The sequence below is a fragment of the Rhizobium sp. NFACC06-2 genome, assembly GCF_900101425.1.
GTDB classification, from domain to species: Bacteria; Pseudomonadota; Alphaproteobacteria; order Rhizobiales; family Rhizobiaceae; genus Agrobacterium; species Agrobacterium leguminum.
The window spans coordinates 112,775-168,486 of the sequence record NZ_FMVA01000008.1; the positions used below are offsets into that span (position 1 = coordinate 112,775).

At 58.8% G+C, this 55,712-nt stretch carries 57 protein-coding genes and 1 tRNA gene (2 of these 58 running past the window's edge); 22 read left to right on the forward strand and 36 right to left on the reverse strand.

The features are described from left to right. The 11 genes from phnE (F3H58_RS15215) to phnG form a co-directional block, all read right to left on the reverse strand. Positions 1 to 496, reverse strand: the 5' end (the start) of a protein-coding gene (gene phnE / locus F3H58_RS15215) for a phosphonate ABC transporter, permease protein PhnE (RefSeq protein WP_149742765.1). It extends 854 nt beyond the left edge of the window; the window shows 496 of its 1,350 coding nt (coding positions 1-496); the start codon lies at positions 494 to 496; the stop codon falls past the left edge of the window. Further along, positions 496 to 1,482, reverse strand: coding sequence for a phosphonate ABC transporter, permease protein PhnE (gene phnE, locus F3H58_RS15220; protein ID WP_125145114.1), 987 nt, complete (start codon positions 1,480 to 1,482; stop codon positions 496 to 498). Before phnE (F3H58_RS15220) ends, phnE (F3H58_RS15215) begins: the two co-directional genes overlap by 1 nt. Positions 1,483 to 1,552: 70 nt before the next feature. Further along, positions 1,553 to 2,458, reverse strand: coding sequence for a phosphonate ABC transporter substrate-binding protein (gene phnD, locus F3H58_RS15225; protein WP_080852847.1), 906 nt, complete (start codon positions 2,456 to 2,458; stop codon positions 1,553 to 1,555). A gap of 85 nt (positions 2,459 to 2,543) precedes the next feature. Next, positions 2,544 to 3,404 carry a phosphonate ABC transporter ATP-binding protein gene (gene phnC, locus F3H58_RS15230; protein ID WP_003524414.1) on the reverse strand — a complete coding sequence of 287 codons (861 nt, stop codon included), beginning with the start codon at positions 3,402 to 3,404 and terminating at the stop codon, positions 2,544 to 2,546. Between the two features lie 234 nt (positions 3,405 to 3,638). Then, positions 3,639 to 4,256 (reverse strand): transferase hexapeptide repeat family protein, encoded by a 618-nt coding sequence (locus F3H58_RS15235; RefSeq protein ID WP_149742766.1) that lies wholly within the window; start codon positions 4,254 to 4,256, stop codon positions 3,639 to 3,641. Further along, positions 4,253 to 4,960, reverse strand: coding sequence for a phosphonate C-P lyase system protein PhnL (gene phnL / locus F3H58_RS15240; protein WP_149742767.1), 708 nt, complete (start codon positions 4,958 to 4,960; stop codon positions 4,253 to 4,255). Before phnL ends, F3H58_RS15235 begins: the two co-directional genes overlap by 4 nt. A 4-nt stretch (positions 4,961 to 4,964) precedes the next feature. Next, a complete protein-coding gene (gene phnK / locus F3H58_RS15245) occupies positions 4,965 to 5,741 on the reverse strand; it encodes a phosphonate C-P lyase system protein PhnK (protein WP_149742768.1) in 777 nt (258 codons plus the stop codon). Next, a complete protein-coding gene (locus F3H58_RS15250; protein ID WP_149742769.1) occupies positions 5,738 to 6,640 on the reverse strand; it encodes an alpha-D-ribose 1-methylphosphonate 5-phosphate C-P-lyase PhnJ in 903 nt (300 codons plus the stop codon). Before F3H58_RS15250 ends, phnK begins: the two co-directional genes overlap by 4 nt. Before the next feature lie 133 nt (positions 6,641 to 6,773). Continuing rightward, a complete protein-coding gene (locus tag F3H58_RS15255) occupies positions 6,774 to 7,883 on the reverse strand; it encodes a carbon-phosphorus lyase complex subunit (protein WP_149742770.1) in 1,110 nt (369 codons plus the stop codon). Between the two features lies 1 nt (position 7,884). After that, positions 7,885 to 8,493 carry a phosphonate C-P lyase system protein PhnH gene (phnH, locus tag F3H58_RS15260; protein ID WP_188128934.1) on the reverse strand — a complete coding sequence of 203 codons (609 nt, stop codon included), beginning with the start codon at positions 8,491 to 8,493 and terminating at the stop codon, positions 7,885 to 7,887. Then, positions 8,493 to 8,954 (reverse strand): phosphonate C-P lyase system protein PhnG, encoded by a 462-nt coding sequence (phnG, locus tag F3H58_RS15265; RefSeq protein ID WP_149742772.1) that lies wholly within the window; start codon positions 8,952 to 8,954, stop codon positions 8,493 to 8,495. Before phnG ends, phnH begins: the two co-directional genes overlap by 1 nt. An 82-nt stretch (positions 8,955 to 9,036) precedes the next feature. On the opposite strand from phnG, the gene phnF reads away from it, so the two are divergent. Next, positions 9,037 to 9,774 carry a phosphonate metabolism transcriptional regulator PhnF gene (phnF, locus tag F3H58_RS15270; RefSeq protein ID WP_078051423.1) on the forward strand — a complete coding sequence of 246 codons (738 nt, stop codon included), beginning with the start codon at positions 9,037 to 9,039 and terminating at the stop codon, positions 9,772 to 9,774. Between the two features lie 8 nt (positions 9,775 to 9,782). Here phnF and dapB read toward each other — a convergent pair whose 3' ends face one another. The 4 genes from dapB to mepA form a co-directional block, all read right to left on the reverse strand. Next, positions 9,783 to 10,610 carry a 4-hydroxy-tetrahydrodipicolinate reductase gene (gene dapB / locus F3H58_RS15275; RefSeq protein ID WP_149742873.1) on the reverse strand — a complete coding sequence of 276 codons (828 nt, stop codon included), beginning with the start codon at positions 10,608 to 10,610 and terminating at the stop codon, positions 9,783 to 9,785. A gap of 126 nt (positions 10,611 to 10,736) precedes the next feature. Beyond that, positions 10,737 to 11,759, reverse strand: a complete 1,023-nt coding sequence (locus tag F3H58_RS15280) for a glucokinase (RefSeq protein ID WP_149742773.1) — start codon at positions 11,757 to 11,759, stop codon at positions 10,737 to 10,739. 22 nt (positions 11,760 to 11,781) lie between these two features. Continuing rightward, on the reverse strand, positions 11,782 to 12,165 hold the full coding sequence (locus F3H58_RS15285) for a methylglyoxal synthase (RefSeq protein ID WP_003524431.1): 384 nt from the start codon (positions 12,163 to 12,165) through the stop codon (positions 11,782 to 11,784). Between the two features lie 100 nt (positions 12,166 to 12,265). Further along, the gene (mepA, locus tag F3H58_RS15290; protein ID WP_149742774.1) at positions 12,266 to 13,315 is read right to left on the reverse strand and encodes a penicillin-insensitive murein endopeptidase; all 1,050 of its coding nucleotides are present in this window, start codon (positions 13,313 to 13,315) and stop codon (positions 12,266 to 12,268) included. Between the two features lie 205 nt (positions 13,316 to 13,520). On the opposite strand from mepA, the gene F3H58_RS15295 reads away from it, so the two are divergent. From F3H58_RS15295 to F3H58_RS15325, 7 genes are all read left to right on the forward strand, one after another. After that, complete coding sequence (locus tag F3H58_RS15295; protein ID WP_149742775.1) at positions 13,521 to 15,365, forward strand: extracellular solute-binding protein; 1,845 nt, start codon at positions 13,521 to 13,523, stop codon at positions 15,363 to 15,365. Positions 15,366 to 15,505: 140 nt separating this feature from the next. Further along, positions 15,506 to 16,600 (forward strand): microcin C ABC transporter permease YejB, encoded by a 1,095-nt coding sequence (locus tag F3H58_RS15300; RefSeq protein ID WP_149742776.1) that lies wholly within the window; start codon positions 15,506 to 15,508, stop codon positions 16,598 to 16,600. Continuing rightward, positions 16,600 to 17,745: an ABC transporter permease gene (locus tag F3H58_RS15305; RefSeq protein WP_149742777.1), complete on the forward strand. Its 1,146-nt coding sequence runs from the start codon at positions 16,600 to 16,602 to the stop codon at positions 17,743 to 17,745. Before F3H58_RS15300 ends, F3H58_RS15305 begins: the two co-directional genes overlap by 1 nt. Before the next feature lie 5 nt (positions 17,746 to 17,750). Further along, the gene (locus F3H58_RS15310; protein ID WP_149742778.1) at positions 17,751 to 19,391 is read left to right on the forward strand and encodes an ABC transporter ATP-binding protein; all 1,641 of its coding nucleotides are present in this window, start codon (positions 17,751 to 17,753) and stop codon (positions 19,389 to 19,391) included. A gap of 101 nt (positions 19,392 to 19,492) precedes the next feature. After that, entirely contained in the window at positions 19,493 to 20,740 is a 1,248-nt protein-coding gene (locus tag F3H58_RS15315) for an NAD(P)/FAD-dependent oxidoreductase (RefSeq protein WP_149742779.1), read from the forward strand. A gap of 172 nt (positions 20,741 to 20,912) precedes the next feature. After that, positions 20,913 to 22,274 carry a glutamine synthetase family protein gene (locus tag F3H58_RS15320; protein ID WP_188128935.1) on the forward strand — a complete coding sequence of 454 codons (1,362 nt, stop codon included), beginning with the start codon at positions 20,913 to 20,915 and terminating at the stop codon, positions 22,272 to 22,274. A 1-nt stretch (position 22,275) separates the two neighbouring features. Next, positions 22,276 to 23,577 (forward strand): NAD(P)/FAD-dependent oxidoreductase, encoded by a 1,302-nt coding sequence (locus F3H58_RS15325; protein ID WP_188128936.1) that lies wholly within the window; start codon positions 22,276 to 22,278, stop codon positions 23,575 to 23,577. Here F3H58_RS15325 and F3H58_RS15330 read toward each other — a convergent pair. The 7 genes from F3H58_RS15330 to rirA all read right to left on the reverse strand — a co-directional run bounded on the left by F3H58_RS15330 (position 23,574) and on the right by rirA (position 29,848). Next, positions 23,574 to 24,062, reverse strand: coding sequence for a gluconokinase (locus F3H58_RS15330; RefSeq protein WP_162520591.1), 489 nt, complete (start codon positions 24,060 to 24,062; stop codon positions 23,574 to 23,576). The genes F3H58_RS15325 and F3H58_RS15330 overlap by 4 nt on opposite strands. Positions 24,063 to 24,172: 110 nt before the next feature. Next, positions 24,173 to 24,913 (reverse strand): ABC transporter permease, encoded by a 741-nt coding sequence (locus F3H58_RS15335; protein ID WP_149742781.1) that lies wholly within the window; start codon positions 24,911 to 24,913, stop codon positions 24,173 to 24,175. After that, a complete protein-coding gene (locus tag F3H58_RS15340) occupies positions 24,910 to 25,848 on the reverse strand; it encodes an ABC transporter ATP-binding protein (RefSeq protein WP_149742782.1) in 939 nt (312 codons plus the stop codon). The genes F3H58_RS15335 and F3H58_RS15340 overlap by 4 nt, the downstream gene beginning before the upstream one ends. Beyond that, a complete protein-coding gene (locus tag F3H58_RS15345) occupies positions 25,845 to 27,011 on the reverse strand; it encodes an ABC transporter permease (protein ID WP_188128937.1) in 1,167 nt (388 codons plus the stop codon). The genes F3H58_RS15340 and F3H58_RS15345 overlap by 4 nt, the downstream gene beginning before the upstream one ends. 96 nt (positions 27,012 to 27,107) lie before the next feature. After that, positions 27,108 to 28,019 carry a glycine betaine ABC transporter substrate-binding protein OsmF gene (osmF, locus tag F3H58_RS15350; RefSeq protein WP_149742783.1) on the reverse strand — a complete coding sequence of 304 codons (912 nt, stop codon included), beginning with the start codon at positions 28,017 to 28,019 and terminating at the stop codon, positions 27,108 to 27,110. A 141-nt stretch (positions 28,020 to 28,160) separates the two neighbouring features. Continuing rightward, entirely contained in the window at positions 28,161 to 29,207 is a 1,047-nt protein-coding gene (locus F3H58_RS15355) for an AbrB family transcriptional regulator (protein ID WP_149742784.1), read from the reverse strand. A gap of 170 nt (positions 29,208 to 29,377) precedes the next feature. Then, positions 29,378 to 29,848, reverse strand: a complete 471-nt coding sequence (gene rirA / locus F3H58_RS15360) for an iron-responsive transcriptional regulator RirA (RefSeq protein ID WP_059759126.1) — start codon at positions 29,846 to 29,848, stop codon at positions 29,378 to 29,380. A gap of 173 nt (positions 29,849 to 30,021) precedes the next feature. Here rirA and F3H58_RS15365 point away from each other — a divergent pair, with 173 nt between their 5' ends. After that, the gene (locus F3H58_RS15365) at positions 30,022 to 31,071 is read left to right on the forward strand and encodes a Fe(3+) ABC transporter substrate-binding protein (RefSeq protein WP_035264601.1); all 1,050 of its coding nucleotides are present in this window, start codon (positions 30,022 to 30,024) and stop codon (positions 31,069 to 31,071) included. 91 nt (positions 31,072 to 31,162) lie between these two features. Here F3H58_RS15365 and F3H58_RS15370 read toward each other — a convergent pair whose 3' ends face one another. Further along, positions 31,163 to 32,659 (reverse strand): CoA-acylating methylmalonate-semialdehyde dehydrogenase, encoded by a 1,497-nt coding sequence (locus tag F3H58_RS15370; RefSeq protein ID WP_149742785.1) that lies wholly within the window; start codon positions 32,657 to 32,659, stop codon positions 31,163 to 31,165. Between the two features lie 106 nt (positions 32,660 to 32,765). Here F3H58_RS15370 and F3H58_RS15375 point away from each other — a divergent pair, with 106 nt between their 5' ends. The 7 genes from F3H58_RS15375 (at position 32,766) to pncB (ending at position 39,634) form a co-directional block, all read left to right on the forward strand. Next, positions 32,766 to 33,647 carry a LysR family transcriptional regulator gene (locus F3H58_RS15375; RefSeq protein WP_080855785.1) on the forward strand — a complete coding sequence of 294 codons (882 nt, stop codon included), beginning with the start codon at positions 32,766 to 32,768 and terminating at the stop codon, positions 33,645 to 33,647. Positions 33,648 to 33,770: 123 nt separating this feature from the next. After that, a complete protein-coding gene (locus F3H58_RS15380) occupies positions 33,771 to 34,688 on the forward strand; it encodes a DMT family transporter (protein ID WP_149742876.1) in 918 nt (305 codons plus the stop codon). A gap of 291 nt (positions 34,689 to 34,979) precedes the next feature. Continuing rightward, positions 34,980 to 36,086: a DUF475 domain-containing protein gene (locus tag F3H58_RS15385; protein ID WP_149742786.1), complete on the forward strand. Its 1,107-nt coding sequence runs from the start codon at positions 34,980 to 34,982 to the stop codon at positions 36,084 to 36,086. Between the two features lie 363 nt (positions 36,087 to 36,449). Further along, positions 36,450 to 36,794, forward strand: a complete 345-nt coding sequence (locus F3H58_RS15390) for a MarR family winged helix-turn-helix transcriptional regulator (RefSeq protein ID WP_149742787.1) — start codon at positions 36,450 to 36,452, stop codon at positions 36,792 to 36,794. Positions 36,795 to 36,812: 18 nt separating this feature from the next. Then, entirely contained in the window at positions 36,813 to 37,664 is an 852-nt protein-coding gene (locus F3H58_RS15395; protein WP_149742788.1) for a C40 family peptidase, read from the forward strand. A 95-nt stretch (positions 37,665 to 37,759) separates the two neighbouring features. Further along, complete coding sequence (locus tag F3H58_RS15400; protein WP_078051538.1) at positions 37,760 to 38,119, forward strand: hypothetical protein; 360 nt, start codon at positions 37,760 to 37,762, stop codon at positions 38,117 to 38,119. 210 nt (positions 38,120 to 38,329) lie between these two features. Beyond that, the gene (gene pncB, locus F3H58_RS15405) at positions 38,330 to 39,634 is read left to right on the forward strand and encodes a nicotinate phosphoribosyltransferase (RefSeq protein ID WP_065654709.1); all 1,305 of its coding nucleotides are present in this window, start codon (positions 38,330 to 38,332) and stop codon (positions 39,632 to 39,634) included. Between the two features lie 113 nt (positions 39,635 to 39,747). On the opposite strand, the gene F3H58_RS15410 is transcribed toward pncB, so the two are convergent. Next, positions 39,748 to 41,142 carry a leucyl aminopeptidase family protein gene (locus F3H58_RS15410; protein ID WP_149742789.1) on the reverse strand — a complete coding sequence of 465 codons (1,395 nt, stop codon included), beginning with the start codon at positions 41,140 to 41,142 and terminating at the stop codon, positions 39,748 to 39,750. Positions 41,143 to 41,284: 142 nt separating this feature from the next. Between F3H58_RS15410 and F3H58_RS15415 the strand changes: the two genes are divergently transcribed. Further along, a complete protein-coding gene (locus F3H58_RS15415) occupies positions 41,285 to 42,109 on the forward strand; it encodes a tetratricopeptide repeat protein (RefSeq protein ID WP_035240392.1) in 825 nt (274 codons plus the stop codon). Between the two features lie 55 nt (positions 42,110 to 42,164). Here F3H58_RS15415 and F3H58_RS15420 read toward each other — a convergent pair whose 3' ends face one another. From F3H58_RS15420 to F3H58_RS15460, 9 genes are all read right to left on the reverse strand, one after another. Then, complete coding sequence (locus tag F3H58_RS15420; protein ID WP_149742790.1) at positions 42,165 to 43,151, reverse strand: type II secretion system F family protein; 987 nt, start codon at positions 43,149 to 43,151, stop codon at positions 42,165 to 42,167. A gap of 9 nt (positions 43,152 to 43,160) precedes the next feature. Next, the gene (locus F3H58_RS15425; protein WP_149742791.1) at positions 43,161 to 44,165 is read right to left on the reverse strand and encodes a type II secretion system F family protein; all 1,005 of its coding nucleotides are present in this window, start codon (positions 44,163 to 44,165) and stop codon (positions 43,161 to 43,163) included. A gap of 15 nt (positions 44,166 to 44,180) precedes the next feature. After that, positions 44,181 to 45,653 (reverse strand): TadA family conjugal transfer-associated ATPase, encoded by a 1,473-nt coding sequence (locus F3H58_RS15430; protein ID WP_149742792.1) that lies wholly within the window; start codon positions 45,651 to 45,653, stop codon positions 44,181 to 44,183. Between the two features lie 33 nt (positions 45,654 to 45,686). Beyond that, complete coding sequence (locus tag F3H58_RS15435; protein WP_149742793.1) at positions 45,687 to 46,970, reverse strand: CpaE/TadZ family protein; 1,284 nt, start codon at positions 46,968 to 46,970, stop codon at positions 45,687 to 45,689. 34 nt (positions 46,971 to 47,004) lie between these two features. Beyond that, positions 47,005 to 47,697 carry a CpaD family pilus assembly protein gene (locus F3H58_RS15440; protein ID WP_149742794.1) on the reverse strand — a complete coding sequence of 231 codons (693 nt, stop codon included), beginning with the start codon at positions 47,695 to 47,697 and terminating at the stop codon, positions 47,005 to 47,007. 56 nt (positions 47,698 to 47,753) lie between these two features. After that, entirely contained in the window at positions 47,754 to 49,337 is a 1,584-nt protein-coding gene (locus F3H58_RS15445) for a type II and III secretion system protein family protein (RefSeq protein ID WP_149742795.1), read from the reverse strand. Continuing rightward, a complete protein-coding gene (gene cpaB, locus F3H58_RS15450; protein ID WP_149742796.1) occupies positions 49,334 to 50,140 on the reverse strand; it encodes a Flp pilus assembly protein CpaB in 807 nt (268 codons plus the stop codon). The genes F3H58_RS15445 and cpaB overlap by 4 nt, the downstream gene beginning before the upstream one ends. A 126-nt stretch (positions 50,141 to 50,266) precedes the next feature. Continuing rightward, positions 50,267 to 50,779: an A24 family peptidase gene (locus F3H58_RS15455; protein ID WP_149742797.1), complete on the reverse strand. Its 513-nt coding sequence runs from the start codon at positions 50,777 to 50,779 to the stop codon at positions 50,267 to 50,269. 125 nt (positions 50,780 to 50,904) lie between these two features. Then, entirely contained in the window at positions 50,905 to 51,090 is a 186-nt protein-coding gene (locus tag F3H58_RS15460) for a Flp family type IVb pilin (RefSeq protein WP_125145139.1), read from the reverse strand. Positions 51,091 to 51,504: 414 nt separating this feature from the next. Between F3H58_RS15460 and F3H58_RS15470 the strand changes: the two genes are divergently transcribed. After that, positions 51,505 to 51,915 carry a pilus assembly protein N-terminal domain-containing protein gene (locus tag F3H58_RS15470; RefSeq protein WP_188128938.1) on the forward strand — a complete coding sequence of 137 codons (411 nt, stop codon included), beginning with the start codon at positions 51,505 to 51,507 and terminating at the stop codon, positions 51,913 to 51,915. Positions 51,916 to 52,101: 186 nt separating this feature from the next. Here the strand turns inward: F3H58_RS15470 and F3H58_RS15475 are convergent. Next, positions 52,102 to 52,188, reverse strand: a tRNA-Leu gene (locus F3H58_RS15475). A 119-nt stretch (positions 52,189 to 52,307) separates the two neighbouring features. After that, on the reverse strand, positions 52,308 to 52,613 hold the full coding sequence (locus F3H58_RS15480) for an Rdx family protein (protein WP_003524477.1): 306 nt from the start codon (positions 52,611 to 52,613) through the stop codon (positions 52,308 to 52,310). Positions 52,614 to 52,755: 142 nt separating this feature from the next. Between F3H58_RS15480 and F3H58_RS15485 the strand changes: the two genes are divergently transcribed. From F3H58_RS15485 to F3H58_RS15500, 4 genes are all read left to right on the forward strand, one after another. After that, entirely contained in the window at positions 52,756 to 53,205 is a 450-nt protein-coding gene (locus F3H58_RS15485; protein WP_149742798.1) for a DoxX family protein, read from the forward strand. A 138-nt stretch (positions 53,206 to 53,343) separates the two neighbouring features. Then, positions 53,344 to 54,069, forward strand: a complete 726-nt coding sequence (locus tag F3H58_RS15490; RefSeq protein ID WP_188128939.1) for a type 1 glutamine amidotransferase — start codon at positions 53,344 to 53,346, stop codon at positions 54,067 to 54,069. A 58-nt stretch (positions 54,070 to 54,127) separates the two neighbouring features. Then, positions 54,128 to 54,316 (forward strand): YegP family protein, encoded by a 189-nt coding sequence (locus F3H58_RS15495; RefSeq protein WP_059759498.1) that lies wholly within the window; start codon positions 54,128 to 54,130, stop codon positions 54,314 to 54,316. A gap of 178 nt (positions 54,317 to 54,494) precedes the next feature. Then, complete coding sequence (locus F3H58_RS15500; RefSeq protein ID WP_149742799.1) at positions 54,495 to 55,607, forward strand: glycoside hydrolase family 25 protein; 1,113 nt, start codon at positions 54,495 to 54,497, stop codon at positions 55,605 to 55,607. 12 nt (positions 55,608 to 55,619) lie between these two features. Here F3H58_RS15500 and F3H58_RS15505 read toward each other — a convergent pair whose 3' ends face one another. Then, a protein-coding gene (locus F3H58_RS15505; RefSeq protein WP_149742800.1) for a DMT family transporter crosses the window boundary here: on the reverse strand, positions 55,620 to 55,712 show its end. The gene runs 783 nt beyond the window's last position; the window shows 93 of its 876 coding nt (coding positions 784-876); its start codon lies off the right edge, out of view; the stop codon is at positions 55,620 to 55,622.

Below are 55,712 nucleotides of genomic sequence, written 5' to 3' on the forward strand. Positions count from 1 at the left end.
TGCCGTCCTGCTGGATTTCCTGCGGCACATCGTCGGATGCCCGGGCCTGTTCTCCGTTGATGATGACGGGATAATTCTTGCCGTCGACATAGACATCCACGCGGGTCGGGGTCACGTCGAGGCGGTTTTCCATGCCCGCATAAACGACGCTGTAGCCGCCACCCGACAGGGGCTGCAGCCAGTCGATCTTTGCATCGACCGGATATTGCCCGCGGCTGGACCATTGCGGCTCCACCTTGCCGTCTTCGAAACGCAGGCGCGGCTGGGCACGCCAGGAATACCAGTCCTGAATATAGCTCGAGGCACGATCCCACCGGCCCTGCATGAAGGCCGGGCCGACATTGAAGAAGAAAAAGCAGCCGATCAGATAGACGGTGACGGCGAGAAGGCCGACGAGCAGACCATATCGCTGCATGAAACCGCGATTGAACACGTGCGGATGCGCGGCCGTCAGCCTCTCGCGGTCGGCGGTGTTGAGAATGAAGCTGGACGACATCAGGCCGCTCCCCGTCCGAATTCGAAGGATTGATGGCCGATCAGCCTGCGGCGCAGCCAGCCGGAAAACTGGTCGACGGCGATGATGGTAATCAGCAGAAGGATGATGATGGCATAGGTCTTCGACGCATGATCGTTACCGATCGACAGGCGGAAGACCTCGCCGATACCGCCGCCGCCCACGGCACCGATGATGGTGGAGGCGCGCACGTTGATTTCGGCGCGCAGCAGCGCGTAAGAGACGAAATTGGGCAGAACCTGCGGCACGATGGCGAAGCGCACTCGTTCCAGCCAGTTGGCGCCAGCGGCGCGCAGGCCTTCATCCGGCTTCATGTCGGCATTTTCCACCACTTCGAAGAACAGCTTGCCCAAAGCACCGATCGTGTGGACAGAAATCGCGATGATCGCGGCGATAGGGCCGATGGATAGAATGGCGGTCAACAGCCCGGCGACGACGATTTCGGGAAAAGCGCGCAGCACTTCCATGACCCGGCGCACGACCCAGCGCACGATCCCGGCACCCACGAGATTGGTGGAGGCAAAAAAGCACAGCACGAAGGCAAAACTGGTGCCGATGATTGTCGAAACCAGCGCGATGTTGAGCGTGATGATCAGCTGATAGATGAAATGCGGGATGTAGAAGCTGTCAGTGATGTAAACACGATCCGCGACGTAATTATATTTCAGCGAACCGTCCGCATAGGGCGACGGCAGGTCGAACATCGCCCGGAAAATTTCAAGCGGGCTGTCCGGCACGAAGGTTTTCATGAAGTCGAAGAAATAGGGCAGGCGCTCGAAGAATTTACCAGAATTGGCCGCGTTGGCAAAATTCAGGGAAGCGGCGAGGATGACGAGGAAGATCACAAGCGAAATAACGGTATAGATCCGTCTTGTCGCAAGCTGCTGTTGATAATGACGCATCACCGTCTGGGACGATGCGCTCAATCCCTTGGGGGAGAGGGTGCCATGATGCAGTGTGGTCGCCATGCCGCTTTTCCTTTATTGGCAAAAGCGGCGGCGCCGCAAGGCACCGCCGCTTCCGGGTATGATCGCAGGATCAGCCGCCGATAACGGACTTACGTGCGTCGATGATCGTCTGGTAGAAGGACGGATCGACCTTGATGTAGGCGGTGTTCTTGCCCTGGGTGAAACCCTGGAAGCAGGCGAGGTCCTTCTTCGGCAGTTCCATGAAGAAGTCTTCGACCTTCTGCTTCATCGCGTCGCCGAGCTTGTTGGTGACCATCAGCGGGCCGTTCGGGATCAGCGGCGACTTCCAGACTTCGACGATATCGTCCATGTCGAGGTTGCCCTTCTTGACCATCTGGTAGAGGTTGCCGGCGGTGTAGCCTTCTTCCCACTTGCCGACGCCCGAACCGAAGGTGGTGCCGACGTCGAACTTCTTGTCGAGAACGGCGAGAACGAGGTTCTCATGGCCGCCGCCGAAGCCGGTTTCGGAGAAGTATTCCTTGACCGGAACACCGGTTTCCTTCGGGATAGCCACGTTCGGAACGAGGAAGCCGGAGGTGGAGTCAGGGTCGGCAAAACCGATCTTCTTACCCTTGGCATCCTTCAGCGTCTTGATACCGCTGTCCTTGCGGGCAACCATGATCGTGTAATAACCGGTCGAACCATCAGCACCGGCCGTTGTGAGGATCGGGTCGACGGCCTTCGGATCGGCAAGAGCGATCTTGGCGTAGGAGGACGCGCCCATGGAAGCGATGTCGATGGTGCCGCCGAGAAGGCCCTGGATGACGCCGTTATAGTCCGGCGACGGGAAAACCTGAACTTCGGCAACGCCGGTCGCGGCCTTGAGGCCATCGGCAACGCACTTGGTGTTGCGGATCTGGTCGGCTTCGTTTTCGGAGCCGTCGAGACCGATGCGCAGAACCTTGACGTCCTGAGCCATGGCGGAACCGGCCAGAACGCCAAGCGCGACTGCCGAAAGAAGGACTTTCTTCAACATGGACTTTCTCCTGTTTCCCGGCGAGCCGGAGTTTGTTGTGAAGTATCGGCCCTTGACGCGGGCGCAAACGATGCTGAGCGGTTCCTCAGAGCCCGGCGAGAGCGAGCGGTTCGGGGCCGGCAGATTGCTGCACCGGACGCGCGGGAAGCTGCGCGCCGGGAATATTGATGCTGGTCGAGGTCATGGTCTCGTCGATGCCCGAGCCTTGAGAATCGGTTCCGTAAATCTCCGTGACGGCCGCAGCCGTCAGCTCCGCCGGCGTTCCATCGAAGACGACGCGGCCCTGAGACATGCCGATGATGCGTTCGCAATAATTGCGTGCCGTATCCAGCGTATGCAGGTTGGTAATAACGGTAATGCCCTCGCGTTCATTGATGTCGCGCAGCGCGTCCATCACGATCTTGGCGTTCAGCGGGTCGAGGGAAGCGATAGGCTCGTCGGCCAGAACCATCTTCGGAGACTGCATCAGGGCGCGGGCGATGGCGACGCGCTGCTGCTGACCGCCGGAAAGCGTGCCGGCCGCCTGCATGGCCACATGTTCGATGCCAAGCCTTTCCAGGGCGGCGATGGCCATCAGGCGCTCGTCATTGGTGAAGATATTGAACAGGCTGAGCGCCGTCGAGCGATGATTGAGGCGGCCGAGCATGACATTGGTGAGCACATCGAGACGCGGCACCAGATTGAACTGCTGGAAAATCATGGCGCAGTCGCGCTGCCAGCTACGAAGCGCCGCGCCCTTCAGCGCCGAAACTTCCGTGTCGTTGAAATGGATGGAACCCGAGGACGGATCGACGAGGCGGTTGATCATGCGCAGCAGCGTCGATTTTCCCGCACCCGAGCGTCCGATCACGCCGACCATCTGGCCCTGCGGAATTTCGACATTCACGGAATCGACCGCAGTGTGGTTGCCGAAACGGCGCGTGACTTGCTTCAGGTGAAAGCTCATTTCCCCGTCCAATCTTCTTTTTGACGGGGTTCGGCGTAACAGCGGTGCGTGAAGTGTGGATGTCAGTTTGATGAATAAAATATTACAGATTTCAAGGATCTCGCGTCCGCCTGTTTGCCGACAAAGCTTTCGGGAGGAATCTTGGACCGTTCAAATCCGCGTGTCTTTTGTGATCGCATAAACAAAAATCCCGGGGGTGCCCCGGGATTTGCAGGTGTTCGGCAGAGGGAGATTTCATCCGCCATATTTCGCGACGAAATCCTCGGCGTCCAGATTACGGAAATCGTCGAGAGCGACGCGCAATGTCGCGTGGTCCCAGTCCCACCACTTCAGATTATCCATTTGCCGGCCCAGTTCCGCCGGGAAGCGCTCCCGGATCAGCCGGGCGGGCACGCCGCCGACGATGGTATAGGGCGCGACATCTTTTGAGACGACTGCACCCGCCCCGATCACCGCGCCATTTCCGACCGTGACGCCGGGCAGGATCGTCGCACCATGGCCGATCCACACATCATGGCCGATGATCACGCGCTTGGCGCGGCGCGCGGCGAAGAAGTCCGTCTCATCCTCCGCATCGTCCCAATAGCTGTGGGCACGATAGGTGAAGTGATGCAGCGTCGCCCGTTGCATCGGGTGATTGGTGGCGTTGATGCGGACGGAAGCGGCGATGTTGACGAATTTGCCGATGGTGGCGCACCAGATCGCACCATCCTGCATGACATAGGAGTAGTCGCCCATCTCGACTTCCTCGATGCGGCAGCGTTCCGAAATTTCGGTATAGCGGCCAATCGAGGAATTGCTGACACGGGCGGTCTCATGGATGACGGGTTCCAGGCCGACCTTGACGCTCATGCCGCTGCCTTTCTGGGAGAAAACTGTGAGACGTCCAGAATGCGGTCGGCGACGGCTTCCCGCACCTCCTCGTCATGGAAAATGCCGAGCAGTGCCGTGCCCTTCTGTTTTTTCTCGACGATCATATCGACGACGACACGCCGGTTAAGGGCGTCCAGCGAGGCTGTCGGCTCGTCCAGAAGCAGGATCGCATGGTCGGTGATGAAACCGCGCGCGATATTCACACGCTGCTGCTCGCCGCCCGAAAAGGTCGCCGGCGGAAGCGACCATAGTTCCCGTGGCAGGTTGAGTTTCGAAAGCAGCATGGCTGCATGTTCGCGGGCTTCATCGGCGGTAACCTTGCGCGCCAGAAGCGGTTCTGCGACGACATCTATGGCAGCGACACGCGGCACGGTGCGCAGGAACTGGCTGACATAACCGATGGTGCGGTGACGGATATCGAGGATCGTGCGCGGGGAGGCGTTGCCGATATCGACGACCTGGCCCTCATGACGGACGAGAATCTGCCCGCTGTCGATGGCATAGTTGCCATAGAGCATTTTCAGGATCGAGCTTTTGCCGATGCCGGACGGGCCGCCGAGCACGACACATTCGCCGCCGCAAACGGAGAAATTGACATCGCGCACAACGGGCAATTCGATACCGTCGCGAAGATGCATGGTGAAGCTTTTGAAGACTTCCGAAACGATAAGAGGCGTCGGCATGGCATCAAACCTGCAGAATAGAGGAAACAAGCAATTGCGTGTAGGGCTCGCGCGGGTCGTCCAGCACCCGGTCGGTCAGACCATGTTCGATGACATCGCCGCCCTTCATCACCATCATGCGATGGGAAAGCAGCCGCGCCACCGCCAGATCATGGGTGACGACGACGACGGCGAGACCGAGATCGTTGACCAGACCGCGTACCAGATCGAGCAGGCGCGCCTGCACGGAGACATCAAGGCCGCCGGTCGGTTCGTCCATGAAGACGAGGCGCGGCGAAGTGACGAGGTTGCGGGCAATCTGCAGACGCTGCCGCATGCCGCCGGAAAAGGCGCGCGGCTGGTCGTCGATGCGGTCGGTGCCGATTTCCACCCGTTCCAGCCATTCGCTGGCCGATTGCCTGATATTGCCGTAATGCCGGTTGCCGACGGCCATCAGCCGCTCGCCCACGTTGGCGCCTGCCGAAACCGCCATGCGCAGCCCGTCCGCCGGGTTCTGGTGCACGAAACCCCAGTCGGTCCGCATCAGGAAACGCCGTTCGGCCTCGCCCATATGGTAGAGGTCACGTACCGAACCGTCGCGCATGCGATATTCCACGCTGCCCGCCGTCGGCATCAGCCGGGTGGAAATGCAGTTGAGAAGCGTGGTCTTGCCGGAACCGGATTCGCCGACGATGGCAAGCACCTCGCCCGGATAAAGCTCGAAGGAGACATGGCGGCAGCCGGCGCGGTCATCGTAATATTTGGAAACGTCTCTAACTTTCAGAAGCGGTGCGTCGCTCATTCTGCGGCCTCCTTCACATCCGCCAGCAGGTGGCCCTTATGGCCATGGGCGCGGCGGTCCTCGCAATGGTCGGTATCGGAGCAGACGAACATCCGCCCGCCCTTATCATTAAGCACCACCTCGTCCAGATAGACATTCTCCGCACCGCACAGCGCGCAGGGCTTGTCGAAGCGCTGGATTTCGAAGGGATGGTCCTCGAAATCGAGGCTGACGACGTCGGTATAGGGTGGCACGGCATAGATGCGCTTTTCGCGTCCTGCGCCGAAGAGCTGCAGGGCGTCCGACATATTCATTTTCGGATTGTCGAATTTCGGCGTCGGCGAGGGGTCCATCACATAACGTCCGGCAACCTTCACCGGATAGGCATAGGTGGTGGAGATGCGGCCGTTGCGGGCGATATCCTCGTAAAGCTTTACGTGCATCAGGCCGTATTCCTCCAGCGCGTGCATGACACGCGTTTCGGTCTCGCGCGGCTCGAGGAAGCGCAAGGGCTCGGGAATGGGAACCTGATAGACGAGGACCTGACCCGAATGCAGTTCTTCTTCGGGAATGCGATGCCGCGTCTGGATGATGCTCGCATCCTTGGTGCGGGTGGTGACGGCAACATTCGCTACCTTCTGGAAAAAGGCGCGGATGGAAACCGCATTGGTCGTGTCGTCGGCGCCCTGATCGATAACCTTCAGCACATCGTCTGGGCCGAGAATGGAGGCGGTTACCTGCACACCGCCGGTGCCCCAGCCATAGGGCATGGGCATTTCGCGGGAAGCGAAGGGAACCTGATAACCGGGAATGGCGATGGCCTTCAGGATCGCCCGGCGGATCATTCGCTTGGTCTGTTCGTCCAGATAAGCGAAGTTGTAGGCAGCCAGCCCGTCGTCAAATGAAACTTCTTCAAGCATTGCGCGTTAGCCTTGTGAAAAAAGGAGTACAAGCTCATGGAGATTGGAATTCTTGCAGCCGTGTTCTTTGCTGTGTTTGCAGCATCGACCGTCTTTTGCGCTTACTGGTTTGGCGAGCAGCACAGCCGCTGAGCTATTCGGCCGCATCGCCCATCCACTCCGCGCCATTGGCGTTGATCGCCTCGAAATCGGCACGCATTTTCCTGACCAGACCGAGTTCGGCCTGAAAATCCACGTAATGCGGCAGTTTCAGATGTTCGACGAAACCTGTTGCCTGAACGTTGTCGGCGTGTGAAATGACGAATTCCTCGTCCTGCGCGGGGGCCACCACATCTTCGCCGAATTCGCCTGCCCGCAGCGCCCGGTCGACCAGCGACATGGCCATCGCCTTGCGCTCGCTCTGGCCGAACACCAGACCGTAGCCGCGTGTGAATTGCGGCGGCGCCTTGGCCGAACCCTTGAACTGGTTGACCATCTGGCATTCGGTGACCTGTATATCGCCAAGCGAGACGGCAAAGCCGAGTTCCGGCACCTCCAGTTCCACCTCCACCTCGCCGATGCGGATTTCACCGACGAAGGGATGGGTGCGGCCGTAACCGCGCTGCGTCGAATAAGCGAGTGCCAGAAGGAAACCCTCGTCACCGCGCGCCAGCGATTGCAGGCGCAGGTCACGCGGCATTGGAAACTCCATCGGCTCCCGCGTTAGGTCGCCGGCAATATGGTCAGCCGGCATATCGCCGTCGGTTTCGATTAGCCCTTCCTGCGCCAGAATGTCTGAAACGCGCATAACATGTTCCGGCTCGCCTTCGCGCTGGGTGGCTGTCTCAACGGCCTCATCCTCGAGAAGCGAAGGATCAAGCAGGCGATGGGTGTAATCGAAGGTCGGTCCGAGCAATTGTCCGCCCGGCAAATCCTTATAGGTCGCGGAAACGCGCCGCTGCACCGTCATGTCAGCGGTATCGACCGGAACCGAGTAACCGAAACGCGGCAGGGTCGTGCGATAGGCGCGCAGCAGGAATATGGCCTCAATCATGTCGCCGCGGGCCTGCTTGACGGCAAGGGCTGCAAGCGACTGGTCGTAAAGAGACGCTTCCGCCATCACCCGGTCGACGGCGAGTGAAAGCTGCGAAACGATCTGCGACACTGTCATCGCGGGCAGGTCGCGGTCTCCGCGCCGCCTGTCGGCCAGAAGCCGGTGGGCGTTGGCAATGGCGGTTTCCCCGCCTTTGACAGCAACATACATCTTATGCCTCCACGGGTTGAATGCGCGTCGTGCGCGGCAGGCAGACAAATCTGTCGGCGGATGTCAGGATGACGTCGACGCCGCGCGGGAAGATGGCGTTGTTCTCCGCCCACAGCCTCGGGAATATGTCCGGCAGGCCGGTGGGACTGATGATGTTGACGTGGCGGATACCGGGACCAGAGAGCAGCAATTCCCGTCCCCCATCCAGATCAGGCAGCTCGATGATGAGCGTGGTGGAGCGGTCGGGATATTCCTGACTTCCCTGGGCGAAGAGACCGAAGGAGGCTATGGCGCTGCCCGCTTCGATGACGGCGAAATGCGCCGCGCTTTTTTCATCCGTCGCAACCGCGCCGGTATGAAATCCGATCCAGCCGGGGACGGTTGTTTTCCGCAGGGCGCCGCTCAGCCAGACCGGCGTATCGTGATCGCAGAGCGCCAACAGGACCGCGCCGGTGGCGGGGGCGAGAGGCAATGGTGGGGCGACTGCGGTTTCGATTGTCTGCGGCGTGCCCGGCCGGGCCATGCCATCCATGAGTTTCTTGAAAATCCGTTGGGAATCGAAGACGGCGTCGGAAAAACCGCCCGTCAATGCTTCGGCCTTGACGCTCATCAATCTTCTCCTCGAACCATGGTGAAGAAATCGACCCGTGTTGCAGCGGTTTCTTTTTTTTTCCTGTCCTTCTCCTCGGCCAGTCGTTTCTCGACCGGTGAAAGAAGCTCGGTCTCGACAAAGCTGCGGGTCGGGCTTTCCTGCCAGAGCGCATCGAAAACGGCGGCGTACCAGGCCTTCTTGCGGCCGGTGCCGAGAACATGGGCGTGACCGACGGTGCCCGAGGCAAGCTTGACGGTTGCCCGGGTCACGGTCGTCTCGCCCAGATTGAAGGGCGCGCCGCCGCCGCCGATACGGCCCTTGACCATGACGAGACCGGTTTCCGGCCCGCGTACATTTTCCGTCCGGGGGCTCTCATCCTGCCGGTTCCAGACGGTTTCGAGTTCCTGCACGTTGGCGCGGGCAAGAAGCGCCGCCACCCGCTTTCTGTCTGCATGCAAGTCTGCAGTTTCGTGAATCATTGCTTGACCTCTAATGTCTATTGATATAGACAACTATACAATATAAGGTACATTTAACGGTCGTGAATGACAAGCGTGTGACATGGGCCCTTCGGCAGCGATGAAAAGAAAGAACGGCGTGGCGCTCTGGCGGCAGATCGCCGACAGGATCAGAGGCGAGATCGCGGCGGGCGATCACGATGAAACCGGCATGTTGCCGCCGGAAATGATGCTGGCCGAAAAATTCGGCGTCAACCGTCATACCGTCCGAAGCGCTATTGCGGCGCTGGCCAGTGAAGGCATTCTCGAGCCCATGCAGGGGCGCGGTACGATGATCGCCCGCAAGGAGCGCCTGAGTTTTCCGATTTCACGGCGCACGCGATTTACGGCGGGCATCGGCGATCAGGTCAAGGAAATGGAAGCGCTGCTTCTGTCCCACACGACCGAACCGGCCAATGCCGATCTGGCGGCGCGGCTGCAATTGCCGGCGGGTGCGCCGCTCATACGTCTCGAAACGCTGCGCAAGGCCGATAACCGCCCGGTTTCCCGTTCGACCACATGGTTCCCGGCCGATCGTTTCGCCGGAATAGGAGAGGCCTATCAGAAGAGCGGCTCGATTACGGCTGCCTTCAATATGCTGGGGGTGGCGGATTACGTGCGTATTTCAACCGTCATCTCCGCCAGCCATGCGGACACGCAGGATCTGGCCGATCTGGAACTGTCGCCGGGCGCAATCCTGCTCGTCACCCAGGCGCTGAATGCCGATATGGATGGCGTACCGGTGCAATACGCCATCAGCCGCTTCTCGGCCGATACGGTCGAATTCACGGTGGAGAATTAAGGCGAAGCTTACTCCGCCTGCGAAAGCCCCAGCACATCCAGCATCGAATAGAAGCCTGGCTTTTTGTCGAAGGCCCAGACGGCTGCAGCAATCGCGCCGCGTGCGAAAATGGAGCGGTCGCCGGCATAGTGCGAAAGCTCCACGCGCTCGCCCTCTCCGGCGAAGATCACCGAATGTTCGCCGATCACCGAGCCGCCACGCAGCGTGGCAAAACCGATGGTCCCGGCTTCACGCGCACCCGTATGCCCGTCGCGTACGCGCACCGAGGAGGCGGTGAGATCGACCTTGCGGCCCGCTGCCGCCGCCTCGCCGAGCAGAAGGGCGGTGCCCGAGGGCGCATCCACCTTGTGCTTGTGATGCATTTCAAGGATTTCGATATCCCAGTTCTGCGCATCCAGCGCCTGCGCTGCCTGCTGTGTGAGAACACTGAGCAGATTGACGCCGAGGCTCATATTGCCCGACTTGACGATGCGGGCATGGCGCGACGCCGCCTTGAATTTTTCCTCGTCTTCCGCCGAGCAGCCCGTGGTGCCGATGATATGCACGATACGGGCCTGTGCGGCGAGGCCGGCAAAGGTGACGCTGGTTGCCGGCGAAGTGAAATCGATCACCCCTTCCGCATGGAGAAATGCCTGCAGCGGATCGCTGGTGATCGCGACGCCGATCGGGCCGAGACCGGCGATCTCGCCCGCATCGCGGCCGACAAAGGCAGAGCCTTCGCGCGCCACGGCGGCGTGCAGCTGGACGCCGGGGGTCTGGTGAATGAGGCGGATCAGCGCCTGCCCCATGCGGCCCGCCGCGCCGACCACCACCAGTTTCATGCCGCTGCTGCCCATGCTGTCACTCACTTTTCATCTCGGGCGGATCGAGATCCGCCGGTATTTGTCGATTGATGTTTGCAGCAGCGACGTTAAAGACCGCCCGCCTGCTTCGCAAGCATCACGTAAGAACAGGCCGGGCGATCAAGCCCTCCAGCGTCGTCCGTCCAGTGACAGGCCGAAATCGGATGGCGTTCTCGAATAGGTGGCAAGCCCGGAAAGCGCCGCCTGCGGATGGGTGACGACGAAGGTGGGAATGGTCCGCATCAGCGCGCTGTGCGGCGCCTTGTCTTCGAAGGCGGCCCGGAATTCCGGGCTCTTCAGCGCCGGAATGATCTTCTGCGAAATGCCGCCGGCCAGATAGACACCGCCCTTGGCCATGAAGATCAGCGCGAGGTCACCGGCGACGCGGCCGAGATAGGTGCTGAAAAGGGACAGGGTCTCTTTCGCCTGCGGATTCTCGCCCGAAAGCCCTTGAGACGTAATGTCGGCCGGATCGGAAAAGACAGGCTCGATGCCATCTGCGGTGCAGACGGCCCGGTAAAGATTGACAAGCCCGCGCCCGCACAGGATTTGCTCACCGGCGACACGGCCCTCGATGGTTTCGATATGCGGGAAAACCGCATAGTCACGCGCGCTTCTCGGGCCGATATCGATATGCCCGCCTTCGCCGGGCACCGGAAACCACATATGGCGGGCATAGACCAGCCCGGCGACACCAAGCCCTGTGCCCGGTCCGAGCACGACGCGCGATGCCAGCACGTCTTTTTTGCCGGAGCCGATGGCGTCGCGGTTATCGTCGTCAAGCGCTGCAATCGCCAGAGCCTGCGCCTCGAAGTCGTTGATGACGATGACATCCTTCAGGCCAAGATTGGCCAGCATGTCCTTTGGCTTGACGACCCAATGGCAGTTGGTGAGCGGAATCTCGTCACCTTCGATCGGGCCGGCAATCGCCAGAATGGTCGAGACCGGCTGGAGCGAGGTCTTGTCCAGAACCGCCTGCTGGATGGCGTCGTCGATGGTCGGATATTCCGCCGTCTTCACGGTGGTGAGGTGCACCGGTTCGGCAAAGGAATCGATCAGAATGGAAAAGCGGGCATTGGTGCCGCCGATGTCGCCAAGAAGGATCGGAAAGGACAGATATTCGGTATCGGACGTCTTCGGCATTGCCTGTTCCATGTTGGGAGGTTCAGTTGGCGACGTGGAAGTCGATGAGATTTTCTGCGGTGGCGCGGTTGAGCGCCATGGGAATATCGTAAACCGTAGCAAGCCGCGTCAGCGCCTTCACATCCACATCATGCGGCATGGCCGTCAGCGGGTCTGTGAAGAAGATCAGCATGTCCACCTCGCCGGTGGCGATCATCGCGCCGATCTGCTGGTCGCCGCCGAGAGGACCGCTTTTGAGGCGAATGACTTCGAGACCCGGACAGGCTTCCTGCACGCGCCCGCCCGTCGTGCCGGTGGCGACGATCCTGAAACCGGCAAGCGCTTTCTGGTGATGACGGGCGAAATCCGCCATATCGTCCTTTTTCTCGTCATGAGCGATGAGCGCGATACAGCGTTGTCCTTCCATGGTCCCAGCCCGTTCCATCAAGAATTAAATCGATTTGAAGCCTTCTATAACAGCTTGCCGCCATTTGAAAAGGGAAGCTGTTGAATGCCTCATTTCTGTTTCAGTTCAATGTCGGGCGCTGGGTGGGAAGCGGAATATCCGAAGGCGGCTGCAGGGCGGGGGCTGCCTGAATGACCTGTTCCACGCTTTGCTGGCGTGTTGCCGGAGCAGGCGAATAGGCCTGGGCCGCAAGTCCCTCGGGATTGGCGGAAGGGGCGGCAGCCACGGCGGCGCAGGCCGAGGGCAGATCGGAAACCATGACCGGGCGCGGTTTCACCGGCTTGGCATTGGGGTCCTTTTTCGGCGGCGCCCATGGTTCCTTGCTGAACCACCAGGCAAGCGACTTGTCGCAGCCGTCGCCTTTGCCCACAGCCGCCTGTGGTTTGCAGTTGGGCGCGCCGGGCGGGCATTCGAGACGGATGTGGAAATGCTCGTCATGGCCGTAGATCGGCCTGATCTTGCCCATGAACGTGCGGTCGCCCGTCCATGTCTGGCAGAGTTTCTGCTTGATGGCCGGGTTGACGAAGACACGCTCCACCTGCGGGTAGCTCGCCGCCATCATCACCAGCCGGGCATTGAGCGGTGACCACTTGCGGTCATCGACCGTCAGGAACTTGCTCTTGTCCAGCATGGAGATGAAAGGCACGGTTTCGCGCTGTTCCGCGGTGAGCCGCGGGGTCGGCATCGGCCGCCACCATATGTCGACATCGAGGCCGATCTGGTGCGAAGCATGGCCGGTCAGCATCGGCCCGCCGCGCGGCTGGGAAATATCGCCCAGCAGCAGGCCCGGCCAGCCGATCTTCTGGGCATCCTGCGAAAATTGTTCGAGGAAGGAAATCATCTGCGGCTGGCCCCAGCGCCGGTTGCGGGAAAGGCGCATGGCCTGCCAGCCGGGACCGTCCGTCGGCATGGCGATGGCGCCGGACTGGCAGCCCTTGGCATAGGAGCCGATCGGCTGCGAGCCCGTGGCGGAAGGCAGCGCCATGTGGCCGAACACTTCTTTCGCGGGCCTGTCCTCGGCCGATGCGGTTTCCATCTGCAACTGCAGCGCGGAGACGACCGAAATCGCCAGCATGGCCGCCTTGAAAACTCTCGATGATCCCGCCGTCATATCGTCGTGCCCGTCCGATCAGATGATTCTCTTCCCCTTAAGATAAACTGGAACGGGATTTTGTTGAAACCATGTTTCGCCCCGCCTGTTGCAAAGTGGGAGGATAAGGACGCCGATAAAGAGCTTGTGAGCCAGCGCATCTGTTTTTTGCCAATCTTTGTTTTATGCTCTCTTCAACAAACGCGAAAACAGGGACATTCCCCCGATGATATTGGCACCACTGAAATCCCGTCTCCTCATTGCTCTTGCGGCATCCGCCCTGCTGATACCGGCGGCGGCCTCCGCACAATCGGCCGATGTATGGCGAAAGGGGATTTCGACGGTCGGGGAACTGAAACATCCCGATGGCTTCGATCATTTCGACTATGTGAACACCAAGGCGCCGAAAGGCGGCACGCTTCGCCTGTCGACGGCGGGCACCTTCGATACCCTCAATCCGCTGCTTGCCAAGGGGGAGGCGGCGACCGGCCTTTCGCTCGTTTTCGATACGTTGATGAAATCGACGGAAGAGGAACTGTCGGCCTCCTACGGTCTTCTGGCCGAGGGCGTGAGCTACCCGGACGATATTTCGAAAGCCACCTTCCGGCTGCGCGCCGAGGCCAAATGGGCCGATGGCAAGCCGGTGACGCCGGAGGATGTCGTCTTCAGCTTCGAAAAAGCCAAGGATCTGAGCCCGCAGCTGGCGACCTATTACACCCATGTCACCAAGGCGGAGGTGAGCGGCGAAAGGGACATCACCTTCACTTTCGATGAAAAGAACAATCGCGAATTGCCGCAGATCGTCGGGCAATTGCTGATCGTTCCCAAGCACTGGTGGGAAGCCGCCGGCCCGGATGGCAAGCCGCGCGACATATCGCGAGGCACGCTGGAGCCGGTGATGGGTTCCGGCCCCTACAAGATTGCCTCAGTCTCTCCCGGCTCGACAATCGCTTACGAACGCCGCGACGACTACTGGGGCAAGAACGTCAATGTGAATGTGGGGATGAACAATTTCAAAACCATCGCCTACACCTTCTTCGCCGATCAGGATGTCGAATTCCAGGCCTTCAAGTCCGGCACCGTCGATTTCCGCCAGGAAGCCTCCTCCAGCCGCTGGGTCACGGGTTATGATTTCCCGGCCGTCAAGGAAGGCCGCGTCAAGAAGGAAGAACTGCCGAATATCTATCGTTCCGTCGGCATCATGCAGGCCTTCGTGCCGAATATGCGCCGCGAAAAGTTCCAGAACCCGAACCTGCGCAAGGCACTCAATTACGCCTTCGATTTCGAGGAGCTGAACCGCACCTTGGCTTACGGCCAGTTCCAGCGCATCAACAGCTTCTTCATGGGCAGCGAGCTGGCCTCTTCCGGGCTGCCGACCGGTCGCGAGCTGGAAATCCTTCAGGAACTGAAGGATCAGGTTCCGCCGGAGGTTTTCACGACAGAATATCGCAACCCGGTCGCCGGTGATCCGGCCAAGCAGCGCGACAATCTGCGGGAAGCGGTCAAGCTGATGAAAGAGGCCGGTTACGAGCTGCGCGGCAACCGCATGGTCAACGCCAAAACCGGACAGCCGCTCGATATGGAGTTTCTGATCGATTCCGCCGGCATGGAAAGAACCATCCTTCCCTATGTGCAGAACCTGAAGAAGATCGGCATCAACGCGACGATTCGGACCGTTGACGCATCGCAATATACCAACCGCACCCGCAGCTTCGATTATGACGTGATCGTCAAGCTCTGGGCGACCTCGGCAAACCCCGGAAACGAACAGGCGGATTTCTGGGGCTCGGCCGCCGCTGACCGGCAGGGGTCCAACAATATTGCCGGCATCAAGAATCCAGCCGTCGATGCGTTGGTCAGGAAGGTCATATTTGCGCCCAACCGGGATGAACAGGTGGCCGCCGCACGCGCGCTCGACCGGGTACTTCTGGCAAACAGTTACGTCATCCCGCAATTCTACCGCGGTGAGATGTTCATCGCTTACTGGAACACGCTTATCCGTCCGGAAAACCTGCCCCAATATGGTGTCGGTTTTCCCGATGCATGGTGGTCCAGCCAAGCCGGAAACTGACGCCGGCCTTGCTTTCGTGGCGAAGGCTTGATTCACATAGGGCGAGACGAATCGCTTAAAGCGCAGGCAGGCGCTTTCAGGAAAGGACCGGGTTTGACAGAAACGAAAACCGCTGACGTATCGGCCGGGAGCAGAGGCTGATGGGCGCCTATATCCTCAGACGTCTGGCGCTGATGATCCCGACCATCATCGGCATTATGGGCATTTCGTTTCTCGTCATCCAGTTCGCGCCGGGCGGGCCGGTGGAACAGGTCGTCGCGCAATTGACCGGGCAGGGCGACAGCGCCTCCGACCGGCTATCGGGCGGCGGCGATCTCATGGGCCAGTCCGGCGGTTTCGATGATAGCGGTTCGAAATATCGCGGTGCGCAGGGTCTCGATCCGGAACTGATCGCCAAGCTCGAAAAACAGTTCGGCTTCGACAAGCCGCCGCTCACCCGTTTTCTCGAAATGATGTGGAATTACATCCGCTTCGATTTCGGTGACAGCTTCTTCCGCAATTCCTCGGTGATCGATCTCATCATCGACAAGCTGCCGGTCTCGGCCTCGCTCGGCTTCTGGATCCTGATCATTTCCTACATCATCTCCATTCCGCTCGGCATCAAGAAGGCCGTGTCCGACGGTTCGACCTTTGATGTCTGGACCTCGGGCATCATCATCATCGGTTATGCCGTGCCAAGCTTCCTGTTCGGTATCCTGCTCATCGTCCTCTTCGCCGGCGGATCCTTCTTCGACTGGTTTCCGCTCCGGGGGCTGGTGTCGGATAATTTCGACCAGCTGAACTGGTGGCAGAAGATCATCGACTATTTCTGGCATCTTACACTGCCGTTGATCGCGCTGTCGCTCTCTGCCTTCGCGACGACGACGCTTTTGACCAAAAACTCCTTCATCGACGAGATCAAGAAGCAATATGTCATCACCGCCCGAGCCAAGGGTCTTACGGAACGCAAGGTTCTCTACGGCCATGTCTTCCGCAACGCGATGCTGATCGTGATCGCCGGCTTTCCCGGCGCCTTCATCTCGGCCTTCTTCACCGGATCGCTGCTGATCGAGAATATCTTCTCGCTCGACGGTCTAGGTCGCCTCGGTTATCTCTCGGTCGTCAACCGTGACTACCCGATCGTGTTCGGCACGCTCTTCATCTTCTCACTGATGGGCCTCCTGGTCGGCCTCATTTCCGACCTGATCTATACATGGATCGATCCACGTATCGATTTCGAGCGGAGGGATGTGTGATGACACTTGCCCATACCGCCGAAACGGAAACGCTGGTAAAATCGAAGCGCCCGTGGTTTTCGCCGACCACCAAGCGCCGCTGGCAGAATTTCAAGGCAAACCGGCGCGGTTACTGGTCCTTCTGGCTGTTCCTGATCCTGTTTTTCCTGAGCCTGATTGCGGAATTCATCGCCAATGACAAACCCATTCTCGCTTCCTACAAGGGCGAGTTGCTGGTGCCGGTCATGGTGGATTATCCGGAGGAAAAATTCGGCGGGTTCCTTGCCCAGACCGATTACAAATCCTCCTTCATTCAGGATGAGATCAACGCCAATGGCTGGATGATCTGGCCGCCAATCCGCTATTCCTATCAGACGGTCAATTCCAATATTCCCCATTCGGCGCCCACTGCGCCCTTCTGGCTGATGGATAAAAAGGATCGCTGCTCGGCTTACCCGCAGGGCGATGCCGATCCCGGCTGCACGCTTGGCAATCTCAACTGGCTCGGAACCGACAATCAGGCCCGCGACGTCACGGCGCGGATGATCTACGGTTTCCGCATTTCCGTGCTGTTCGGCCTGACGCTGACCATCGCGTCGGCCCTTGTCGGCGTCACTGCCGGTGCTATCCAGGGTTATTTCGGCGGTTGGACTGACCTCTTGTTGCAGCGTTTCATCGAAATCTGGTCGTCCATGCCGGTGCTCTACATCCTGCTCATCATCGCGGCCATCCTGCCGCCGGGCTTCTTCGTGCTGCTCGGCATCATGCTGCTCTTTTCATGGGTCGGCTTCGTCGGCATCGTGCGCGCCGAATTCCTGCGGGCCAGAAACTTCGAATATGTCCGCGCCGCCCGTGCGCTTGGCGTCGGCAACTGGACAATCATGTTCCGCCACCTTCTGCCCAACGCCATGGTGGCGACGCTGACCTTCCTGCCCTTCATCTTATCCGGTTCGATCACGACGCTGACCTCGCTCGATTTCCTCGGCTTCGGCATGCCGCCCGGATCGCCGTCGCTGGGCGAGATGATCGCGCAGGGCAAGAACAATCTTCAGGCCCCCTGGCTTGGCCTCACTGCGTTTTTCACCATGTCCATCATGCTCTCACTGTTGATTTTCGTCGGTGAAGCGGTGCGCGACGCCTTCGATCCACGCAAGACGTTCCGGTGATCGCCATGACGGAAACAAAGACCCAACCGCTTCTCTCCGTCCGCGATCTCTCCGTCGCTTTTCATCAGGGCGGCGCGACGAGCATCGCCGTCGACCACGTCTCCTTCGATCTGATGCCGGGCGAAGTCGTCGCTCTCGTCGGCGAGTCCGGTTCCGGCAAATCGGTCACGGCGAATTCCATTCTCAAATTGCTGCCCTATCCGGCGGCAAGCCATCCCTCGGGGAAAATCCTGTTCGACGGCAAGGACATGCTGACTTTGCCGGAACGCTCCCTGCGCGCGGTCCGCGGCAACGACGTCACCATGATTTTCCAGGAGCCGATGACCTCGCTCAACCCGCTCCACACCATCGAGCGGCAGATCGGCGAGATTCTGGAACTGCATCAGGCAATCACCGGAGCGCAGGCACGGGCGCGCACGCTGGAACTGCTGCTGCAGGTGGGTATCCGCGAACCGGAAAAGCGCCTGAAGGCCTATCCGCATGAACTGTCCGGCGGCCAGCGGCAGCGCGTGATGATTGCCATGGCGCTTGCCAACCGGCCGAAACTGCTGATCGCCGACGAACCGACGACGGCGCTCGACGTGACGGTTCAGGCCCAGATTCTCGAGTTGCTCGGCGATCTGAAAAGGCAGCACGGCATGTCCATGCTGTTCATCACCCACGATCTTGGCATCGTTCGCAAATTTGCGGATCGCGTCTGCGTCATGACCAAGGGCAAGATTGTCGAGACTGGCACCGTGGAGCAGGTTTTCAACGATCCGCAGCACGCCTATACGCGCCATCTTCTGGCGGCAGAGCCGAAGGGCGAGCCTCCCCATTCCGACGCCAGCAAACCCGTGGTCATGCAGGGCGACGATATCAAGGTCTGGTTTCCCATCAAGGCGGGGCTGATGCGCCGGGTGGTCGACCATGTGAAGGCGGTGGACGGTATCGATATTACCCTGCGTGCCGGCCAGACGGTCGGCGTGGTGGGCGAATCCGGCTCCGGCAAGACGACGCTCGGCCTTGCGCTCTCGCGGTTGATTGCCTCACAAGGGCGTATCAGCTTTATCGGCCAGTCGATCGACCACTATTCCTATGAAATGATGAAGCCGCTGAGAAACCGGCTGCAGGTGGTGTTTCAGGATCCCTATGGGTCGCTCAGCCCACGCATGTCGGTCGGCGAAATCGTCGCCGAGGGCTTGAAGGTGCATGAGCGGTCTCTGTCTGCCGACGAGCGCGATACGCGTGTCGCCACCGCGCTGGAAGAGGTCGGTCTCGACCCCGCGACGCGCTGGCGGTATCCGCACGAATTTTCCGGCGGCCAGCGCCAGCGCATCGCCATTGCCCGCGCCATGGTGCTGAAACCGCGTTTCGTCATGCTGGATGAGCCGACATCCGCGCTTGACATGAGCGTGCAGGCGCAGGTGGTCGATCTGCTGCGCGATCTGCAGGCGAAGCACGAACTCGCCTATCTCTTCATCAGCCACGATCTGAAGGTCGTGAAGGCGCTCGCCAACGACCTGATCGTCATGCGCCATGGCAAGGTGGTGGAGAGCGGCCCGGCGGCGGAAATCTTCGCCGACCCGCAGCAGGACTATACCAAGGCGCTGCTGGCGGCCGCCTTCAACATCGAAGCGATGAAAACGAAGGCGATAAGCCAGTAGGCCGCATTGCTGTTTCTGTTAAGGTGATGATTTTTATGTTGCTTCGCGGAAAATGCCGACCCATGTTGAGGGGCATGTGATGCGGAAACGGATTGATTGTCATGGCAGCGGATGTGATCGTTTTGGGGGCAGGGATCATCGGGGTCTCCATCGCCCTGCAACTGGCCCGCAGGGGTAAGTCGGTGGTGCTGGTCGACCGGCGCGGGCCGGGTGAGGAGACCTCCTTCGGCAATGCCGGGCTGATTCAGAGAGAAGGCGTCGTGCCTTATACCTTCCCGCAGGATCTCGCCCTGTTGCTGCGCTATTCCCTTAACAACAGCATCGATGCCCGCTATCACCTCTCCGCTTTGCCGAAGATTGCGCCTTTTCTCGGCCGCTATTGGTACAATTCCGCAGCCTCGCGCCACGCGGCAATTGCCCGCGCCTATGCGCCGCTGATCGAGCATTCGGTTTCGGAGCACAATATCCTGATCGAGGAGGCGAAAGCCGGCGATCTGATCGTCAAGAACGGCTGGATGGAGGCGTACAGAACCGCCGCGAGGCGGGATGCCGATTTTGCTTTCGCCGAGCGTCTGGCGCGTGACCACGGTATTTGCCATACGAAACTCGACGCCGAGGAACTTGCCGCAGCCGAACCGCATCTCAGCCATGATTTCGTCGGCGGCCTGAAATGGAACGATCCCTGGTCGGTGCGTGATCCGCATGCGCTGACGCTCGCTTATGTTCGGCTGTTCGAGAGCCTTGGCGGAAGTTTCGTCCGCGGTGATGCCTCCACCCTCAGCCAGACGGTGAGCGGTTGGACGGTGCGCACCGAAACCGGCGCGGTCGAGGCCGAACATGCCGTGGTGGCGCTAGGCCCCTGGGCAGACACCGTCACGGAACGGCTGGGTTACCGCTTTCCGCTCGGCGTGAAACGCGGTTACCACATGCATTATGCGCCGCAGGAGGGCACGAAGCTCAATAACTGGCTGATCGACGCCGAGCGCGGTTATTTCCTCGCGCCGATGCGAAAGGGCATCCGCCTGACGACGGGCGCGGAATTTGCCGAACGCGATGCACCGAAATCTCCCGTGCAGATCGAGCGGGCAGAGCGGGTGGCGCGCACCGTCTTTCCTCTCGGCGGCCGGCTGGATGCGGAACCGTGGATGGGTGCGAGGCCCTGCACGCCGGATATGATGCCGATAATCGGCAGAGCGCCGCGCCATAAAACATTGTGGTTTGCTTTCGGCCACGCCCACCATGGCCTCACACTTGGGCCGATCACCGGCCGTGTGCTGGCGGAAACCATGCTTGGCGAAACGTCGGTTATCGCCATCGACGCCTATCGCCCGGAAAGGTTCAATCCCTGATAGCTAAATCCGCTGGCCTTCCGGGGACAGGCCACGTAACATGGTCGCGTGCAAAGGGAAAAGGGGCAAAACGTCATCATGGTGGCGAGGTTTCTCATCTATCAGCAGCAGGACGACTTTCGTTAGCGCAACTCGCTGCGCATGAAACGAGATGGAAACGGCTTGCTGGTGCATGATGGATGATATTGAAAACGCAAAGAAATTTTTCGCCGATAATCCCGATATCGAAATTCTCGAAGCTTTCGTCATAGATGCGAACGGCGTGCCGCGCGGCAAGTGGATTCCGCGCGAACGGGCAATTGACGTTCTTGAGAAAGGAATGGCCATTCCCCGTTCGGTCTATGCGCTGGATATCTGGGGCCGGGATGTGCATGCTGCAGGTCTTGCGGAAGGCACGGGCGATCCGGACGGTTTTTGTTTCCCCGTTCCAGGCACGCTGTCGCGCGTGACATGGCTTGGCCGCCCAACGGCACAGGTTCTGCTGGCAATGAAAAACCCGGATGGAACCGGCTTTTATGGCGATCCGCGCCATGTGCTGGCGCAGGTTCTGGGCGCCTATAAAAAGGCCGGCCTCACCCCGGTCGTGGCGACCGAACTGGAGTTTTACCTGATCGATCCCGTCCGCTCCGCGCTCGATCCCGTTCGTCCGCCGCACAGCCGTGAGGGTCGGTGGCATACGGGCCAGACACAGGTTCTGTCGATTTCCGAACTGCAGGATTTCGAGGACGTCTTCCATGATATTGCCACGGCCTGCCGCGCACAGGGCGTGCTAGCCGATACGACGTTGCGGGAGAATGGTCCCGGCCAATATGAGATCAATCTCAACCATGTGCCGGATGCATTGCAGGCGGCTGATTTCGCCGTCTTCCTGAAACGCATCGTCAAGGGCGTGGCGCGGCGGCATGATCTCGACGCCACCTTCATGGCCAAGCCTTACGGGTTGCAGGCCGGCAATGGCATGCACGTGCATTTTTCCGTTCTCGACAGGGATGGCAGGAACATCTACGCCGGAGAGGACGGTCCATCGGATGCCTTGATGCATTCGGTCGGCGGCCTCTTGGAAAACATGGGTGAAAGCATGGCGATCTTCGCACCCCATGCCAATTCCTATCGTCGCCTGACACCCAGCGAACACGCACCGACCTACGCCTCCTGGGGCATCGACAACCGCTCGGCGGCTGTGCGTGTCATCGTTGCCAGCAAGGCCGCGACGCGTATCGAACACCGGGTCGCCGGCGCCGATACCAATCCCTATCTGGTCCTCGCGATGATCCTCAGCGCTGCGCTTGCCGGCATGAAGGAGAAGCGCCAGCCTGGTGGCGCGATTGCCGGCGACAGCCACGCGATCAATCACGAGCCGCTGCCCACCAACTGGGACTATGCGTTGCAGCGCTTCACGCGGTCGAGCTTTGCCTATGCGACGCTTGGCCAGAAGTATCGCACGCTGTTTTCCGCCTGCAAACAGCAGGAGCTTTCCGAATTTTCCCTGCGTGTAACCGACGTCGAATATGACGCCTATATCAGGACGGTGTGAAATGGCTGAGGTAACGAACATTCCCAATCCCGGCCACACATCGTCATGGTATGCGGCCTCCGCCAATGTCAAAACCGTGCGGCCGACGCTCGAAGGCGCGCTAGACGCTGATGTCTGCATCATCGGCGGTGGCTTTACCGGCATTTCCGCCGCGCTGGAACTCAGTGAGCGCGGCTATTCCGTCATCGTTCTGGAAGGCGTCCGCGTCGGCTTCGGCGCTTCGGGCCGCAATGGCGGCCAGATCGTCAACGGCTATAGCCGCGATCTCGAGACCATCGCTGGCCGCTATGGGCATGACAAGGCGGTGAAACTCGGCGAAATGTCGCTTGAAGGCGGCGCGATCATCCGCAACCGCATCGCCAAATACGCCATCGATTGCGATCTGGTCGATGGCGGTTTCTTCGCCGCCTTCACGCCGAAACAGATCCGCGAGATGGAGGCTCACAAAACCCATTGGGAGAAACATGGCCATGGCGGGCTTGAAATGGTCTCGAAGGCGAATGTCGGCCAGTATGTGAAGACCGATCGATATGCCGGTGGCATGATCGACCGCTTCGGCGGGCATATTCACCCGCTCAATCTGGTACAGGGCGAAGCGGCGGCGGCGGAAAGCCTCGGTGCTCGCATATTCGAAAATTCGCGGGTCATTGCGGTGGAGCAGAGCGCAAACCCCGTGGTGCGCACGGCAACAGGCAGCGTCAAGACGAAATATGTCCTCGTCTGCGGCAACGCCTATCTCGGCAAACTCTTGCCGGAAATCGGCGACCGCATGATGCCGGTCTCAAGCCAGGTCATGGCGACGGAGCCGCTCGATGCCGATCTGATCGAGGCCCTTCTGCCCGCCAATTATTGCGTTGAGGATGCCAACTACATTCTCGATTATTACCGCCGGACCTCCGACAATCGCCTGCTCTATGGCGGCGGCATCGGTTACGGCGGCAGCGATCCGGCCGATCTGACGGGCGCGATCCGCCCGAACATGCTAAAAACCTTCCCGCAACTGGAAAAAACGAAAATCGACTTTGCCTGGAGCGGAAATTTCGCGCTGACCCTGACGCGCATTCCGCACATGGGCAGGCTATCGGACAATATCTATTTCTCGCATGGCGACAGCGGCCATGGTGTTACGACAACCCATCTGCTTGGCAAGATACTGGGCGAGGCCGTTGCCGGCCACGCCGAACGTTTCGATATCTGGAGTTCGCTGCCGAATTATCCGTTCCCCGGCGGCAAGACCTTCCGGGTGCCGCTGACCGTGCTTGGCGCATGGTGGTACGGCCTGCGCGACAGGCTCGGATTTTAGAACGTTACCGTCTTCAAACCGGAAAGTGCGTTATTCGCAATATCCTCCGGTGTGGCATCGATGCTGACGGTCACGACGCCCGGTTCGCCGGTCGGCACTTCCAGCGTGGCAAGCTGGGTCTGCAGCAGCGAAAGCGGCATGAAATGGCCCTTGCGCTCACCCATGCGCCGGCTGAGAAGCTCCAGGCTGCCATCCAGATAAACGAAAGCCAGCGGGCCGCCGGTGGCCTTGCGAAGGCGGTCGCGATAGATTTTCTTAAGCGCCGAGCAGGAAACGACGACACCATCGCTTTCGCTGCCCTTGCGCAGTTCCGCGCCGATCAGATCGAGCCAGGGCCAACGGTCTTCGTCCGTCAGCGGAATACCTTCGGACATTTTTTCGACATTGGATTTCGGGTGCAGCTTGTCGCCCTCTATGAAGGCAATGCCCAGTTTCTCCGCCACTGCTTCCGCGACTGTGGACTTGCCGGAGCCGCTCACTCCCATCACGACAATTGCCTGTGTCACCCGCACCTCGAATGTTTCTGTTTCGACCGTCAGCCCCTATCATGTGCGGCAGGCATCGGGAATATAAAAATGCGGGGGCTTGCACTGTGTCAGTGCCCGGTTTTGCGCGCCGCAGTCTTTTCCATGGCGGAAAAGGCCGCGTGAATCAGGATCGCCAGCGCCGCAACGATCAGCCCGCCCTGAAGAATGAAGGCCAGATTGTTGGATTGCAGGCCAGCAATGATCACTTCGCCGAGGGTGCGCGCCGCGACTGTCGAGCCGATGGTCGCGGTCGAAAGGCTGATGACCGCCGAAAGCCGGATGCCGGCGAGAATGGCTGGAAGGGCAAGCGGCAACTCCACTTTGACAAGGCGTTGCCAGCCGGTCATGCCGCTTCCTCTCGCGGCGTCCATCACCGTGGCCGGCAGGGTGGTCAGCCCGGTCAGCGTATTTTCGAACACCGGCAGAAGCGCATAAAGAAACAGGGCGATGAGCGTGGGTTTTTCGCCAAAACCCATCATCGGCACGGCCAGCGCCAGCACCGCCACCGGCGGAAATGTCTGGCCGATATTGACGATGCTGCGCGACAGCGGCAGGAAATCCGTCCCGAAGGGCCGGGTGACAAGCACCGCGAGCGCCCCCGCCGTGAGCGTGGCCAGTCCGGTCGCGATCGCAACGGTGGTCAGATGCGAGAGCGTCAGGGAAAAGAGGTTGGCCTGCGTGTAGATGGCCGGCGCATTGGCCTGCACGAAAGGGCGGAAGATCGGTGCGAAGATTTGCGGCGCGGCAAGAAAGATGATCAGCGCCAGCACCAGAAGCCCGAGAGAAAAAAATGAGAAGGCGTTTTTCATGGGGCGCCAGTGGCACGCTGGAGGAGAACGTCACGTCGCACCAGGCCGATGGGTCGCCCATCGTCTTTTATGACAGGCAAGACATCGCAGCCCGCCCATAACATGGCCGAAAGGGCATCGCGTTGGCTGGTGCCTTCGGTGAGAGGGGCACCTTCGGCACTTCCCGGCTCCACGATATCAGCGACGGAGAGAACCGAAAGCAGTTTCAGCGCGCGTTCGTTTTCGCCGATCATCGTGCGGACGAAATCTGTCGCCGGTTTCAGCACCAGCTCCGCCGGCGGGCAATCCTGCACGATGCGACCCTTGTCCATCACGGCAATGCGATCCGCCAGATGAAAAGCCTCGTCCATATCGTGCGTGACGAGAACGATGGTGACGCCGAGCTTCTTCTGGATATCGAGAAGGTCGTTCTGGGCCTTGGCGCGGATCACCGGGTCCAGCGCGCCGAAGGGTTCGTCCATCAGGAGAATGTTGGGCTCGGCGGCCAATGCACGGGCTACGCCGACACGTTGCTGCTGGCCGCCGGAAAGCTCATGCGGAAAACGATCCGCATAAAGTGCGGGATCAAGCTGGAAGAGTTGCATGAGTGCATCGATCTTGGCCTTTATGCGCTTGCGATCCCAGCCGATCAGCTGCGGAACAGTCGCAATATTTTCGGCCACCGTCCGGTGCGGAAAAAGGCCATGGCCCTGAATGGCGTAGCCGATCTGGCGGCGCAGCTTGAAGCCGGGTATGGCGCTGACATCCTCACCGTCGATACGGATCGTGCCGGAGGTGGGCTCCACCAGCCGGTTTATCATGCGCAGCAGGGTGGTTTTTCCCGAGCCGGAGGTGCCGACGATGACGGTGACGGTGCGCGGCGCGACAGTCAACGATACCTGATCAACGACGGCTGCATCGCCATATCGTTTCGTGATGGTGTCGATTTCGATCATGCCTTTTGCCTTCCGCCTGCGCTGAAGAGATTGCTGTCGATGAGGGCGTCGAGTGTTATCGCAGCGGCAAAGCCGAGAAGAACCGTCGGCACGGTGCCGAGCAGCACGAGGTCCATCGCCGTCTGTCCGATGCCCTGAAATACGAAAACGCCAAAGCCGCCGCCGCCGATCAGGGCGGCGATCGTCGCCAGGCCGATATTCTGCACCAGCACGATGCGGATGCCGGTGAGGATGACTGGCATGGCCAGCGGAAACTCCACCCGCAGCAGCCGTTGCACCGGCGTCATGCCAAGCCCGCGCGCCGCTTCCCGGACCGCCTGCGAAACACCGGAAAGACCAACCACCGTGTTGGAAACCACCGGCAGCAGCGAATAGAGAAACAGCGCCACGAAAGCGGGCGCCATGCCGATGCCGGCAATGCCGATTTTCGCGGCACCCGGCACAGTGGCCGCGATCCACCCGAGCGGGGCGATCAAAAGGCCGAAAAGCGCGATGGAGGGAATGGTCTGGACGATGTTGAGGCTGTTCAGTACGCCTGCGCGTAACCGCTCGACCTTGTAACAGAGTATCCCCAGGGGAATGCCCACTACGGTCGCCGCGATCAGCGAGCCGATGGCAAGTTCCACGTGCCGCAAAGCCTCGGTCCAGAATGTATCGGCCCGGCCGGTATATTCCTTGATGATGGAGAGGTCGTTCCAGAGGCCGCTTGTCAGCACGGCCGAGAGCGCGGCGATGGCCACCAGCAGCAACAAAATCCGGGCAGCGGGCTTCGGCTCAAGACGCGCAATGCAATCCGTGGCGAGCAGAGCCAGCCCGGCAAATATCAGCCAAAAACCGCTGCCAGGTGAAACGCGGGCAAAACCGTTACCCTCCGGCGTGAGGAAAGAAGCCGCCTGCCCGACGAAAACCGCCAGCGCCGCAAGACTGACCAGCGCGAATGCGAGTTTCAATCGCGTGGGAAAGCGGAAAAAGGCGATGAAGGCTGCAAGAAGAACGACGGTAGTGAGAACAGTTGCAGCCGAACCCGGAAGAGCTTCGAAGACCGTTCGTGTCTCGCCCTGAACGATCCGGTTGGCACGGAATGTCATGAAAGGCGACGCAAAAAGCGCATAAAGAAGCAGGCACGAAATCACCACGCCCACTTTGTCAGGCCATTTCGTCAAATCCTGCTCCCCTGTCTTCTCGCCCATGTACTCTAAATTGGGACGGGACCACGGGAACGCACCGGTTCCCGCAACCCGCTCCGGCGCCGCGAGCGGTTACTTGACGAAGCCGTTCTTTGTCAGAAAGTCGAGCGCCACGGTCTTGGCCTGTTCGCCGCCCACCTGAACGCGGGCGTTCAAATCCTGCAGCGTTGCCAGATCGAGTTTTTCGAACACCGGTTTCAGCAACTCTTCGATATTCGGGTGCTTTTTCAGAACCTCTTCGCGAATGATAGGCGCTGGCTGATAGACTGGCTGCACATGTTTGTCGTCCTCCAGCACCACAAGACCGGAGGGTGCGATGCCGCCATCCGTGCCATAGACCATGGCGGCATTGGCATTGTTGGTCTGGTTGGCGGCGGCGGCGATGGTGGCCGCGGTGTCGCCGCCGGAAAGCGTGATCAGCTGGTCAGGCTTCATGGTGAAGCCATAGGTGGTCTGAAATGCAGGGAGTGCGGCGGCGGAGTTGACGAATTCGGAAGACGCGGCAAGGACGACTTCGCCGCCATCGGCAACATATTTGCCGAAATCGGAAAGCGTCTTCAAATTGTTCTTTTCGGCGACATCCTTGCGCAGAGCAATCGCCCAAGTGTTGTTTGCCGGCGATGGCGTCAGCCAGACGATCTTGTTGGCATCGAAGTCGAGTGTTTTCGCCTCTTCATAGCCCTTGGCTGCATCTTTCCAGAGCGGATCGTCCGCCTTGGAGAAAAAGAACGCGGCGTTGCCGGTATATTCCGGGTAGATGTCGATTTCGCCCGCGGTGATCGCTTTTCGCACAACCGGCGTGGCGCCAAGCTGGATGCGATCCGTCGTTTCGATCTTGTTCTGGTTGAGGACGGCGAGGATGATGTTTCCGAGAACACCGCCTTCCGTGTCGATTTTCGACGACACGACCACCTGCGCCTGAGCGATGGAAACAGAAAGGGCAAGCGCAAGTCCGGCGCCCGTCAACGTCATCAAGCGGTTCATGAATGTTCCTCCGGTGGGTCAGCCTGCCGAACAGGCGAAAGATCGCCGCCGCAATTGCGGCAGAATATAAACGGGCGGGAGGAAAAATGGTTGCATGCCACCTGCGTTTTCGCGTCGATGGCTCCGGCTATACGCCGATGGTCAGGTTTCGCCGTCGCGCTTGCGTGCATCCTTGCCCATGACGAGCGGCATGAGAACGGAAAGAAACAGGAGTCTGACGACGTGGTGGGAGCCGACATAGGCGGTATCGGCATGCATCATCACCGCCATCGCCGCCATGGTCTCCAGGCCGCCCGGCGAATAGGCGATCATGACGGCATTCAGCGGAACGCCGGTCACGCCGGAAATCATCCAGGCAATGCTTCCGGCAATCAGCATCACGGCGATGGTAACGATGAAGCCCGCCAGAAAGCCTTTCCGCACGTCCATCAGTGAGACATTCGAAAAGCGCGTGCCGATAAGGCAGCCGATCAGCACATAGACGGGCAGGCTGAGCCAAGTGGGAACGCCGCCTTCGGTAAGGCCGGTAATGTGGGTGCCGATGGAAATGGCGACGCCGCCAAGCAGCAGCGCGGCCGGAAACTTCCAGCGCAGGAAAAGCCAGCCGGTCAGAAGCGATGCGCCGATGGTCAGCGCCAGCGTGAAAAGGCCCATTGGCGGGTTGGCCACAAGCGGTTCCGTGCTGACGAGATCGAAATATTCGACGATCAGCGGCACGGAAAGCGTCAGCGCCAGCACCCGCACGCTTTGCACGATGCTGACGGTCGCCAGGTCGCTTTTCGTCTCGGCGCCGAGGCTGATGATATAGCTGAGATGACCGGGAGAGGCGCCCAGCATCGCCGTTGTCCGGTCGTAACCGAAGCCGTAATGCAGGATCCAATAGGCGACATAGAGCATGATAACGACAGCGACGAGCACAACGACGAAGCTCAGGGGCCATGTTTTTGCCGCGTCGATCACGGAGGGCGTCACGCTCGTTCCCATGGAAATGCCGACGACGACGAAACAGGCATTGCGGATGAAGGCGGGAACGCCAAGCCTTACACCGGCCAGCCCCGTGATCGTCACGGCAAGCGCCGGGCCGGAAAGAAAAGGTGCCGGAATATCGATAAGGCTGGCGAGTAGCGCCCCTATGCTGCCGACGAGTGCGGTGAGCGCAAATGTATGGAATTCAGGCTTGATGATCATTGCGACGCTGATTGGTTGCTTGAAAAAGCTCGCGACCAAATGCGCCGCTTCCATTCGCGACGTCAACACGCAGGATCAAAAATATTACATTTCATGCGTATTCTATAAAAGAAAAGCCCGTGGCCTGAAGGACACGGGCTATGGCAATTGCCGATGCGGCAATGGGACGGTCAGGCAGCCGGAAGGGCGGCGATCTTCGGCATTTCCGTATCGAGGCCCAGCAGGAAGTTGATCTGGGGCCGCGCCTTGACGAGATCGTCGATCGAATATTCCGCCAGAACGTCGAAAAAGGCATTAAGCGCCTTGCGAAGCGCCGAATTGAGGCCGCAGCTATCCACAAGCGGACACTCCACAGCACCGTCCTCGAAGCATTCCGCCATGGCGAAGCTGTCTTCAGTCACTTTCACCACGTCGAACAGGCTGATCTTTTCGGCGGGTTTGCCAAGGCGCACGCCGCCGTTGCGACCACGCACGGTTTCCACCAGACCCGCCTTGTTGAGCGGCTGCAGGATTTTGAACAGGAACAGCTCCGAAACGCCATAGGCCTTGGCGATCTCGGGAATGCGGCTCAGATGGCCTTCATTGGCGGCGCAATACATCAACATGCGAACGGCATAGTTGGTCTGTTTGGTCAAGCGCATGCTGGTCTCCTAACTCTCAATGTGGAGTTATATAGTCTCTTTTTCAGTTTAGAACAATTCCAGAAACTGAAAAAACTGGCACCCATCCGATATTTCTCGAACAGCCTTGTTGACCGTCCGGATGATTCATGAACAAACAAGTCAAGAATCGGAATGTAATGGAGGCATTCATAATGGCAAGCTTGAAATCATACTTTTCCGCTGCCGTTTTTTCAGGGCTGACGATCCTTGTCGCCGCGCCTGTCGCTTTGGCTGAGGGGGAGGTTAACGTCTATTCTTATCGCCAGCCTGAATTGATCCAGCCGCTGCTCGATGCTTTCACGAAGGAAACCGGGATAGAGGCGAATGTGCTTTTTCTCGACAAGGGGCTGGTGGAACGCATTCAGGCCGAGGGCGTCAATTCGCCCGCGGATGTGCTGCTGACGGTCGATATCGCCCGTCTCGTCGAGGCTAAGGAGGGCAAGGTTACCCAGCCGGTCCTCAACGATCCCGTCATCGAAAAGGATATCCCCGCCAATCTGCGCGATCCCGAGGGCGAATGGTTTGGCCTCACCACGCGCGGCCGGGTGGTCTATGCGTCGAAGGAAAGGGTGACCCAGAAGGACATTACCTATGAGGAGCTTGCCGATCCGAAATGGAAGGGCAAGATCTGCATTCGCGACGGCCAGCATTCCTATAATATCGCGCTGATCGCCTCGATGATCGCCCATCACGGCGTCGATTATACCCGCACATGGCTGACCGGCCTGAAGAACAATCTTGCTCGCAAGCCTGACGGAACCGACCGCAGCCAGGCGAAATCGATCTTTTCCGGTGAATGCGATATCGCGCTCGGCAACACCTATTATGTCGGCTTGATGCTGACCAATGATCGCGAGCCGGAAGAAAAGGAATGGGCCGGATCGGTGCGGGTGATCTTCCCCAATGCGGGCGATCGCGGCACACATGTAAATATCTCCGGCATGGCGCTGACGAAATACGCCCCCAACAAAGACAATGCGCTGAAGCTTATGGAATTCCTGGCCTCGCGCGAGGCGCAGGAAATCTATGCCAAGCAGGTCTTCGAATATCCGGTGCTGCCCGGCGCGGAGCCATCCGATGTCGTGAAGGGCTTCGGCCCCATCAATCCGGACAAGCTGCCGCTGACGGACATAGCCGCCCATCGCAAGCAGGCGTCCGAACTGGTGGATGAAGTGGGTTTCAACGACGGCCCGACCAACTGATCCCGGCGCAGCCCTTACCGCCCAGCCGAAATCCAATAAAAAGCCCCGCTGTTTTCCAGCGGGGCTTTTGCTTGTGTACCGGCTTCCCGGCTTACTTCATTGTCGGCATCACGAATTCAGCGCCCGACTTGATACCCGACGGCCAGCGCGAGGTGATCGTCTTGGTCTTTGTCCAGAACTTGATCGAATCCGTCCCGTGCTGGTTGAGGTCGCCGAAGCTCGAAGCCTTCCAGCCGCCGAAGGAGTGATAGGCGAGCGGAACCGGGATCGGAACGTTGATGCCGATCATGCCGATGTTGATGCGGCTTGCGAAGTCGCGGGCGGCATCGCCGTCGCGGGTATAGATCGCGACGCCATTGCCATATTCATGCTTCATCGGCAGTTCCAGCGCGTCTTCGTAATTCTTGGCGCGAACGACGGAGAGAACCGGTCCGAAGATTTCCGTCTTGTAGATGTCCATGTCAGGAGTGACATGGTCGAACAGGCAGCCGCCGACAAAATAGCCGTCTTCATAACCCTGCAGCTTGAAGTCGCGGCCATCGACCAGAAGCTTTGCGCCCTGTTCGACACCGCTGTCGATCAGACCCTTGACACGCGTCTGCGCTTCCTTGGTGACAAGCGGACCCATATCGGCCTTGTCATCGGTATAGGGGCCAATCTTCAGCGCCTCGATCTGCGGGATGAGCTTTTCAACGAGGCGATTTGCCGTTTCTTCGCCAACCGGAACCGCAACGGAAACCGCCATGCAACGCTCGCCGGCGGAACCGTAACCTGCGCCCATCAAGGCGTTTACCGCCTGGTCGAGATCGGCATCCGGCATGATGATCATGTGGTTCTTCGCACCGCCGAAGCACTGCGCGCGCTTGCCGTTCATGGCGGCCGTGCCATAGACATAGCGGGCGATCGGCGTCGAACCGACGAAGGAGACCGCGCCGATATCGGGATCGGTCAGGATGGCGTCGACGGCGCCCTTGTCACCGTTGACGACGTTCAGGATGCCGGCCGGAAGACCGGCTTCGATCATCAGTTCGGCAAGACGGATCGGCAGCGACGGGTCGCGCTCGGAAGGCTTGAGGATGAAGGCGTTGCCGCAGGCAATTGCCGGCGCGAACATCCACATCGGGATCATGCCGGGGAAGTTGAACGGCGTAATGCCCGCGCCGATGCCAACCGGCTGGCGGATCGAATACATGTCAATCGCAGGGCCGGCACCCTCGGTGAATTCGCCCTTCTGCAGATGCGGAATGCCGCAGACGAATTCGCAGACTTCGAGGCCGCGCACGATATCGCCCTTGGAATCTTCAACGGTCTTACCATGCTCGCTGGAGAGCAGCACCGCCAGCTCGTTCATGTCGCGGTTCAGAAGTTCGACGAACTTGAAGAAAACGCGGGCGCGACGCTGCGGGTTGGTGGCGGCCCATTTCGGCTGTGCCGCTTTTGCGCTCTCAACAGCGCCGCGAAGCTCGGCATCGCTCGCAAGCGCGACAGTCGCCTGAACTTCGCCGGTGGCCGGGTTGTAGACATTGGATGTGCGACCGCTGGTGCCGGGCACATGCTTGCCATTAATGAAATGACCGATTTCCTTCATGGGTTTTCCTCCAGAATGTGATGGCGCAGCATTACCTTTCGATTTGCACAAATCAATCGCCTGAAATAAGCATCCATTGTGCAAAAATAGACACAAGGAGGGTGCCATGAACTGGGATGATGTGCGTTTGTTTCTAAGCGTGGCGCGAAGCGGCCAGTTTCTTTCGGCGGCGAGAAAGCTCGGTGTGAACCACGCCACCCTCAGCCGCCGTATTTCCGCGTTGGAAGCGGCCATCGGCACACAGCTCTTCCTGAGAAGCACCAATGGCTGCGAGTTGACGGAAGAGGGCCAGCGCCTTCTTGCCGGGGCCGAGCGCATGGAAACCGAAATGCTGAATGCCCAGGCAAATCTCGGCCGCGTCGATACGGCGGTGGCGGGAACGGTGCGCATCGGCGCGCCGGATGGTCTCGGCGTTTCCTTCCTCGCGCCGCGGCTTGGCCGGCTGACGGCGCGTTATCCCGATCTTAAAATCCAGCTCGTGCCGGTGCCACGCTCTTTCTCTCTGTCGCAGCGCGAGGCCGATATAGCCATCACCATCGAAAGGCCGGAGCAGGGCAGGCTGATGTTTTCGAAGCTCACCGATTATTCGCTGGGCCTCTATGCCTCGGCGGATTATCTGGCCGATTACGGAACGCCTGATGATGTCGAGGCACTGAAGCGCCACCGGCGGATCGGCTACGTTGAGGACCTGATCTTTTCGCCTTCACTGAACTTTACCGGTGAGATCATGCGCGACTGGGACGCCGCCTTTGAAATCTCCAGCGCGACCGGGCAGACCGAGGCGGTGCGTTCCGGTGCGGGCATCGGCATCCTGCACAATTACATCGCCGGGCAATATCCCGAACTGCTGAGGATCATGCCGCACCTCACCATCAGCCGGTCCTACTGGACGGCCTATCACGAATCCGCCCGTCAACTGGTCCGCGTCCGCACGGTGGTCGATTTTCTCCAGGAACTGGTGGCCGAAGAACGGCGAATCTTCACCTGACATCCAACACGCCGAGATTATTAGTACTATTAATTATTCCGGCCCGGCAGTTCGGGGCTTGACAAAGGATGGCTGGCTGGACGACCAATGCAGCCATTGGGAGAGATCGGAACTGACATGTCTATGATACGTAAGCTTTCGCCGACTGGCCTCGGCGTGGCCGTCATGCTGTTTGGAATGCTGCTTTTCGCACTGAACGACGCCATGGGGAAATGGCTCGTAGCCACCTATAGCCAGGGTCAGGTGATCCTCATTCGTAGTGCGGCGGCGCTTATTATCCTCGTTCCGATCGTCTGGCGTGCCGGCCTCTCCGGCCTTGTCAGAATTGAACGTCCCGGCCTTCAGTTTGCGCGCGTTTTCTTTTCCACCGCAGAGCTTTTCTGTTTCTATTTCGCGGTCGCGGCCCTCCCGCTCGCCGATGTCATGACCTATTGGCTTGCCGCCCCAATCTATGTGGCGGCGCTCTCGCCGTTTCTGCTCGGAGAAAAAGTGGGCTGGCGTCGCTGGACGGCCATTGCCATCGGTTTTGTCGGCGTTCTCATTGCGCTCAAACCCAGTTCGGCAAGCCTCACCTCCGCAGCATTGTTTTCGATCCTCGGCAGCGCCGCCTTTGCCTTCATGATGTTGTCTGGCCGCCAGCTGCGCAATACGCCGGATACGGTGCTTGCCTTCTGGCAGATCATCGGTGCGGCGCTTGCGGGCATTGTCGCGGTATTCCTCACGCCATCGGGATGGCTGCCGGTTCAGTCCAGTTTCGATCTCGCCTTCCTCGGTCTGCTCGGTGTCGTCGCCATGACGGCGCATGTGCTCGTCAATCGGGCGCTTAAACTTGCCGATGCCGCCACCGTCGCGCCGCTGCAATATACGCTGTTGCTCTGGGCGGTGATTTTCGGCTGGCTGTTCTTCGGCGATGTGCCGCAGACGAGTATCGTCGTCGGCGCGGGTCTGATCGTTCTTTCCGGCCTTTATATCTTCTTCCGCGAAAATACTCTCAAACGCCGCCGCGAAACCGCTGAAGACCTGGCCGCAGAGCAGGTTTGATCTTTCTCACAGCCTCGATCACGATCACGGGACTTGACGAAGGCGTGATCTTCAGGGAGTAAGAAAGAGCCCTGCGATGATTTGTCTCGCAACGGCAGAGGAAACAAAGGTGCCGGGCCCCTCTGGCGAGAGTTTTACGGCGCTCTCGCGATGTCGGTACCGCCTGCAAAAATTGGCCGGCGGATTAAAAACTATGAAAAACCTGAATGTGCTTCGCGCGCGTGCTTTCTGCGTGCGGCCTGACGCCCTGCGTCGGCCCCTGAACGCCCTCTTTATGGGAGGCGACCGGACATGAGCGCTGCCCAGAAAAACACGCTTACCTACTTCAAGTGGGCATTTATCGTCACCGTGGTCGGTTTGATCCTCGGCGGTTATCTCGGTTGGGAAATGACCGGTACGGTCGGCGGCACGGCGACGATCTTCTTCATCTGCGTCGTGCTGGCGGTGCTGGAAATCTCACTTTCCTTCGACAACGCCATCGTCAACGCCAATAAACTCAAGGATATGACACCGGTCTGGCAGCATCGCTTCCTGACCTGGGGTATCCTGATTGCCGTTTTCGGCATGCGTATCGTCTTCCCGCTGCTCATCGTGGTCGTCGCGGCCAATGTCGGCCCGTGGACGGCGATCGTCATGGCGGCCACTCAGCCGGAACGTTACGCGGAAATCATGCGTGACGCCCATCTGCCGATTGCGGCTTTCGGCGGCACCTTCCTGATGATGGTTGGTCTCAACTTCTTCTTCGACCATGAAAAGGACGTGCACTGGGTGCGCTGGATCGAGGAAAAGGCTGCAACCTATTCCTCCGTGAAGGGCATCGAGATTGCCTTCGTGCTGGTCGTCATGCTGATCTTTTCCCGCATCATCGGTGCTAGCGACAATCCGGAACTTGGTCCGGTCGCGGCCAACACCTTCTTCCATTCGGCGATCTGGGGTCTTTTGACCTTCCTGCTGGTGGAAGTCGTCGGCGGCATTCTCGACCGCAGCCAGGAAATGCTGGAAGGCGCGGCGAAAGGTGGCTTCGGTGCGTTTCTTTATCTCGAAGTGCTGGATGCCAGCTTCTCCTTCGATGGCGTTATCGGCGCTTTTGCGCTGACGCAGAATCTCTTCATCATCGCCATCGGCCTCGGTATCGGCGCCATGTATGTGCGTTCGATGACCATCATGCTGGTGGAGAAGGGAACCCTGGCGGAATATCGCTATCTGGAGCACGGCGCCTTTTATGCAATCCTCATCCTGTCCGTCATCATGTACGTGCAGACCATGGTGCATATTCCGGAGGTCATCACGGGCCTTGGCGGCGCTGGCCTGATCGGTATCTCGCTCTGGTCGTCGATCCGTTATAACCGGCGACAGAATGTCGATGCGGTCGATTCCGCCCGCGGCGCGGAGATCTGAGCCGCAATTAGCCATGCCTTCCGCTGTTGCGGCGGAAGGCAGTTTTTAAGCATTGAATTATTTTTTGCCTGTTTTTGTTGCTATTTGTCCTTTGCGAAAAATTTCGCCACAAGGCGGAGTTCCTGCCTTAAGTTACTGTTTTTACGATTATTTGTGTGCTGCATCAAAACTGGCACGCTTCCTGCATCTCATTCTGCAAGTCCAGAGGGGACATCATGGCTCGAAAACGGGTCAACAAATACCGCCGCGCCGCGCGATCTTTCTGATCTGCGCCGTGCGGCGGTTCTGTTTGTGCGGGATGGTTCTTGAGTTTTCCGTTCGGTTGAATGAAAACGATAAGATAACGACTGGAAGGGTCACGGTTTGCCTGCAGAATTGTCGCCCACGGAGGCCCTGGGTCTCTGGCATCGTGTATCCACGGCGCAGGTCATTGCCGATCAGCCGGATTTGACCTTGCGTCAAACCGCCATCCTGCTGCAGATTTATCTCGTGCCGCCGCCGCACACCGTGCGGGGTCTCGCCGCCATGCTGGGTGTGACCAAACCGGTCATTACCCGCGCCCTCGACAGTCTGGGTGCTCTTGGACTGGTCGACCGTGTTCGGGATGAGCGGGACAAGCGCAATGTCGTGATAAAACGCACACTAGCCGGTGCGCTTTATCTGGAAAAATTCGGCGATCTGATTATTGATCAGGCGCGCAAGATTTAACCCCTGGATGTGAAACCCATGATGCTCGACCGCCGCCTGAATGTCTTCCGCTCCGATCTCGCCGATGAAAAGCTGCAGGGTGTGGTGCAGGCCGAACGTTTTGTCAGCGGCTCGCCCGCGCAGATCGCGGTGCCGGTTGTTGGCCTGCGGCCCACGCCGGACGTTGCCGCCGGCATCGATACCGAGCTGCTGTCTGGCGAAACCATCCGTATTTTCGAGCACGCGAATGGCTGGGCATGGGTGCAGGCGGATGCAGATGGTTATGCCGGCTATGTGCCGGAAACGGCGATTGGCGATGTCGTTGTCGCCACCCATCGGGTGATTGCACCGCGCACGTTTCTCTATCCAGCCGCTGAATTGCGCAAACCGCCGGTCGCAGCGCTGTCCATGGGCAGTCTCATCCGCATCGTCGGCGAGGCGGAGACACGCGGCACCCGTTACCTGCTGACCGAAAAGGGCGAAGGCATCATCGCCGCCCATTGCCGCGCCCTGGATGCGGCGCTTGAGGAAGATTATGTGGCGGTGGCCCTGCGCTTTATCGAGACCCCCTATCTCTGGGGCGGCCGTTCCGGCTTCGGTATCGATTGTTCCGGCCTCGTGCAGCTTTCCATGGCCATGGCGGGCCGGCGGGTTCTGCGCGATACCGACATGCAGGTGAAGTCGCTCGGCGTCGAAATAGAGCGGGATGAATTGCGCCGCGGCGATCTCGTCTTCTGGAAGGGCCATGTCGGCCTCATGGAAAACGAGGAAATTCTGCTGCATGCCAATGGCCATACGATGAATGTCGCACGCGAAAATCTCGATGCGGCCATAGAGCGTATCGGCTGGCTGTACGAAAAGCCGACAGCTTTCCGCCGCCTGGAAGACTGAAAAGGCGGCTTTCACGAAATTGTTCCTGTGAGGCCCTTTGTGCGAGAGCCGCCGACAGCCTACATCGGTTGGATGATGGTTCGGGACCGGCATCGATGAAGACAAGAACGGCGACACGATTGGCAGCGATCCTCGCGGCGGTTTTGCTGAGCGCGTCGGCGCAGGCGCAGACTGTTTTCCAGAACGGTTTTGCCCCCGCGCCGGATGCCTATGCAAACCTGCCCGGCGTCAAGGATCCGCGCACGCTGCAGCCAAAGGTCCGTTACAATTGCCACAGCGCTCTTGGCTCGACCGGATATTCGCGCGGCCCCTACCGGAATGTTTTCGGCAGCCGTGGACTTCCCGTTCAGGGTTACCGTTGCACCGATGAAAACGGAATTTCCAGTTTCGGCGGCAGAAACCCGGTTTCCAAGGACTGGTATCCCGGCATAAACCCCGTAGACCCGACCTTCTGAGGCGGCATCGCTCCAGCAGCGGACCGAAAACCCCATTGCGCTCTTCGGAAAATCGATGCGCGGGCGGTGGCGGCGGGCATTTGCCTGGCCGGTGCTCTGGACTTGTTGTCGCTTTTTCAGATAAATCTTCCGCATGACAGGTTGATACCTGCCGGGGTGCGGAGTGACATCGGCTATTCTGACCTTTGGCCGATATTGGGGAATGCGAGTATGACGAAGACCGATATAGCCACCCGTGTCCATAATCATACCTGGAAACTCGACCCTATCGTCCGCAGCCTGATCGATACGGATTTCTACAAGCTCTTGATGTTGCAGATGATCTGGAAGCTCTATCCGGAAGTCGATGCGACGTTTTCGCTGATCAACCGCACGAAGACGGTGCGGCTGGCGGAAGAAATCGACGAGATGGAGCTGCGCGAACAGCTCGATCATGCACGCACCCTGCGTCTTTCCAAAAAGGAAAACATCTGGCTTGCGGGTAACACGTTTTACGGCCGCTCGCAGATTTTCGAGCCGGAATTTCTCTCCTGGCTGTCCAGCTATCAATTGCCGGAATATGAGCTTTTCAAGCGCGACGGGCAATATGAGCTGAATTTTCATGGCCGCTGGATGGATACGACGCTGTGGGAAATCCCGGCGCTCGCCATCATCAACGAGTTGCGCTCGCGCAGCGCCATGCGTTCGCTCGGTTATTTCACGCTCGATGTGCTTTACGCCCGCGCAAAGGCCAAGATGTGGGAGAAGGTCGAGCGTCTGCGGGAACTGCCGGGCCTGCGCATTTCCGATTTCGGCACCCGCCGCCGCCACAGCTTCCTTTGGCAACGCTGGTGCGTCGAAGCGCTGAAGGAAGGCATCGGGCCCGCCTTTACCGGTACGAGTAACGTCCTGCTCGCCATGGATTCCGATCTCGAAGCCGTGGGCACGAACGCGCATGAACTGCCGATGGTGGTCGCGGCGCTGGCGCAGACGGATGAGGAGCTGGCTGCAGCACCCTATCAGGTTCTGAAGGACTGGAACCGGCTTTATGGCGGCAACCTGCTGATCGTGCTGCCGGATGCCTTCGGCACGGCGGCTTTCCTGCGCAACGCGCCGGAATGGGTGGCAGACTGGACGGGTTTCCGTCCCGACAGCGCCCCGCCGATCGAAGGCGGCGAAAAGATCATCGAGTGGTGGCAGAAGATGGGCCGCGATCCGCGCAAGAAGATGCTGATCTTCTCAGACGGTCTCGATGTCGACGCCATCATCGATACCTACAGGCATTTCGAAGGCCGCGTTCGTATGAGCTTCGGCTGGGGCACCAACCTCACCAATGATTTTGCCGGTTGCGCGCCAAAAACCATCGCCAGCCTCAAGCCGATTTCCATCGTCTGCAAGGTGAGCGACGCCAATGGCCGGCCGGCGGTGAAGCTCTCGGACAATCCGCAAAAGGCTACCGGCGACCCGGCCGAAGTGGAGCGCTACCTGAAGTTCTTCGGCGAAGAAGACCACAAGGAACAGAAGGTTCTGGTTTGAAGCTTTTCCAGTAAAAGTGGAGCCCGGTTTTTATCCGGAAATGCTCTGAATTGAGAACGGGCGCTCCGCTCCGGTTGAGGAAGCGCCCGTGAAAGCCTGAACTTATCAGCAGATTACTTCGCGAACTGATGTGCGATGTAATGGAAGAGTGCGCGGATACCCTGCGCTTCCCCACCGATCGATGAGTGATGCCTCTCGCTCAGAGACCAGCCGTAAATATCGAAATGCGCCCAGCGCCTGGTATTGGTGACGAAACGCTTAAGGAACAGGGCGGCGGTGATCGATCCGCCCATGCCGCCCGAAGGCGCGTTGGTGATATCGGCTGCGCGTGAGCGGATATCCTTGTCGTAGCCCATATAGAGCGGCATGCGCCACAGCGGATCGTCCGTATCGATGCTGGCTTCCGCGATATCATGCGCCAAATCCTCATCATCGGTGTAGAACGGCGGCAGATCCGGGCCGAGCGCGACGCGTGCGGCACCCGTCAGCGTCGCCATATCGATCATCAGGTCCGGCGCATCTTCGTCCGCATAGGCCAGCGCATCCGCCAGAACGAGACGACCCTCTGCATCGGTATTGTCGATCTGGACCGTCAGCCCCTTGCGGCTCCTATAGATATCGCCGGGGCGGAAGGCATTGGCGGAAATGGAGTTTTCGACCGCGGGCACGAGAACGCGCAGATCGACCGGCAGCTTCGCATCCATGATCATCAGCGCAAGGCCGAGCACATTGGCGGCCCCACCCATATCCTTCTTCATCAACGCCATGGAAGCCGCAGGCTTGATGTCGAGACCGCCGGTGTCGAAGCACACACCCTTGCCCACCAGTGTCAGCCGCGGATTGCCCTTCTTGCCCCAGTTCATCTCCAGAAGCCGCGGTGCGCTTTCGCTGGCCCGACCAACGGCATGGATCAGCGGGAAGTTTTCCTTGAGCAGATCATCGCCGGTGGTGACCTTCACCTTCGCCTTGTAATGGGCGGCAAGCGCGCGAAAGGCAATCTCAAGCTCATCCGGCCCCATGTCGTTGGCTGGAACATTGATGAGGTCGCGCGCGAGGAAAACGCCGGCCAGAACGCGCTTGATCTCGCCGTCTTCCGCATCCTGCGGAATAAGGAGCTTTGCCCCGTTCGTCTTGGTGGTCTTGTATTTGTCGAAGCGGTAGCTGCCGAGACCGAAACCGAGAGCGAGGCGATTGGCCGTCAGGGGTGCGGTCTCGATGTGCCATTCGCCTTCCGGCAGCTCACGGGCGAGTTTCCCGGTGATGAAGGGGATTTCCGAGGGATTGCCGCCGAGGCCGAGAAGCACGCCGCCCAGCGAACCATCGGCGGAAGGAACGAGGAGGATGGCGCCTGCCTCCGCCTTGAACCCCGCCTTCTTCGCCCAGTCCAGAGCGACAGGATCGATGGCGCCCTGTTCGATATGGGCCGGTGTGACGGCGAAAACCGGCAATGTGCTGCCGGCCTTGGAGCTGAAAGGGGTCGGGCGTTCGATGAACTGATAGGGCGCCATTGTATGCTTCCGTAAATGTCGAGAATCGGTGCGATTAACGCTCTGTTAGGGTTAACAGATTATTGCTTAAGCGAAAGTTGCGTCATGTGAGTCTGTCGTGTGTCGGGCGCAAGATCGATCATTCTTGGGCGGGGGCGCTGCCATGACTGCATTTTCTTTGGGCGAGACAGGCCGGACAGGGTTGCTGCGGGGAGCATGTCTTGCCGCATTGGTTCTTGCGGTTTCAGGATGCGCGAGCACTAACAAGCCCGATCGCATGTCCACCGGCTCCATTCCTGCCGCCACCCGCTCCTATGATCACATGAACATGGAGCAGCTTCGGCAGGCGGAGGAGAGCGCCGGCAAAGCCTATGAACGCAGCCCCAAGGATAAATCGGTCGGCATGAATTATGCCAGCGTGCTGATGATGACCGGCAAGAACACACAGGCTCTCGCCGTCATGCAGCAGATCGCCATCGCCAATCCGGCCGACCGCGATGTCCTTGCCGCCTATGGCAAATCGCAGGCCGCCGCCGGCCAGCTGGAACAGGCGCTTTCGACCATCCAGCGTGCACAGACGCCGGACAGGCCCGACTGGCGGCTTTATTCCGCCGAGGGCGCCGTGCTCGATCAGCTTGGACGCTCGAACGAGGCGCGTTCCCGCTACAGGCAGGCGCTTGACCTGAAGCCGAACGACCCGAGCGTGTTGTCCAACCTCGGCATGTCCTATGTCCTGTCGAGCGATCCGCGCACTGCCGAAACATATCTGCAATCCGCCATCGCCCAGCCGGGCGCCGATAGCCGCGTTCGCCAGAACCTTGCGCTTGTGGTCGGTCTACAGGGCCGCTTTGCCGAAGCCGAGCGCATCGCGGTTCAGGAACTCTCGCCACAGCAGGCACAGGCAAACCTCACCTATCTGCGTGCCATGCTTTCGCAGCAGAACTCCTGGCAGCAACTGGCGAAAAAGGACGGCAAGCCGGCTGGTTGATGTGTTCGAGCATCCGGCCGGCTGACAGGCAATCGTTCTACAGTATTTTCTTTTGTCAGAATGTGTCCAGAACGCGGATGATAGCCGGTCCGAGAATGACTGCTATCAGTACCGGCAGGAAAAATACGATCATCGGCACAGTCAGTTTCGGTGGCAGCGCGGCAGCCTTTTTTTCGGCTTCGTTCATGCGTTCGTCGCGGCCTTCCTGTGCGAGAACGCGAAGCGCCTGGGCGAGCGGTGTGCCGTATCGCTCCGCCTGAATAAGCGCCTGTACCACGCTCTTGACGGTTTCGAGCTGGGTACGCGTGCCAAAATTCTCAAGAGCGACACGCCTGTCCTGAAGAAAGGATAGTTCCGCTGTCGTCAGCATCATTTCTTCTGCCAGTTCGGGTGACTGCTCGCCTACTTCTTCCGCCACACGGCGCATGGCAGCTTCCATGGATACGCCGGATTCGATGCAGATCAGCATGAGGTCAAGCGCGTCCGGCCAGGCCCGCTTGATGGATGCCTGCCGCTTCGTCATGCGATTCGATACGTAAATATTGGGAGCGTAAAAACCGATATAACCGAAAAGAAGCACAGCCATTAGCCGGATGATAAACGCTTTGTCGGCGAGGTTTCCGAGAACGAAGATCCAAGTGAAGGCGATGGCCAGAAAAATGAACGGCAAGACGAACCGTGCGGCAAGGAACGTGTTGAACGCGTTTTGTGAACGAAGCCCGGCCGCCCGCAGCTTGTTCATTGTGTTCTTGTCGGCCAGCGCTTCCTGCAGATTGAATTTCTCGACGATGCGGCGGGCCGATTTGTTATTGTTGCCCCGCAGGGAGGTTTTGCCGTCTCTCGCAACAGTCGCCATACGATCGCGCTCGCGGCTACGGATGAGATCGCGTTCCGATGACACCGCTTTCATGCGCTTGGCGAAATCTTTCCGCTCAAAAACCGGCATGATGAGGGTATAGAAGGTCGCGAAAACAGCAAGCGTTACAAGAACGGCGATGATCGTTTGTGGGTCAGTCAGGCGAGAAAGAAGATTTCCTGTCATACTGCGACCTCAGATATCGAAATTAATCATTTGGCGCATGATGAATATTCCGATCAGCATCCACATCGCGGATGCTCCGAGAATAATGTGGCCGCGCAAGTCGGTGAAGAGTACCGACAGATAGTCAGGCGATGTGAAATGCACCAGCAGCATGACGACGAATGGTAGCGAGCCGATGATGACTGCTGAGGCCTTCGCTTCCATCGAAAGAGCATTCACCTTGGCGCGCATCTTCTTGCGGTCACGCAAAACTTTTGAAAGATTGGACAACGCTTCCGAGAGGTTGCCGCCGGCCTGCGCCTGAATATTGATGACAGTGCTGAAGAAGCTTACCTCAAAAAGCGGCATGGTCAGCATCATGCGTTCGATCCCCTGCGGAATTCCAATGCCAACCTGTTGGGCATCGACGACGCGCTGAAACTCCGTTTTCACCGGCTCCTGACCATCCGACGCGATTAGCCGCACGGCGTCGTTCAGCGGCAATCCGGATTTGATCGACCGGCACATGACGTCCAACGCATTCGGAAACTCTTCAAGAAATTTTCTCTGTCTGCGCTTGAGAACAAACGCCAGCGCCCACCGCGGTACGCCCAGCGCCACAACAACTCCTATTAGCAGAGCGAGAAGCGACGACAGGCCGTACAGAAGGGCCATGAGGGCGGAAAAAACAGCAGCGCCAACGCTTAACAGATGGAACTGCCGAGCGGAAAGCACCAGCCCCGCCTGAACCAGCTTGTCGCGCAGGCCGATGTTCTTCGCTTTTCTCGCCTTTTCATTTTGTTTTTTTTCCATTTCCCGCAGGTTGTCCTGCATGGATTTGCGGCGCTTGCTGAGTTCCTGGACGCGGTCTCGTGCAGCTTTGATGTTTGTATGATCCGTCTCTGCCGCCTGTACCCGCTTGAAGCGGCTTGTGGTCTTTTTCTCGACCTCTATCTGCTGGAAAAGAAAGACGTAGGCGAGTGCTCCTGCCGAGATGGCGACAAGTACGGCCAGTAACACTATTGTCGGGTCCATGGCAGTCGCTTTCCCTTAGGATGTCTTTTCCATCTCATCGAGCGCGGCTGCCAGGCGTTTCTCTTCGCCGTAATAGCGTGCACGATCCCAGAAATTGGGCTTGCTGATGCCGGTCGATACGTGCCTGCCGATCAGCTTGCCGTTCGCATCTTCGCCTTCGATCTCGTATCGCATCAGATCCTGGGTGACGATGACGTCGCCTTCCATACCGATCACTTCCGTAATCTGGGTTATCCGGCGTGAGCCGTCACGCAGACGCGCTGCCTGAATGACGACATCGATCGATCCCGAAATGATTTCACGCACGGTCTTGGCCGGCAGGGTGAAGCCGCCCATGGCGATCATCGATTCGATTCGGCTGAGGCATTCGCGTGGCGTATTGGCGTGCAGCGTTCCCATCGAACCGTCGTGGCCGGTGTTCATGGCCTGGAGAAGGTCGAAAACTTCCGGTCCGCGCACTTCCCCGACGATGATGCGTTCGGGCCGCATGCGAAGGCAGTTCTTGACCAGATCGCGCATGGTGATCTCGCCTTCCCCTTCGATATTGGGCGGACGCGTTTCGAGCCTCACCACATGGGGCTGCTGAAGTTGAAGTTCGGCGGTGTCTTCACAGGTGATGACGCGTTCATCCCTGTCGATGAAGCTCGTCAGGCAGTTAAGAAGCGTCGTCTTACCCGAGCCGGTGCCGCCCGAGATAACGACATTGCAGCGGACGCGACCGATGATCTTGAGTAATGTAGCGCCTTCCGGCGTGATCGCTCCGAAACGTACGAGCTGGTCGAGTGTCAGCTTGTCCTTCTTGAATTTTCGGATCGTCAGCGCCGGACCGTCGATTGCAAGCGGCGGAGCAATGACGTTGACGCGCGATCCATCCGGAAGGCGGGCGTCGCATATCGGGCTCGACTCATCCACGCGTCGGCCGACCTGGCTGACGATGCGCTGGCAGATGGAAAGCAACTGCGCATTGTCACGAAAACGGATATCGGATTCGATGGTCTTGCCGCCGACTTCGATGAAGGTCTGGCCGGAACCGTTGACCATGATATCGGCAATGTCGTCGCGTGCCAGAAGCGGCTCCAGCGGCCCGTAACCAAGTACGTCGTTGCAGATATCTTCGAGCAGCTCTTCCTGCTCGGCAATCGACATGGCGAAATTCTTGATCGTGATAATGTCGTTGACGATATCGCGAATTTCCTCGCGCGCGCTTTCCGCGTCGAGCTTGGCTAGCTGCGAAAGGTCGATCGTATCGATAAGTGCGGAAAATACTTGGCTCTTGGTATTGTAGTAGTCTTCCGTGCGGGCGCGTTTTCTCTGCGCGAGCGGTGCGTTTGCAGCTGCCTGACGCATTGCCGGTGATTGGCCGGGTTCAAGAGTGTCAATTGCAGCAGAACGAGGTTCAGGCGCTGTCGTCACCTGCATGGGCGCAGGTGCAGCAAGATCCGGCTTCGTGCTTCTGGCTGGGCTTTCAGGCCCGCGTTTTCCGAACATCGGCGTTTCCGTCTAAGGACGCAGGCAGAAGACCTACTTGCGCTTGAGAATATTTTTCAGTTTTTCCAGACCGCCGCGCCTGCTTTTGCGCAGCACGGAGCGGCCTGTGATGGTATGCGCGATTTGCGAAAAGGTTTCCGCCGTCTGGGATTTTTCATCCATCTCGCTGATCATGCGTCCGCTATTGGCGGCATTTCCGAACAATTGTGCGTCGAATGGGATAATCGCAATCGGCTCGATTTCCAGCGGCTCAAGGAAGTCCGCCGGCGCGATTTCCGGGCGCTTGGGCATGCCGACCTGATTGAGAACGAGATGCGGCAATTTATCGTTGGGTCTCAGCTTGATCAGTGCGTCGAAGAGATTCTTCGTATTGCGCAGATTTGCGAGATCGGGAACCGCCGTTATGACCACCTCATCGGCTTCCGCAAGGACTGCCCGCGTCCAGTCGCACCATTGGTGGGGAAGATCGAGAACCGCAACCGGGGCACTGCGCTGCAAAACCTCGAGGATCGGCAGAAAGGCCTGACGATCGAGATCATAGGTTCTGTCGAGAAGAGACGGTGCCGCCAAAAGCGACAGATGATCGGAACATTTCGTCAAGAGACGGTCGAGAAATACCTCGTCCAGCCGCTCCGGCGAAAAGACCGCTTCAGCCATGCCCTGGGCAGGGTCCTGATCGAAATCGATATTCGCCGTTCCGTAGGCAAGGTCCATATCCGCCAGAATGGTTTCGGTGGAGAAAAGGCTAGAAATGCCGAAGGCGCAATTATGCGCGATGGTGGACGAGCCTACGCCGCCCTTGGCGCCAATGAAGGCGATGTTGCGACCCAGCGGCTCCGCTTCCGGATCGACGAAGATCGCGGCGATCGAAGCCAGGAGATCGGCCATATTGACCGGGGCTACGAGATATTCGGAAATGCCGTTGCGGATAAGATCGCGATAGAGCGTTATATCGTTGTGCCGGCCGACGATGATGACACGGGTGGAAGGATCGCAAACCTCCGCCAGGGGCGCGAGATCGTCCAGCAGCGAGGCGGGTGAGCTTGCTGTTTCGAGAACGATGAGATTGGGCGTGGGCGATGTGGAAAACATCGTGGCTGCCGCATTGATATCGCCCTTGGTCACCCGCAGGGTGACCTTGCTCATGCGCCGGTCGCTGGACAATGTGTCCATGACGCCTTGCATATTGTCGCTGACGCAGAAAGCGTGAACGGAAATGCGGGGCAGGGGCCGCAGGTGGTCCATATCCGAAGCGCGCACGGGCGGCTCGGCTTCTGAGCCGCCACTTGGCTTGATATCGTATTCTACAGCGCTCATCGTAGTTCCTGCCGTAACAAATGTTGGATCCGCATCAATTCGCCGTCGCCGTTGTCTTGCCTTGGCGATAGTTGTCGATGACTACCGCGCGACGTTCCGCATCGATCGGGCTCATGCCGCGCGGGCCGACCAGATCCATGGGATTGGCAATCTGCGCCGCGAGATTGCTTTGGGAAGCGCACCCGAAATTGTACCAGTTCTTGTTGGCGAAGGTATTGTCCGAAAGATCCTCTGGCCATTGCCCGCACTGACCGGTCATGGCGGTAACGGCGACATAGCTCAGACGGATGGGGGAGGCGTCGCCATTGGGGGAAGCGGCATAACGCGTCTCTATGATCTTGCCCGGCGCCACACCCGCGCCGGAAAGCGTCGAGCGGATCTGTTTCGCCATTCGTGATGCGGCCGCCGAATTGGCCGATCCCGACGGGGTCTGAATATTGATGATCCCGGTCGACATCGACGCATAATTCTGGGCAAAACCGCGGACATTATCCGCCATCGCTGTGGTCAGCCGGCTGTCGCTGGCCGAGACCGGAATGTCCAGCGAATGCTCCGCTTCCGACAGGGTAATCGGGTGGCGTGTGCGATAATCGTCGGGAATGGCGTTGGTGGTCATCGGATCGCGCGCGCAGCCCTGCAACAGGCCGGCGGCAAGCGCGGCAACGACGAGGAGGCCGGCCCGTCTTCCGTAAAGGTGGGGGGAAAAGGAGGAATAGGGTTCCTTCATGACGTTTCCTGCCCTGACCGGGCTTGCTGTGAAGAGGGGATTTTGTGTGCGTGTCGTCATTTGTAGATGAACCCCACTGACCCCTGATAGGGCGCCGCCTGAACCTGGTCCTTGCGGCCGTAGACCTTGTTGACGCGGTTCATGAAGTACATGGCGGCGTCGTTTTCCGGATTGAAGTTATCGTCTGGCCGGGCGATCTGATTGCGGGCAACGGGCCGCACCAGATAGGGCGTTGCGATGATGACCAGTTCCGTTTCGTTGCGAAGGAAGTCCTTGCTGCGGAAAAGCGTGCCGAAAATCGGAATTTTCGACATGCCTGGAAGCCCGGACATTGCCTGGCGGATATTGTCCTGAACGAGACCTGCAATCACGATCGAACCGCCGGAGGGAAGCTCGACCGTTGTGGATGTTTCACGCTTGCGGACGGACATGTAGGTCGAACCTGGAATGCCTCGCCCGTAGTTTCCGGTGACGACATTGCCTTCATAAGTCGGTTCAGACACGTTGGTCTCGATCTTGAGACTTATCCTGCCGGGTGAAAGCACAACGGGCCTGAAGTTCAGAGTAATGCCGTAGTCGACTGTTTCCGTTTCGCGTTTGACGGTTGCGACGCCTGTTTCCTTGTCGAGCGAAACATCCTGTTCAGCAGCAATTCGAAAATCTCCGCCCACATAAAATTTGGCCTGTTCGCCGGAGATAGCGGTGAGGCTCGGTTCCGCCAATGTCCGCATTACCCCTGCCTGCTCCATGGCGTTGAGGTAAGAGGCAAATCGCAGTGAGCCGGAGCCTATCGCTCCGCTGGCTATGCGTGTGGCGCTGTCTATTGCGTTCCCAAGGTTGGAAGGATTTGCGAACTCGAAACCGTTGTTGCTTGTCGAGCTGCTGATCGAGCCGTTGAAGCCCAATTGCTTCAGCACCTGCCTGCTGACTTCGGCGACGGTCACCTTCAGGGTCACCTGATCCTCGCCCTCGATCGTCAGCATATTGACGATCTGCGATACTTGGCGATTTTCGGCAAAAATTGCCGCGTCGCCCCCATTGTCGCCACCCGTCAGCGAGATATTGCGGGTGGTGGCTTCACCGCCTTTCAGGAAGGCTTCAGCAAGCTGAACCGCACGCGCCGAATCTTGCGGCGTGCGTACCGATCCGGTGAGAACGATATTGTCCGAGACGATCTCGACTTTGATGTCGGATTCAGGAATGAAGCGACGAATATTGGCTTCAAGACCAACGATGTCCCGCTCTACTTCCAGATCAAGGCTGACGATTTCACGCCCACCATCGCCGAAAATAAAGATATTGGTCTGTCCTACCGTTTTTCCGAAGAGATAGATTCTTCTGGATGTACGCGTTACTGCGTCGGCGAGGCTGGGATCGGCGACAAGAATGTCATGGGCGTCCTCAGGCAGGTCGATGACCAGCGCCTTGTTGAGACCAAGCTTCAGCCGTTTGCGAATGCCTGATCCGCTCTCGGTAATACGCACGATGCTTGCACTTTGTGCTTCGGCTTCGCTAGTACCGAAAAATTCGGACGAATGCTGACCAGGAATGCCGGAAAAAGCTACGCAGAACGCAAGCCCGCCGAACATCGACGAACGCAGGTGTTGTTTGAGACGCCTTGTCATGAACCCCCTGCTCATTGTGATGCTCCTTGACCGCCCTTGACGATCGAGCCGGACTTGATCACCTGAATTTCGGGCTGCCCGGCGCCGCCATTGAGAAGATAATCCGCCGAAAGCGTGTCGTTTTCCTGTGCGTCGGCAACCGAGCGCAGAGCCAGTGTGAGGCGATCCGCCATCTGTTGCGCCACGGTTATGATCTTGGCCTGCTCCGGCGTCAGTTCCAGTGTCGCTGTTGCGCCAACCACCGCCGACGTACCGTCTTCGCCTTCCTTTATCTGCTGATCGATCGCCAGAACACGAACGTTGTTCAAAACATTCTCAGTCAAAAAGTTGCCGTTGTCGCCTTTGCGGACCATGATCACGTCAACACGGTCATTCGGCAGCACGAAACCACCTGCTCCAGTTGAAACCGAAATCTCTGTCGAAACGGCGCGTTTGCCGGCCGGTAAAAGCGAGGACATGATGCGAGCACTGGAATCGACGACTTTTTCCGGTCGGATCGGCTCGCCCTCGAACAATGGCAGCCGCACGACGGCGCCGGAAAGTTCGATGATCGCGTTCGGGCTTTTCGTTTCTGTTATGAAACTATCCACGACGTTGCCCTGTGGCCAGGGAGTCCAGCGTACCGAACTATCATTCAGGCGACTGCCGACCGGCAGATTGACCGACGAAACGAGAACGTTGACCGTCGGTTCTTTCTGGATGATCGTTTCCGCTTTTTCGATGACCTGCTTTGTGCCGGAAATTTTCATGGCGACAAGACCGGCAAGACCGGCGGCTATCAAAGCAACGGACAGAATGACGATACGCGAGGGTTTCATGCTCGATCCTTGAGGGAATCAGATTTTTCTCACCTCAGGATGGCGCGCTATTGGTATAATTATAGTTAATATTATGCTTGGATTTGTGGTTAACGGGCCTTTAATTTCTGCGATTGCAGTATTCTTTCACGAAAGACTGGCGACGGCAGCCTCTACGATCGGTGCGTTGCCATAGGTCAAAAAACCGGCAATGGCGATGCCGATCCCATAGGGAATTTTTTTTGCCACCAGCAGGGAATCAGGGATAGGAATGCCACTGGCCATGATTTCCTGCGAACGCGACCGCAAGAGCAGAACGCCGAGAGTTAGCAGGCCGCCAACGAAGGTCACCGAAAGTAGGAATTCTATAAGGGAAACGTTAAAGCCATACCACACCGCTGCGGCAGTCAATAACTTGGCATCTCCTCCGCCCATCACATTGGCGGCGAAAAGCGCGAAGCAGACAAAAAAAACAGCGGCGGCAGCTGCAAGGCTCATTGCAAAAGTCTGCCAGTCGATACCCGAAAAAGGTGCGGTCACAATGAATGACAGCAGTAAAATGAGCGGTATCCGGTTGGGTATTGTCATGCTCAAAAGATCTGTGAATGCCGCGAAGGCAAGGCAGAGCGGAAGCGTCAGAAAAATTGCGGCTACAACCATGAAGGAAACTCCCCCTTTATCTTGGCCAATTCCAAACGGATCACGGACGCATTTGGGCATTCGATACAATGCGAAAATGCCGCTCACAGTTGAGCGGCATTCGCAATTTGGCGGTCGATAGCTTATTAGAACGTCGTGTTTCGAGCGGTCTGCATCGTTGTGCCGATACGGTCAAAGAGGGCGTCGAGCTGCGTACCGACCATGCCTGCACCGCCTACGATTGCCACTGAAAGCAGAGCAGCGATCAGGCCGTATTCGATTGCAGTAGCACCGGATTCATCCTTGAGGAAACGAGCGAAAATCTTGGTCATAGGGTCTCTCCTAACTTGTGTTGGTTCAGCACGCCGACAACTGTTCTCCGTTGTTCGGTTGGGTTCAAACTATAACGGAGCGATTTCCAAGCGCTTAAAAAAAACGATTAACTCAAAGTAAACGGCAGGATGAGTTTCTCTTGGTAAATAAAGACAAAAAGTATTATCTGCATTTTTATATTTGCTGATAAACAAATACATTCAGGCGCTGGCCATTTCTCTCTTTCGGCAAAGTTTCCTTTAAAAGAGGCGCAGCTGTTCAGTTTTGACGCGGGGCGGATAGACGTGAAAATAACAATACATTACGAATGGTTACCATCCTCGTTGCGGATTTCCGCCATTTAACGCTTCATTCACTAAAACCGCGCATTCTGTGGAGCAATAAAGTGCGGGTAGTGAGCAAGGGCCAAACGCGTGTCATCCGGAAAACTGGCGAAAATTGTGGTCGGCTTGTCCGTCTTTCTATTGGGTTCGCTGCAGCCCGCCTTTGCTGAGGATGACATTTTGCGCGTTTCGATGAATCACGCCCGTGTCCTTCGTCTCGACCGCGCCGTCAGCAAGGTTATCGTCGGCAACTCCAAAGTCGCCGATGCCACGGTTGCCGATGCCACCACGATTGTTCTGACGGGTCGCAGTTTCGGCACGACCAATCTCGTGCTTCTGGATGCCGATGGCAATCCAATCGTGGATGAACGCATTCTCGTCTCCATCGACGAGGGCAATACGGTGCGTGTTTTCCGCCAAACGGAGCGGACCGTTCTGTCCTGTACGCCGAATTGCGAACAGCATTCGCAAAATAGTGGCGATAAAGACGCTCAGCCATAACAGGCCAGGTCAATCATATTTCAGACACGACAACAGGCCTTCCGACAAAAACGGAAGCGGCCTGTTCGTAGCTTTTCTGTAAGTGAAAAAGGCGAAAAAGCAACACGCTTCCCGGCGTTTACCGGTCGGCTATATGTTGCTGTTTTTTCGGCTAAGTTCTTGATCTGGCTAAGATCAAAAATGGAATGGTGCCCAGAAGAGGACTCGAACCTCCACACCCTTGCGAGTACCAGCACCTGAAGCTGGCGCGTCTACCAATTCCGCCATCTGGGCGACGGAGAGCGATGTACGAGGGCAGCCGCCCGGTGTCAACAGACTTTTTGAACTTTTATGACGATCATTGATTTTAAAGGTAAAAAACTTGGTTGGGGCTGTTGAAACATGTCGCCGGGTCAGGTGTCGAGCCCTTCATGCTTCGTTCTGTCCACATGGCCGAGATCGCGCTCCGGGTCGATGATGTCACGGATTCTCTGTTTGAGTTCTTTGGGACCGGGAAAACCGCCATCGCGTTTGCGTTCCCATATGGTCGTACCGTCCACGGTGATCTCGAACAGGCCGCCGGTTGAGGGAACGAGGCTGACTTCGCCGACATCGGAAGCAAAGGTCTGAAGGATTTCCTGCGCCATCCAGCCCGCCCGAAGCAGCCAGTTGCATTGCGTGCAATAGCGGATGGTTATGCGGGGTTTGGTCTCGGTCATCCTCAGGTCTCCTTCACCGCCCGGGAACAATGTTCACGATAATGTCAACTATAATACTCATGTTTTTACCGGGCATACGCTTGTTCTTATCATGCGGCTTTGCGAACAGAGAAGCTGTCGAAGGCTGAAACGTGGAGATCCTATGGCCCAGTTCGAGAATAATCGTCAGCGTCTTTTCGTTCCGGCGGTCGCACCGCTTTATAATGCGACACATGATCTGGTGGAGACGATCCTGCGCGTCACGGCCGGGCTTCTTCTTGTCACCCATGGTTTCGGCAAGATCGTCAATCCTTTCGGCGCAGTCGGCATGGTGGAGAGCCTCGGCTTTTATCCCGGCGTCTTCTGGTCGCCGCTGCTTGCCGCCACGGAATTTTTCGGCGGCATTCTGGTCGCCATCGGCCTGTTCACACGGCCGGCATCCTTCGCGGCCATGATCGTTCTTCTGGTAACGGTTTATTTTCACGGCATCGTAAAGGCGGAAGGTCTGGGCGGCGCGGAAAAATCGATCCTTTGGGCCGCGATTTTCCTGTTCTTTGCCGTTCGTGGTGGCAACCGGCATTCCGCAGACGCCAAGCTGGGGCGTGAATTCTAAGGCGCATCAGGTCAGGTCATCCCCCTGTCGTCGCACTGACGACGCCGCGGCTCTTGAAAATCGATTTTTCTCGTGGTGAAGCTGGATTCGATCGGCACTCTTGGCCGGTTGAATCCATTGTCGTTTCCACGAGGTCTTATGCGCGTCGCAATCATAGAAAACATGGCGGGTACGCCGCATGGGCAACTCGGCGTAGCGCTGGAAGAAGCGGCGGCGGAAATCCATGTCATCCGCGCCTATGCGGGTGAGCCTCTCCCAAGGGATGCCGCCGACCATGATGCGCTTGTCGTTCTGGGCGGCGAACAGAACGCGCTTGACGATGCGCTTTATCCCTATCTTGCCGATCTCGCCCTTCTCATGAAAGCCTTTGGCGATGCTGGTAAAGCGGTCATGGGTGTGTGCCTCGGCAGCCAGTTGCTGGCGCGCGCCTATGGCGGAGAGAATATTCTCTCGGGGCCGCCGGAGTTCGGCTGGCAGGATGTCTCCCTGACGGAAGAGGGCGTGTCCGATCCGCTATTGGCCGGGCTGGAAAAGACCTTCCCTATTTTTCAGTGGCATTGCGATACATTTACGCTTCCGCCGGACGCCACGCGCCTTGCGACCAATGGCGCGACACGAAATCAGGCCTTTCGCATCGGCCGGGCGGTCTATGGCACGCAATTCCATTTCGAGGCCTCGACCGCCGTGGTTGATGGCTGGTGCCAGGCGTTTCCTGCTTCCGTCGAAAGAATGTCGCCCGGCTGGCTGGAGAATTATCGTGACCACCGTGGCTTGCGCGCAGAAATGGCCGATGCAGCCGGGCTGGAAATCGCTCGAGCCTGGGTGCGGCTCATTCAGATCGGCGATTTTCCGTTGCGAAAGTGATCGAGGCCGAAAAGAGTTGCGGCTGATGGACTACCGCGCGAAAGGAGGCGCAAAGAACATGTACAAATTCGAAATCTATCAGGACAAGGCCGGCGAATATCGTTTCCGCTTCAAGGCATCCAACGGGGAAACAATGTTCTCGTCGGAAGGATACAAGGCGAAGGCGTCGGCCATCCATGCGATCGAATCGATCAAGAGAAACTCCCCCGGCGCCGACACTGTCGATCTGACCGCCATGACGGCCTGAGCCGCGCCGCCGCGCGAGAACTCGAACCGTTTCGCCTGCCAGAAATGACGGGCGCATCGGTGGGTGCCGACGTAAAGATAAGATTCAGTCTTTTTTGATAATCTTCCGTTAGCATTTGTATTTCGAGGTCTCCGGGCGGCATCAGAGTGCCCCCGATTTGTTTTGCGTACGGGTTCTCATGCGTTCATCGGCTGTGCCAGCACTTTTCTTCGGTTGCTTCCTGCTGGGAGGCTGCACGTCCAGTTCCGGGCCGGAAAGCCTGATGGCCGGCTTGCCCTCGAAGGAAACGACGAGTTCGGTCACGCCATCCGCGCCGGTGCCGCAGGCAGGCGTCGGTACCCAGGCCATAGCCGCCCAGCCACGGCAGGAAGTTCTGGCATGGGGCGGGCCGGTGCCTGACGAACCCAAGGCCTTTTCCGCTGTCACCCCCAGGGCGTCGTTAACGCAGAATGCACCTGAAATCCGTTTGCCGGTTCCGGCACAGGCGGCGGGAATGGTGCGGCCGGCGGAGCGCCCCACGATCAACCAGATGGAGCGTCCGGTCCAGTTGGCCATGGCTGCGGCCCCGGCGGCGAGCGCCGGTGCGCAGATCCGCTCGCGCATTTTCCGCTCCAGCTTCAGCGATGCGAAGCCGATCAATTTCGGCAGGGTCCAGCCGCGTCATTTCCAGGTCCACGGGGTGGATGTATCCCGCTGGCAGGCCAATATAAACTGGCCGCAGCTGCGCACGCGCGGCGCCAATTTCGCCTTCATCAAGGCGACGGATGGCGGCGACCATCTCGATCCGATGTTCCGCACCAACTGGCAGCGCGCGAAGGAAGCGGGCATTCGTCGCGGCGCTTACCACTTCTTCTACTGGTGCCGCAACGCCAGCGAACAGGCGGACTGGTTCATTCGCAATGTACCGCGCGACCCGGACGCCCTGCCGCCGGTCATCGACGTGGAATATAACGGCGAATCGAGCTGCAAGATGCGCCATTCGCGCGAACGCGTTCTGGAAAAGATGCGCGTCTTCATGGACAAGCTCGAGCGCCATTACGGCCAGCGGCCGATCATTTATACGGCGCCCGATTTTTACAAGGACAACCTCCAGGGCGAATTCCAAGATTATCCCTTCTGGCTGCGCGCCGTCGCCCAGCATCCGTCGGTGGTTTATCCCGGCCGCAAGTGGCTGTTCTGGCAATATTCGGGTTCCGGCCTGTCGCACGGCGTCGATGGCCGCATCGATCTCAATGTCTTCAACGGCAGTGAGGATGCATGGCATCGCTGGGTGGACCGCCGTTCGAGCTGACGATGGCGGCCGTCAGCGCGCGAATTTTCGCGCGCCTGCAACGCAGAGCACCACAACAAGCGTAACGGTGATCATGGCCGGGCTCACCTCCTCATGCAGCAGGGT

Excerpts from the sequence above, each read along its gene's own strand:
- F3H58_RS15285 (WP_003524431.1), bottom strand. The coding sequence starts at position 12,165 with ATGGAAGGACAACGCTGTATCGCGCTCATCGCTCATGACGAGAAAAAG.
- phnC (WP_003524414.1), bottom strand. The coding sequence starts at position 3,404 with ATGAGCTTTCACCTGAAGCAAGTCACGCGCCGTTTCGGCAACCACACT.
- F3H58_RS15355 (WP_149742784.1), bottom strand. The coding sequence starts at position 29,207 with ATGATCATCAAGCCTGAATTCCATACATTTGCGCTCACCGCACTCGTC.
- phnF (WP_078051423.1), top strand. The coding sequence starts at position 9,037 with ATGGGCCCTTCGGCAGCGATGAAAAGAAAGAACGGCGTGGCGCTCTGG.
- phnE (WP_125145114.1), bottom strand. The coding sequence starts at position 1,482 with ATGGCGACCACACTGCATCATGGCACCCTCTCCCCCAAGGGATTGAGC.
- F3H58_RS15380 (WP_149742876.1), top strand. The coding sequence starts at position 33,771 with ATGATACGTAAGCTTTCGCCGACTGGCCTCGGCGTGGCCGTCATGCTG.
- mepA (WP_149742774.1), bottom strand. The coding sequence starts at position 13,315 with ATGACGGCGGGATCATCGAGAGTTTTCAAGGCGGCCATGCTGGCGATT.
- F3H58_RS15315 (WP_149742779.1), top strand. The coding sequence starts at position 19,493 with ATGGCAGCGGATGTGATCGTTTTGGGGGCAGGGATCATCGGGGTCTCC.
- F3H58_RS15310 (WP_149742778.1), top strand. The coding sequence starts at position 17,751 with ATGACGGAAACAAAGACCCAACCGCTTCTCTCCGTCCGCGATCTCTCC.
- phnK (WP_149742768.1), bottom strand. The coding sequence starts at position 5,741 with ATGAGCGACGCACCGCTTCTGAAAGTTAGAGACGTTTCCAAATATTAC.
- F3H58_RS15330 (WP_162520591.1), bottom strand. The coding sequence starts at position 24,062 with ATGGGAGTGAGCGGCTCCGGCAAGTCCACAGTCGCGGAAGCAGTGGCG.
- F3H58_RS15485 (WP_149742798.1), top strand. The coding sequence starts at position 52,756 with ATGGCCCAGTTCGAGAATAATCGTCAGCGTCTTTTCGTTCCGGCGGTC.
- osmF (WP_149742783.1), bottom strand. The coding sequence starts at position 28,019 with ATGAACCGCTTGATGACGTTGACGGGCGCCGGACTTGCGCTTGCCCTT.
- phnG (WP_149742772.1), bottom strand. The coding sequence starts at position 8,954 with ATGATTCACGAAACTGCAGACTTGCATGCAGACAGAAAGCGGGTGGCG.
- F3H58_RS15435 (WP_149742793.1), bottom strand. The coding sequence starts at position 46,970 with ATGAGCGCTGTAGAATACGATATCAAGCCAAGTGGCGGCTCAGAAGCC.
- F3H58_RS15375 (WP_080855785.1), top strand. The coding sequence starts at position 32,766 with ATGAACTGGGATGATGTGCGTTTGTTTCTAAGCGTGGCGCGAAGCGGC.
- F3H58_RS15480 (WP_003524477.1), bottom strand. The coding sequence starts at position 52,613 with ATGACCGAGACCAAACCCCGCATAACCATCCGCTATTGCACGCAATGC.
- F3H58_RS15500 (WP_149742799.1), top strand. The coding sequence starts at position 54,495 with ATGCGTTCATCGGCTGTGCCAGCACTTTTCTTCGGTTGCTTCCTGCTG.
- rirA (WP_059759126.1), bottom strand. The coding sequence starts at position 29,848 with ATGCGCTTGACCAAACAGACCAACTATGCCGTTCGCATGTTGATGTAT.
- phnH (WP_188128934.1), bottom strand. The coding sequence starts at position 8,493 with ATGAGCGTCAAGGCCGAAGCATTGACGGGCGGTTTTTCCGACGCCGTC.
- cpaB (WP_149742796.1), bottom strand. The coding sequence starts at position 50,140 with ATGAAACCCTCGCGTATCGTCATTCTGTCCGTTGCTTTGATAGCCGCC.
- F3H58_RS15340 (WP_149742782.1), bottom strand. The coding sequence starts at position 25,848 with ATGATCGAAATCGACACCATCACGAAACGATATGGCGATGCAGCCGTC.
- phnD (WP_080852847.1), bottom strand. The coding sequence starts at position 2,458 with ATGTTGAAGAAAGTCCTTCTTTCGGCAGTCGCGCTTGGCGTTCTGGCC.
- F3H58_RS15295 (WP_149742775.1), top strand. The coding sequence starts at position 13,521 with ATGATATTGGCACCACTGAAATCCCGTCTCCTCATTGCTCTTGCGGCA.
- F3H58_RS15400 (WP_078051538.1), top strand. The coding sequence starts at position 37,760 with ATGAAGACAAGAACGGCGACACGATTGGCAGCGATCCTCGCGGCGGTT.
- F3H58_RS15235 (WP_149742766.1), bottom strand. The coding sequence starts at position 4,256 with ATGAGCGTCAAGGTCGGCCTGGAACCCGTCATCCATGAGACCGCCCGT.
- F3H58_RS15495 (WP_059759498.1), top strand. The coding sequence starts at position 54,128 with ATGTACAAATTCGAAATCTATCAGGACAAGGCCGGCGAATATCGTTTC.
- F3H58_RS15280 (WP_149742773.1), bottom strand. The coding sequence starts at position 11,759 with ATGCCGAAGACGTCCGATACCGAATATCTGTCCTTTCCGATCCTTCTT.
- F3H58_RS15250 (WP_149742769.1), bottom strand. The coding sequence starts at position 6,640 with ATGCTTGAAGAAGTTTCATTTGACGACGGGCTGGCTGCCTACAACTTC.
- F3H58_RS15490 (WP_188128939.1), top strand. The coding sequence starts at position 53,344 with ATGCGCGTCGCAATCATAGAAAACATGGCGGGTACGCCGCATGGGCAA.
- F3H58_RS15320 (WP_188128935.1), top strand. The coding sequence starts at position 20,913 with ATGATGGATGATATTGAAAACGCAAAGAAATTTTTCGCCGATAATCCC.
- F3H58_RS15325 (WP_188128936.1), top strand. The coding sequence starts at position 22,276 with ATGGCTGAGGTAACGAACATTCCCAATCCCGGCCACACATCGTCATGG.
- F3H58_RS15440 (WP_149742794.1), bottom strand. The coding sequence starts at position 47,697 with ATGAAGGAACCCTATTCCTCCTTTTCCCCCCACCTTTACGGAAGACGG.
- F3H58_RS15445 (WP_149742795.1), bottom strand. The coding sequence starts at position 49,337 with ATGAGCAGGGGGTTCATGACAAGGCGTCTCAAACAACACCTGCGTTCG.
- F3H58_RS15255 (WP_149742770.1), bottom strand. The coding sequence starts at position 7,883 with ATGTATGTTGCTGTCAAAGGCGGGGAAACCGCCATTGCCAACGCCCAC.
- dapB (WP_149742873.1), bottom strand. The coding sequence starts at position 10,610 with ATGGGCAGCAGCGGCATGAAACTGGTGGTGGTCGGCGCGGCGGGCCGC.
- F3H58_RS15370 (WP_149742785.1), bottom strand. The coding sequence starts at position 32,659 with ATGAAGGAAATCGGTCATTTCATTAATGGCAAGCATGTGCCCGGCACC.
- F3H58_RS15335 (WP_149742781.1), bottom strand. The coding sequence starts at position 24,913 with ATGAAAAACGCCTTCTCATTTTTTTCTCTCGGGCTTCTGGTGCTGGCG.
- F3H58_RS15385 (WP_149742786.1), top strand. The coding sequence starts at position 34,980 with ATGAGCGCTGCCCAGAAAAACACGCTTACCTACTTCAAGTGGGCATTT.
- F3H58_RS15410 (WP_149742789.1), bottom strand. The coding sequence starts at position 41,142 with ATGGCGCCCTATCAGTTCATCGAACGCCCGACCCCTTTCAGCTCCAAG.
- pncB (WP_065654709.1), top strand. The coding sequence starts at position 38,330 with ATGACGAAGACCGATATAGCCACCCGTGTCCATAATCATACCTGGAAA.
- F3H58_RS15420 (WP_149742790.1), bottom strand. The coding sequence starts at position 43,151 with ATGACAGGAAATCTTCTTTCTCGCCTGACTGACCCACAAACGATCATC.
- F3H58_RS15425 (WP_149742791.1), bottom strand. The coding sequence starts at position 44,165 with ATGGACCCGACAATAGTGTTACTGGCCGTACTTGTCGCCATCTCGGCA.
- F3H58_RS15460 (WP_125145139.1), bottom strand. The coding sequence starts at position 51,090 with ATGACCAAGATTTTCGCTCGTTTCCTCAAGGATGAATCCGGTGCTACT.
- F3H58_RS15395 (WP_149742788.1), top strand. The coding sequence starts at position 36,813 with ATGATGCTCGACCGCCGCCTGAATGTCTTCCGCTCCGATCTCGCCGAT.
- F3H58_RS15365 (WP_035264601.1), top strand. The coding sequence starts at position 30,022 with ATGGCAAGCTTGAAATCATACTTTTCCGCTGCCGTTTTTTCAGGGCTG.
- F3H58_RS15455 (WP_149742797.1), bottom strand. The coding sequence starts at position 50,779 with ATGGTTGTAGCCGCAATTTTTCTGACGCTTCCGCTCTGCCTTGCCTTC.
- F3H58_RS15415 (WP_035240392.1), top strand. The coding sequence starts at position 41,285 with ATGACTGCATTTTCTTTGGGCGAGACAGGCCGGACAGGGTTGCTGCGG.
- F3H58_RS15300 (WP_149742776.1), top strand. The coding sequence starts at position 15,506 with ATGGGCGCCTATATCCTCAGACGTCTGGCGCTGATGATCCCGACCATC.
- F3H58_RS15305 (WP_149742777.1), top strand. The coding sequence starts at position 16,600 with ATGACACTTGCCCATACCGCCGAAACGGAAACGCTGGTAAAATCGAAG.
- phnL (WP_149742767.1), bottom strand. The coding sequence starts at position 4,960 with ATGCCGACGCCTCTTATCGTTTCGGAAGTCTTCAAAAGCTTCACCATG.
- F3H58_RS15430 (WP_149742792.1), bottom strand. The coding sequence starts at position 45,653 with ATGTTCGGAAAACGCGGGCCTGAAAGCCCAGCCAGAAGCACGAAGCCG.